56 protein-coding genes and 4 pseudogenes (2 of these 60 only partly in view) are annotated in these 57,671 nt (G+C 43.6%); 44 read left to right on the top strand and 16 right to left on the bottom strand.

The window, feature by feature from the left end; all coding sequences use genetic code 11:
* Window positions 1–1,111 carry the 3' portion of a phosphoglycerate kinase gene (locus V9W66_RS14740; RefSeq protein WP_144094248.1) on the top strand. It extends 86 nt beyond the left edge of the window, so only the last 1,111 of its 1,197 coding nucleotides appear in the window; the start codon falls outside the window, past its left edge; its stop codon occupies window positions 1,109–1,111.
* A 43-nt stretch (window positions 1,112–1,154) separates the two neighbouring features.
* Entirely contained in the window at window positions 1,155–1,904 is a 750-nt protein-coding gene (gene tpiA, locus V9W66_RS14745) for a triose-phosphate isomerase (protein ID WP_015527001.1), read from the top strand.
* Between the two features lie 115 nt (window positions 1,905–2,019).
* Here the strand turns inward: tpiA and V9W66_RS14750 are convergent, their stop codons facing one another.
* Window positions 2,020–2,298, bottom strand: a complete 279-nt coding sequence (locus V9W66_RS14750; RefSeq protein WP_015527002.1) for a helix-turn-helix domain-containing protein — start codon at window positions 2,296–2,298, stop codon at window positions 2,020–2,022.
* 101 nt (window positions 2,299–2,399) lie between these two features.
* On the opposite strand from V9W66_RS14750, the gene V9W66_RS14755 reads away from it, so the two are divergent.
* From V9W66_RS14755 to V9W66_RS14785, 7 genes are all read left to right on the top strand, one after another.
* Window positions 2,400–2,621, top strand: coding sequence for a hypothetical protein (locus V9W66_RS14755; RefSeq protein ID WP_144094247.1), 222 nt, complete (start codon window positions 2,400–2,402; stop codon window positions 2,619–2,621).
* 183 nt (window positions 2,622–2,804) lie between these two features.
* Window positions 2,805–3,923: an Mbeg1-like protein gene (locus V9W66_RS14760; RefSeq protein WP_144094246.1), complete on the top strand. Its 1,119-nt coding sequence runs from the start codon at window positions 2,805–2,807 to the stop codon at window positions 3,921–3,923.
* Window positions 3,924–3,976: 53 nt separating this feature from the next.
* Window positions 3,977–5,272, top strand: a complete 1,296-nt coding sequence (locus tag V9W66_RS14765) for a homoserine dehydrogenase (RefSeq protein WP_144094245.1) — start codon at window positions 3,977–3,979, stop codon at window positions 5,270–5,272.
* Window positions 5,273–5,483: 211 nt separating this feature from the next.
* Window positions 5,484–7,025: a 2,3-bisphosphoglycerate-independent phosphoglycerate mutase gene (gpmI, locus tag V9W66_RS14770; RefSeq protein WP_144094244.1), complete on the top strand. Its 1,542-nt coding sequence runs from the start codon at window positions 5,484–5,486 to the stop codon at window positions 7,023–7,025.
* A gap of 257 nt (window positions 7,026–7,282) precedes the next feature.
* The gene (locus V9W66_RS14775) at window positions 7,283–8,635 is read left to right on the top strand and encodes an MATE family efflux transporter (RefSeq protein ID WP_144094310.1); all 1,353 of its coding nucleotides are present in this window, start codon (window positions 7,283–7,285) and stop codon (window positions 8,633–8,635) included.
* A gap of 127 nt (window positions 8,636–8,762) precedes the next feature.
* Window positions 8,763–10,397, top strand: coding sequence for a L,D-transpeptidase family protein (locus V9W66_RS14780; RefSeq protein WP_243121750.1), 1,635 nt, complete (start codon window positions 8,763–8,765; stop codon window positions 10,395–10,397).
* 82 nt (window positions 10,398–10,479) lie between these two features.
* On the top strand, window positions 10,480–10,779 hold the full coding sequence (locus tag V9W66_RS14785) for a DUF3784 domain-containing protein (protein ID WP_144094243.1): 300 nt from the start codon (window positions 10,480–10,482) through the stop codon (window positions 10,777–10,779).
* 106 nt (window positions 10,780–10,885) lie between these two features.
* Here the strand turns inward: V9W66_RS14785 and V9W66_RS14790 are convergent, their stop codons facing one another.
* A complete protein-coding gene (locus V9W66_RS14790; protein ID WP_186290073.1) occupies window positions 10,886–12,244 on the bottom strand; it encodes an MATE family efflux transporter in 1,359 nt (452 codons plus the stop codon).
* 2 nt (window positions 12,245–12,246) lie between these two features.
* A complete protein-coding gene (locus V9W66_RS14795) occupies window positions 12,247–12,867 on the bottom strand; it encodes an HAD family hydrolase (protein WP_144094241.1) in 621 nt (206 codons plus the stop codon).
* A gap of 302 nt (window positions 12,868–13,169) precedes the next feature.
* Here V9W66_RS14795 and sfsA point away from each other — a divergent pair, with 302 nt between their 5' ends.
* From sfsA to V9W66_RS14810, 3 genes are read left to right on the top strand one after another with little or no spacing between them, the layout of a single operon-like run.
* On the top strand, window positions 13,170–13,850 hold the full coding sequence (gene sfsA, locus V9W66_RS14800) for a DNA/RNA nuclease SfsA (RefSeq protein ID WP_144094240.1): 681 nt from the start codon (window positions 13,170–13,172) through the stop codon (window positions 13,848–13,850).
* A 12-nt stretch (window positions 13,851–13,862) separates the two neighbouring features.
* Window positions 13,863–14,918 (top strand): A/G-specific adenine glycosylase, encoded by a 1,056-nt coding sequence (mutY, locus tag V9W66_RS14805; protein ID WP_144094239.1) that lies wholly within the window; start codon window positions 13,863–13,865, stop codon window positions 14,916–14,918.
* The gene (locus tag V9W66_RS14810; RefSeq protein WP_144094238.1) at window positions 14,915–15,931 is read left to right on the top strand and encodes a glycosyltransferase family 2 protein; all 1,017 of its coding nucleotides are present in this window, start codon (window positions 14,915–14,917) and stop codon (window positions 15,929–15,931) included. The genes mutY and V9W66_RS14810 overlap by 4 nt, the downstream gene beginning before the upstream one ends.
* A gap of 23 nt (window positions 15,932–15,954) precedes the next feature.
* Here the strand turns inward: V9W66_RS14810 and V9W66_RS14815 are convergent, their stop codons facing one another.
* Together V9W66_RS14815 and V9W66_RS14820 are read right to left on the bottom strand one after the other, a co-directional pair.
* Window positions 15,955–16,644 carry a phosphatase PAP2 family protein gene (locus V9W66_RS14815; RefSeq protein ID WP_144094237.1) on the bottom strand — a complete coding sequence of 230 codons (690 nt, stop codon included), beginning with the start codon at window positions 16,642–16,644 and terminating at the stop codon, window positions 15,955–15,957.
* 74 nt (window positions 16,645–16,718) lie between these two features.
* Complete coding sequence (locus tag V9W66_RS14820) at window positions 16,719–17,651, bottom strand: diacylglycerol/lipid kinase family protein (protein ID WP_144094236.1); 933 nt, start codon at window positions 17,649–17,651, stop codon at window positions 16,719–16,721.
* A gap of 180 nt (window positions 17,652–17,831) precedes the next feature.
* On the opposite strand from V9W66_RS14820, the gene V9W66_RS14825 reads away from it, so the two are divergent.
* The 6 genes from V9W66_RS14825 (at window position 17,832) to V9W66_RS14850 (ending at window position 24,041) form a co-directional block, all read left to right on the top strand.
* Window positions 17,832–18,506, top strand: a complete 675-nt coding sequence (locus V9W66_RS14825) for a response regulator transcription factor (protein WP_021652293.1) — start codon at window positions 17,832–17,834, stop codon at window positions 18,504–18,506.
* Window positions 18,507–18,658: 152 nt separating this feature from the next.
* Window positions 18,659–20,854, top strand: coding sequence for a DNA topoisomerase III (locus tag V9W66_RS14830; RefSeq protein ID WP_144094235.1), 2,196 nt, complete (start codon window positions 18,659–18,661; stop codon window positions 20,852–20,854).
* 48 nt (window positions 20,855–20,902) lie between these two features.
* Window positions 20,903–21,349: a DUF6483 family protein gene (locus tag V9W66_RS14835; RefSeq protein ID WP_243121749.1), complete on the top strand. Its 447-nt coding sequence runs from the start codon at window positions 20,903–20,905 to the stop codon at window positions 21,347–21,349.
* Window positions 21,349–22,020, top strand: a complete 672-nt coding sequence (locus V9W66_RS14840) for a YkgJ family cysteine cluster protein (RefSeq protein WP_144094234.1) — start codon at window positions 21,349–21,351, stop codon at window positions 22,018–22,020. The genes V9W66_RS14835 and V9W66_RS14840 overlap by 1 nt, the downstream gene beginning before the upstream one ends.
* 79 nt (window positions 22,021–22,099) lie before the next feature.
* Window positions 22,100–22,915, top strand: a complete 816-nt coding sequence (locus V9W66_RS14845; protein WP_243121747.1) for a LysR family transcriptional regulator — start codon at window positions 22,100–22,102, stop codon at window positions 22,913–22,915.
* A gap of 337 nt (window positions 22,916–23,252) precedes the next feature.
* Window positions 23,253–24,041 carry a shikimate kinase gene (locus tag V9W66_RS14850; RefSeq protein WP_144094233.1) on the top strand — a complete coding sequence of 263 codons (789 nt, stop codon included), beginning with the start codon at window positions 23,253–23,255 and terminating at the stop codon, window positions 24,039–24,041.
* A 141-nt stretch (window positions 24,042–24,182) separates the two neighbouring features.
* Here V9W66_RS14850 and V9W66_RS14855 read toward each other — a convergent pair whose 3' ends face one another.
* Window positions 24,183–24,434, bottom strand: coding sequence for a LysR substrate-binding domain-containing protein (locus V9W66_RS14855; RefSeq protein WP_243121746.1), 252 nt, complete (start codon window positions 24,432–24,434; stop codon window positions 24,183–24,185).
* Between the two features lie 35 nt (window positions 24,435–24,469).
* Here V9W66_RS14855 and V9W66_RS14860 point away from each other — a divergent pair.
* Both V9W66_RS14860 and V9W66_RS14865 read left to right on the top strand, forming a co-directional pair.
* Window positions 24,470–24,613, top strand: a pseudogene (locus V9W66_RS14860) (sugar phosphate isomerase/epimerase); the annotation flags it as partial.
* 28 nt (window positions 24,614–24,641) lie between these two features.
* Window positions 24,642–24,821 carry a hypothetical protein gene (locus tag V9W66_RS14865; protein ID WP_243121745.1) on the top strand — a complete coding sequence of 60 codons (180 nt, stop codon included), beginning with the start codon at window positions 24,642–24,644 and terminating at the stop codon, window positions 24,819–24,821.
* Window positions 24,822–25,064: 243 nt separating this feature from the next.
* Here V9W66_RS14865 and aroD read toward each other — a convergent pair whose 3' ends face one another.
* The 3 genes and pseudogenes from aroD to V9W66_RS14880 all read right to left on the bottom strand — a co-directional run bounded on the left by aroD (window position 25,065) and on the right by V9W66_RS14880 (window position 28,755).
* Window positions 25,065–25,826, bottom strand: coding sequence for a type I 3-dehydroquinate dehydratase (gene aroD / locus V9W66_RS14870; RefSeq protein ID WP_144094231.1), 762 nt, complete (start codon window positions 25,824–25,826; stop codon window positions 25,065–25,067).
* A 37-nt stretch (window positions 25,827–25,863) separates the two neighbouring features.
* Window positions 25,864–26,742 (bottom strand): shikimate dehydrogenase, encoded by an 879-nt coding sequence (locus tag V9W66_RS14875; RefSeq protein ID WP_144094230.1) that lies wholly within the window; start codon window positions 26,740–26,742, stop codon window positions 25,864–25,866.
* Window positions 26,743–26,963: 221 nt separating this feature from the next.
* A pseudogene (locus V9W66_RS14880) lies at window positions 26,964–28,755 on the bottom strand (FAD-dependent oxidoreductase).
* A gap of 462 nt (window positions 28,756–29,217) precedes the next feature.
* Here V9W66_RS14880 and V9W66_RS14885 point away from each other — a divergent pair.
* The 12 genes and pseudogenes from V9W66_RS14885 to V9W66_RS14940 form a co-directional block, all read left to right on the top strand.
* Window positions 29,218–29,874, top strand: coding sequence for an IS607 family transposase (locus V9W66_RS14885; protein WP_439362996.1), 657 nt, complete (start codon window positions 29,218–29,220; stop codon window positions 29,872–29,874).
* Window positions 29,804–30,967 (top strand): RNA-guided endonuclease InsQ/TnpB family protein, encoded by a 1,164-nt coding sequence (locus V9W66_RS14890; RefSeq protein WP_439362787.1) that lies wholly within the window; start codon window positions 29,804–29,806, stop codon window positions 30,965–30,967. The genes V9W66_RS14885 and V9W66_RS14890 overlap by 71 nt, the downstream gene beginning before the upstream one ends.
* A gap of 193 nt (window positions 30,968–31,160) precedes the next feature.
* Window positions 31,161–31,664: an NUDIX hydrolase gene (locus tag V9W66_RS14895; protein ID WP_092069605.1), complete on the top strand. Its 504-nt coding sequence runs from the start codon at window positions 31,161–31,163 to the stop codon at window positions 31,662–31,664.
* A gap of 311 nt (window positions 31,665–31,975) precedes the next feature.
* Entirely contained in the window at window positions 31,976–32,341 is a 366-nt protein-coding gene (locus V9W66_RS14900; RefSeq protein WP_015527035.1) for a BMC domain-containing protein, read from the top strand.
* A gap of 11 nt (window positions 32,342–32,352) precedes the next feature.
* On the top strand, window positions 32,353–32,784 hold the full coding sequence (locus V9W66_RS14905) for a BMC domain-containing protein (protein WP_144094605.1): 432 nt from the start codon (window positions 32,353–32,355) through the stop codon (window positions 32,782–32,784).
* Between the two features lie 18 nt (window positions 32,785–32,802).
* Entirely contained in the window at window positions 32,803–33,333 is a 531-nt protein-coding gene (locus V9W66_RS14910; protein ID WP_144094603.1) for a EutP/PduV family microcompartment system protein, read from the top strand.
* A 303-nt stretch (window positions 33,334–33,636) separates the two neighbouring features.
* Window positions 33,637–35,088, top strand: coding sequence for an alanine/glycine:cation symporter family protein (locus V9W66_RS14915; protein ID WP_144094601.1), 1,452 nt, complete (start codon window positions 33,637–33,639; stop codon window positions 35,086–35,088).
* 3 nt (window positions 35,089–35,091) lie between these two features.
* On the top strand, window positions 35,092–36,702 hold the full coding sequence (locus tag V9W66_RS14920; RefSeq protein WP_144094599.1) for an amidohydrolase: 1,611 nt from the start codon (window positions 35,092–35,094) through the stop codon (window positions 36,700–36,702).
* Between the two features lie 177 nt (window positions 36,703–36,879).
* A complete protein-coding gene (locus tag V9W66_RS14925; protein ID WP_420313832.1) occupies window positions 36,880–37,101 on the top strand; it encodes a hypothetical protein in 222 nt (73 codons plus the stop codon).
* 81 nt (window positions 37,102–37,182) lie between these two features.
* Window positions 37,183–37,407, top strand: coding sequence for a hypothetical protein (locus tag V9W66_RS14930; RefSeq protein WP_330575390.1), 225 nt, complete (start codon window positions 37,183–37,185; stop codon window positions 37,405–37,407).
* 39 nt (window positions 37,408–37,446) lie between these two features.
* Window positions 37,447–37,791, top strand: a complete 345-nt coding sequence (locus V9W66_RS14935; protein WP_330575389.1) for a hypothetical protein — start codon at window positions 37,447–37,449, stop codon at window positions 37,789–37,791.
* A 264-nt stretch (window positions 37,792–38,055) separates the two neighbouring features.
* Window positions 38,056–38,394: pseudogene (locus V9W66_RS14940) on the top strand (hypothetical protein); the annotation flags it as partial.
* 239 nt (window positions 38,395–38,633) lie between these two features.
* Here the strand turns inward: V9W66_RS14940 and V9W66_RS14945 are convergent.
* The 6 genes from V9W66_RS14945 to V9W66_RS14970 all read right to left on the bottom strand — a co-directional run bounded on the left by V9W66_RS14945 (window position 38,634) and on the right by V9W66_RS14970 (window position 43,630).
* Window positions 38,634–39,233: a response regulator transcription factor gene (locus V9W66_RS14945; RefSeq protein WP_025580613.1), complete on the bottom strand. Its 600-nt coding sequence runs from the start codon at window positions 39,231–39,233 to the stop codon at window positions 38,634–38,636.
* Window positions 39,214–40,518, bottom strand: a complete 1,305-nt coding sequence (locus tag V9W66_RS14950; protein ID WP_144094597.1) for a hypothetical protein — start codon at window positions 40,516–40,518, stop codon at window positions 39,214–39,216. The genes V9W66_RS14945 and V9W66_RS14950 overlap by 20 nt, the downstream gene beginning before the upstream one ends.
* A 34-nt stretch (window positions 40,519–40,552) precedes the next feature.
* Window positions 40,553–41,200, bottom strand: coding sequence for a hypothetical protein (locus V9W66_RS14955; RefSeq protein WP_144094596.1), 648 nt, complete (start codon window positions 41,198–41,200; stop codon window positions 40,553–40,555).
* Window positions 41,191–41,895, bottom strand: a complete 705-nt coding sequence (locus V9W66_RS14960; RefSeq protein WP_144094594.1) for a hypothetical protein — start codon at window positions 41,893–41,895, stop codon at window positions 41,191–41,193. Before V9W66_RS14960 ends, V9W66_RS14955 begins: the two co-directional genes overlap by 10 nt.
* The gene (locus V9W66_RS14965; protein WP_144100611.1) at window positions 41,888–42,589 is read right to left on the bottom strand and encodes an ABC transporter ATP-binding protein; all 702 of its coding nucleotides are present in this window, start codon (window positions 42,587–42,589) and stop codon (window positions 41,888–41,890) included. The genes V9W66_RS14960 and V9W66_RS14965 overlap by 8 nt, the downstream gene beginning before the upstream one ends.
* A 120-nt stretch (window positions 42,590–42,709) precedes the next feature.
* Entirely contained in the window at window positions 42,710–43,630 is a 921-nt protein-coding gene (locus V9W66_RS14970; protein ID WP_243121778.1) for a DUF6076 domain-containing protein, read from the bottom strand.
* Window positions 43,631–43,749: 119 nt separating this feature from the next.
* Here V9W66_RS14970 and V9W66_RS14975 point away from each other — a divergent pair, with 119 nt between their 5' ends.
* The 12 genes and pseudogenes from V9W66_RS14975 to uvrB all read left to right on the top strand — a co-directional run bounded on the left by V9W66_RS14975 (window position 43,750) and on the right by uvrB (window position 56,945).
* Window positions 43,750–43,953 (top strand): hypothetical protein, encoded by a 204-nt coding sequence (locus tag V9W66_RS14975; RefSeq protein WP_144094590.1) that lies wholly within the window; start codon window positions 43,750–43,752, stop codon window positions 43,951–43,953.
* A gap of 281 nt (window positions 43,954–44,234) precedes the next feature.
* Window positions 44,235–44,552, top strand: a pseudogene (locus tag V9W66_RS14980) (DUF3847 domain-containing protein).
* 59 nt (window positions 44,553–44,611) lie between these two features.
* On the top strand, window positions 44,612–48,022 hold the full coding sequence (gene mobQ, locus V9W66_RS14985; protein ID WP_144094588.1) for a MobQ family relaxase: 3,411 nt from the start codon (window positions 44,612–44,614) through the stop codon (window positions 48,020–48,022).
* Window positions 48,023–48,059: 37 nt separating this feature from the next.
* The gene (locus tag V9W66_RS14990) at window positions 48,060–48,308 is read left to right on the top strand and encodes a hypothetical protein (protein WP_144094586.1); all 249 of its coding nucleotides are present in this window, start codon (window positions 48,060–48,062) and stop codon (window positions 48,306–48,308) included.
* A gap of 98 nt (window positions 48,309–48,406) precedes the next feature.
* Window positions 48,407–48,880, top strand: coding sequence for a JAB domain-containing protein (locus tag V9W66_RS14995; protein WP_021740723.1), 474 nt, complete (start codon window positions 48,407–48,409; stop codon window positions 48,878–48,880).
* A 173-nt stretch (window positions 48,881–49,053) separates the two neighbouring features.
* Window positions 49,054–50,397, top strand: a complete 1,344-nt coding sequence (locus V9W66_RS15000) for an AAA family ATPase (protein ID WP_144094584.1) — start codon at window positions 49,054–49,056, stop codon at window positions 50,395–50,397.
* Window positions 50,398–50,399: 2 nt separating this feature from the next.
* On the top strand, window positions 50,400–51,065 hold the full coding sequence (locus V9W66_RS15005) for an RloB family protein (RefSeq protein WP_117649487.1): 666 nt from the start codon (window positions 50,400–50,402) through the stop codon (window positions 51,063–51,065).
* A gap of 45 nt (window positions 51,066–51,110) precedes the next feature.
* A complete protein-coding gene (locus V9W66_RS15010) occupies window positions 51,111–52,823 on the top strand; it encodes an ATP-dependent nuclease (protein ID WP_186290082.1) in 1,713 nt (570 codons plus the stop codon).
* A 127-nt stretch (window positions 52,824–52,950) separates the two neighbouring features.
* Window positions 52,951–53,937, top strand: a complete 987-nt coding sequence (locus tag V9W66_RS15015) for a DUF3991 and TOPRIM domain-containing protein (protein WP_144094622.1) — start codon at window positions 52,951–52,953, stop codon at window positions 53,935–53,937.
* A 15-nt stretch (window positions 53,938–53,952) separates the two neighbouring features.
* Window positions 53,953–54,264, top strand: a complete 312-nt coding sequence (locus tag V9W66_RS15020) for a hypothetical protein (RefSeq protein ID WP_144094579.1) — start codon at window positions 53,953–53,955, stop codon at window positions 54,262–54,264.
* Between the two features lie 57 nt (window positions 54,265–54,321).
* A complete protein-coding gene (locus tag V9W66_RS15025; RefSeq protein ID WP_243121777.1) occupies window positions 54,322–54,621 on the top strand; it encodes a hypothetical protein in 300 nt (99 codons plus the stop codon).
* Window positions 54,622–54,956: 335 nt separating this feature from the next.
* Entirely contained in the window at window positions 54,957–56,945 is a 1,989-nt protein-coding gene (uvrB, locus tag V9W66_RS15030) for an excinuclease ABC subunit UvrB (RefSeq protein ID WP_144094577.1), read from the top strand.
* Between the two features lie 86 nt (window positions 56,946–57,031).
* On the opposite strand, the gene V9W66_RS15035 is transcribed toward uvrB, so the two are convergent.
* A protein-coding gene (locus V9W66_RS15035) for an Ig-like domain-containing protein (RefSeq protein ID WP_144094575.1) crosses the window boundary here: on the bottom strand, window positions 57,032–57,671 show its 3' portion. Its footprint extends 227 nt past the window's final position; only the last 640 of its 867 coding nucleotides appear in the window; its start codon lies off the right edge, out of view; its stop codon occupies window positions 57,032–57,034.

The raw sequence follows: 57,671 nt of genomic DNA on the forward strand, positions 1-57,671 counted from the left end.
TGGAAAGATCACAGACGAGAATCGTCTTGTAGCTGCTCTTCCTACAATCAAGAAACTGATCGCAGACGGCGGAAAGGTTATCCTCTGCTCCCACCTCGGAAAACCGAAGGGAGAGCCGAAACCGGAGCTTTCTCTTGCACCTGTAGCGATTCGTCTTTCTGAGCTTCTTGGACAGGAAGTGAAATTTGCAGCAGATCCTGAGGTAGTAGGACCAAACGCAAAAGCTGCTGTAGCTGAGATGAAGGATGGCGATGTAGTTCTTCTTGAGAATACACGTTACCGTGCAGAAGAGACAAAGAATGAAGATAAGTTCAGCGAAGACCTTGCTTCTCTTTGTGATGTATTTGTAAATGATGCATTCGGAACTGCTCACAGAGCTCACTGCTCTAACGTAGGTGTTACCAAATTTGTTAAGACAGCAGTTGTAGGATATCTGATGCAGAAAGAGATCGATTTCCTTGGAAACGCTGTAAACAATCCGGAGAGACCATTCGTAGCAATCCTTGGCGGTGCTAAGGTTTCCAGCAAGATCTCTGTTATCAACAACCTTCTTGACAAGGTAGATACACTGATCATCGGTGGTGGTATGTCCTATACATTCTCCAAGGCTATGGGCGGACATATCGGAACATCCCTCTGCGAGGATGATTACCTTCAGTATGCTCTCGACATGATGAAGAAAGCAGAGGAGAAGGGCGTGAAGCTTCTTCTTCCTGTAGATAACAGAATCGGTGATGACTTCTCCAATGACTGCAACATCCAGGTTGTAAAACGTGGTGAGATTCCGGACGGATGGGAAGGAATGGATATCGGACCGGAGACTGAGAAGCTTTTCGCAGACGCTGTAAAAGATGCCAAGACTGTTGTATGGAACGGACCGATGGGATGCTTCGAGATGCCGAACTTCGCTCATGGTACAGAAGCAGTTGCCAAAGCTCTTGCTGAGACAGATGCAACAACGATCATCGGTGGCGGTGATTCTGCAGCAGCTGTAAATATCCTCGGATATGGCGACAAGATGACACACATCTCCACAGGCGGCGGTGCTTCTCTTGAGTTCCTTGAGGGAAAAGAGCTTCCGGGTGTAGCAGCAGCTAACGATAAAGACTGATAAAAAATAAAGTGTTCCAGGAACACAAAAAGGAGATAAAACCATGGCAAGAAAGAAAATCATTGCTGGAAACTGGAAAATGAACATGACACCAAGCGAGGCTGTAAAGCTGGTTGAGACTTTAAAACCGCTTGTTGTTAACGACGAAGTTGATGTAGTATTCTGCGTACCGGCTATCGACATCATTCCTGTTGTTGAGGCAGCTAAAGGAACAAACATCCAGGTTGGCGCTGAGAACATGTACTTCGAGGAGAAGGGTGCTTACACAGGCGAGATCGCTCCGGCTATGCTCGTAGATGCTGGCGTTAAGTACGTAGTACTTGGACATTCCGAGAGAAGAGAGTATTTCGGTGAGACAAACGAAGACGTTAACAAAAAAATGCTTAAAGCTTTCGAGCATGGCATCACACCGATCATGTGCTGCGGTGAGACACTTACTCAGAGAGAGCAGGGCGTGACAATGGACTTCATCCGTCAGCAGGTTAAGGTTGGATTCCAGGGTGTTACAGCTGATCAGGCTAAGACAGCAGTTATCGCTTACGAGCCGATCTGGGCTATCGGAACAGGTAAGACAGCTACAACAGAGCAGGCTCAGGAGGTTTGCGCTGATATCCGTAAATGCATCGCTGAGATCTATGATGACGCTACAGCAGCAGAGATCCGTATCCAGTACGGCGGATCTGTAAACGCTGCAACAGCTCCTGACTTATTCGCTCAGGCTGACATCGACGGCGGTCTTGTAGGCGGCGCTTCCCTGAAACCGGATTTCGGAAAGATCGTAAACTACAAATAAGATCCATTTAAAAGGGGCTTCGGCCCCTTTTTTTATATCTGCTTATAGAAAAAATCAGAAAAACTCTCCCTGACACGGATAACACAGCCAACAAAAAAGCTGCATCTGATCACAGTCAGAGAGAGTTTTTCTTATCTTCAGAGTAAGGATTGTTTTTCTCTGAAGCTTTTTCTGTATGTTCGTTCCTTTCGTCAGGCTCGGGAACGTGTTCTACAATGTCCTCGATCTCGCAATGGAGAATGGAACACAGCCTGTCTATGGTATAAATTTCAACATTTTTATTTTTTCGAAGTCTGTCCAGAAGTGAACGGGTGATCTGGTAATGTTCATAAAGATCATACTGAGTGATTCCACGCTCCTTCATCGTGACCCAAAATCTGTCATATTTTATCATATATATATCCTGTCCGATTCATCCTTGAATTAATCTTATTATGAAGGTAAAATTGGAATCACAACAGTGTCCTTATATCGACACTACAGAAAGGAGAAGCAATGAGGAAGTTTTTTAAAATCTTAATTTCAGTGGTGATCACACTGTATTTTTCAGCTACCATGTTCTACTGCTTTGTGGCAGGAACACCGGATGACGGAAAAGGGGCAGTGATCTATATGATGTCAGCAGCAGGCCTGTCGATACTGTTTCCGGCTTTTACCTGCGGCTGCATTCATTACATCATCTATCTCAGAAAAAAAATGGATGAAAGGAGTAAATGATCAGGATTTATGGTATGATAACAATAAATATCTGGCAGGGTATGTCGTTTCAGAAAACGGTTATCTGATAACGGCAGAAACGCATCAGATGGCTGTGCTGTGATGCAGCCGTTACGTATTATAATAGAAAGAAAGCCTGCAGCTGTGCGTAAGACGCTTATATGATCATTTGCGGAGGATTTTATGGGGAATATTCTGAATTATCTTGACTGGAGAGGAGATCTTACCTTTGAGCAGTCACCCTTTAATGAAGTTGACAATCTGATACTGGCGTGTTTTTCCTATCTTGATCTGGATGAGATGGCAGAAGTAAAAAACGGAAATACTCTTTCTGTAGAAGAACTCTTTGCGGCTTTTTCCAGACGGGAAATGAAGAAGGATCTGAAAGCAGAAAGTGCATTTCTGCAGAATACACCGGTGCTCCTTGAAAAAATGGCCTGTTCGGAGAGATTCCGGAAATGTACAGTAGGGGGCTTTGTCAATGAAATCCTTTTCAGTCAGGCTCAGCAGTTTGCGGCAGTGACTATAGGACTGGATGATGGAACCACATATATTTCCTTTCGGGGAACCGATGATACCATTGTGGGATGGAAGGAGGATTTTAACTTAAGCAACGGAGTTGTTCCTTCGCACAGAAAAGCGTTGGAATATCTGGAAACGCATGGAACTTATATACAGTCCATGCTGCGGATCGGCGGTCATTCCAAAGGAGGAAATCTGGCTATGTATACAGCGATGCAGTGCAGTGACATCCTGCAGGAAAAGCTTCTTTCTGTCTATGATAATGATGGCCCGGGTTTTCCGGGAGGATTTTTCAGTCCCGGAAGAGTGGAAAGTGTTTTGCCAAAAGTCACTCGTATCATTCCCGAGGCATCTGTGATCGGTATGCTGCTCAGCCACCAGAAAGATCCGCGGATCGTAGCCAGTACACAGAAGGGGATCCTGCAGCATGATGCTTTTACCTGGGAGGTAATGGGGCCATCCTTTATAGAGAAAGAAAGTTTGACAAGAAGAGCTGCGGCGTCAGATCGAAGTCTTCATAAATGGATCGACCATATGGACGAAAAGCAGAGAGAGCATCTCATCGGGGAACTCTTTTCTGTGCTGGAAGCAACCGGAGCAGATACCATTTCCCAAATCCAGGAAGGTGGTCTGAAAAGTCTGGCTGCCATGGTGCGCCAGCTGGATAAACTGGAACCACAGTCAAAAGCTATGGTGCAGGAACTGATCACCGGACTTTTTGGCAGCTGGCTGGAATTACTTCCTCTGCCGGAACTTGACAAAAAGCGTTTTCTGCCATAACATAGGAGTTACTCTGATAAAAATTGGAAAAAACGGAAAGGGGACATCAGAAAATGAACGAAAAAGTCGTAAATGCGGCCCTTCTTGGTCTCGGAACAGTAGGAACCGGTGTATATAAAGTGATCAAAAGCCAGGAGCAGGAAATGACAGCCAAGCTTGGATGCCAGGTAAGGATCACAAAGATCCTGGTGCGTAACCTTGAGAAAGCGTCCGGGAAGGTAGACGATCCTTCTGTTCTTACAACAGACTGGGCAGATATTGAGGGAGATCCTTCCATTGATATTGTGATCGAGCTGATCGGCGGGATCGAGCCGGCACGTACTTATATCCTTGCAGCACTGAAAGCCGGCAAGAACGTTGTAACTGCAAACAAGGATCTGATCGCAGTCCACGGAAAAGAGATCCTGGAAACTGCCAGGACAGCGCAGAAGGATTTTCTGTTTGAGGCAGCAGTTGCCGGAGGAATCCCGATCATCAGCCCGTTGAAGAACAGTCTTGAGGCCAACCATGTAACGGAAGTTATGGGAATCGTAAACGGAACTACGAACTTTATCCTTACCAAGATGTCCCAGGAGGGAATGGAATTTTCAGATGCTCTTGCTCTTGCTACAGAACTTGGATATGCAGAGGCAGATCCTACTGCAGATATCGAGGGAATTGATGCAGGAAGAAAGGTTGCCATCCTTGCATCAGTTGCCTTTAATTCCAGAGTTACCCTTGATAATGTTCATATAGAAGGAATCACAAAGATCACGGCAAAGGATATCCGTTACGCAAAAGAAATGGGCTGCGAGATCAAGCTTCTGGGTGTTGCACGCTGTCAGAAGGACGGCGTTGAGGCATATGTCTGCCCGATGCTGATCCCGGCAGAGCATCCCCTTGCATCCGTCAATGATTCTTATAATGCGGTTTTTGTACACGGAGATGCAGTAGGAGATACCATGTTCTACGGACGTGGAGCAGGTGAGCTTCCTACAGCAAGTGCGGTTGCCGGTGATGTATTTGAGGTAGTCCGTAATATGAAGGCAGATTGCTGCGGAAGAGTAGGCTGCACCTGCTATAAGACACTTCCGGTAAAAGATATGGCAGATACCCATAACCGTTATTTCCTCCGCCTGCAGGTAGAGGACCGCTGCGGTGTGCTGGCTGAAATCCTGGAGCATTTTGCAAAATATCAGGCAAGCGTGGCACAGATCATGCAGAAAGAAAGCAAGAGACCGGATACCGCAGAGGTTGTTGTGATCACCAAACTTGTAAGCGAGGGCGCTTTCTTTAAGGTTAAGGAAGAACTGGAAAACAGCGCATCTGTAAGGAAGATTTCTTCTATGATCCGTGTATACCAGAAATAATATCTTTCGCGTAAATTTACAGATCAGCCGTATCAGTTGTCGGGAAATTGAAAACAGACAAATTTTTGTCAAAGAAAACGTTGCAAAATTTCTGGATTTTGGTACTATATAAAATGGAAAACAAAAGAATCCTGAATGGTACAGAGGGTTTCAGAATCAGTGAAGAGCTGTGCCGGACAGATTTTCGATCAAAGATAAGAAGGGGAAAATTATGAGCAAAAAACCAACAGTTTTAATGATCCTTGATGGATACGGACTCAATGACAGACATGACGGAAATGCTGTATATGAGGCAAAAACACCGGTTATGGACGGACTCATGAAAGATTATCCGTTTGTAAAAGGCAATGCCAGCGGTCTTGCGGTAGGTCTTCCGGACGGACAGATGGGTAACTCCGAGGTTGGTCATATGAACATGGGCGCAGGCCGTATCGTATACCAGGAGCTTACAAGGATCACAAAAGAGATCCAGGACGGCGATTTCTTCAAGAATGAGGCACTTCTTACTGCTATGAAGAATGCAAAAGACAACGATTCCGCGATCCATTTTATGGGACTTCTTTCTGACGGTGGCGTACACAGCCACAATACACATCTCTACGGACTTCTTGAGATGGCAAAGCGAGAGGGACTCAGGAAAGTTTACGTACACTGCTTCCTGGATGGTCGTGACACACCGCCTGCATCCGGTAAAGAGTTTGTAGAGCAGCTGGAAGCTAAAATGAAAGAGATCGGCGTTGGTGAGATCGGTGTGATCTCCGGACGTTATTATGCAATGGATCGTGATAACCGCTGGGATCGTGTTGAGCTTGCATATAAAGCTCTTACACAGGGCGAAGGCGTAAAGGGAACAGATGCTGCAGCAGCAGTTCAGGCTTCCTATGATGATGGCAAGACAGATGAATTTGTGCTTCCGACTGTTATCGAGAAGGACGGCAAACCGGTTGCAACTATTTCCGATAAGGATTCTGTTGTATTCTTCAACTTCCGTCCGGACCGTGCAAGAGAGATCACAAGAGCTTTTTGTGATGACGATTTTAAGGGATTTGAGAGAGCAAAGAGACTGGATACCACATTCGTATGCTTCACAGAGTATGATGATACCATCCAGAATAAGCTGGTAGCATTCCACAAGGTTCTTCTTCACAATACCTTTGGTGAGTACCTTGCAGCTCACGATATGACACAGGCACGTATCGCCGAGACAGAGAAATATGCACATGTTACATTCTTCTTCAACGGTGGTGTTGAGGAGCCAAACAAAGGAGAGGACAGAATCCTTGTAAAATCCCCGAAGGTTCCGACTTACGATATGCAGCCGGAGATGAGTGCACCGGAGGTTTGCGAGAAGCTTGTAGAGGCGATCAAGTCTGACAAATATGATGTGATCATCATCAACTTTGCGAACCCGGATATGGTTGGCCATACAGGTGTTGAGGCAGCTGCGATCAAGGCTGTTGAGACTGTTGATGCGTGTGTTGGTAAGGCTGTAGAGGCGATCAAAGAGGTTGACGGACAGCTCTTTATCTGCGCTGACCATGGTAACGCAGAGCAGCTTGTAAATTATGAAACAGGTGAGCCGTGGACAGCTCATACAACGAACCCGGTACCGTTTATCCTTGTAAACGCAGATCCGAAATACACACTTCGTGAGAACGGATGTCTTGCAGATATTGTTCCGACTCTGATCCAGCTTATGGGTATGGAGCAGCCGAAGGAAATGACAGGAGAGTCTCTTCTTGTTGAGAAATAAATAAGCTTCACGGAATCCCGGCAGATTTTTACGGATCTGCCGGGACTTTTTTCATCCGATTGTTTCTGTTTCCACACATGAAAAAAAATTTCAAAATCATCTTGTAAAATCATTCCACTTCAACTATAATCCCTCTGATACATAAAAACAGGTAACGTTTGAGCAACTGTAAAGTTACAGAAAGAATAATAAAAAGAATAACAAAAAGCAGCACAAAGTTTATGAACGATCAAATTAAATGGGGGAAAAAAGATTTCATGAAAACAGACATGACACAGGGAAAACCGGTAAAAGTGCTCCTGGGATTTACGATCCCGGTATTTATTGGTAATGTATTTCAGCAGTTCTACAATATGGTAGATGCGGTGGTTGTAGGAAAATTTGTAGGAACAAAGGCACTGGCGGCAGTTGGCTCAACAGGAACTATCATCTTTTTGATCATGGGCTTTCTTCTGGGACTTACTGCCGGTTTTACCGTACTGACTGCACAGAAGTACGGTGCGGGAAAAATGGATGAGATGCGTCAGACCGTGGGAAATGCACTGATCCTGACAGCGCTGATCTCGGCAGTGATGACAGCAGTCAGCATGACAGGTATGCATGCACTTCTGAAATTTATGCATACGCCGGATGATATTTTCAAGGATGCATATGCTTACGTTATGATCATCTGCGGAGGGATTTTTGCCCAGGCATTATATAATATCCTGGCCAGTATCCTCCGTGCACTGGGAAACAGTAAGGTACCACTGTATTTTCTGATCTTATCTGCAATGCTGAATATTGTGCTTGACCTTGTATTTATTATCGTGTTTAAGCTGGGAGCGCCTGGAGCAGCCTGGGCTACCATTATTTCCCAGGGAGTTTCAGGAGTCTTATGTCTGGTATATATCTGGAAGTTTGTGCCGGAGCTCCGTATGAAAAAAGAAGACTGGTATTTCAGACGTAACCTCGCAGCCAAGCAGATCGGTGTGGGAATCCCAATGGGACTGCAGTATTCCATTACGGCGATCGGAACCATGATGGTACAGTCAGCCTTAAATATGCTTGGCTCTTATGCGGTGGCGGCGTTTACAGCAGGAAGTAAGATCGAGCAGATCTTCACCCAGGCTTTTGTGGCACAGGGAACTGCCAGCGCTACCTACAATGCACAGAATATCGGAGCCGGAAAGCTTGAGAGAGTGCGGGAAGGCTTCCGGGCTTCGCATTTTATAGGAATTGTATATTCTGTTGTTGTTGGCGGTTTTCTGTTCTTTGCGGGAAAATATTTCGCATATCTGTTTATCTCAGATAACATTGAAGAAGTGCTTCCTATGGTAGCAATCTATGTAAAATGTGTGGCACTGTTTTTTATTCCTCTGTATTTTGTTAATGTACTGCGAAACGGGATCCAGGGAATGGGATATGGTCTTCTTCCTATGATGGCCGGCGTGGCTGAGCTTGCAGGAAGAGGGATCACCGCTACCATTGCAGCCGGGAAAAGCAGCTATATCGGTACCTGTCTTGCAAGTCCGGTGGCCTGGATATTTGCGTCAGTACTCCTTTGGGTAATGTACTTCTATGTTATGAAAGATATGGCGCGGAAGCTGTACGGTACAAATAAGTTATAAAAAAAACGTGAAATGAGATGCAATTTCCGGAAAGTATGATATAATGAAAAAGCTGGTGAGTAAGACCAGAAAGTATTAATGGAAAGGTGCCTTTTTTGAAGGCACATGAACATAGAGGTGAATAAATATGAGCAACGATGAAAAGAGGGATATTGAGGACAGGATCAATGATGCCATGGCAAAGATCGTCAGTGATACTGCAGGAGAGCCTCAGCCTGAAAATAAAAAAAACAGATCAGCTGCTCACAAGTCGGCAAGACCTTCGAAATCAGCAAGGCCAAGGAAGATCACCTACGTACCTATCGATGAATCTGAATTTGAACCTATTGTTATACCCGAAAAGAAAAAGCATAAGGCACTGAAGGTAACCGGAATGATCGCCGCCATGGTTTTGGTAGTGGCAGGCTGTGCATATGCAGGAGTATCTTATTATTATACCAGTCATTTCTTTGAGGGCACAACGATTAACGGGATCGACAGCTCCAACAGGACTGCATATGAGGTGGAGCAGGAAATCGCAAAAAAAATGGAAGGCTATTCCATCCAGGTAAAGGCCAGAGATCAGGAACCGCAGACTATAGAAGGAACGGATATCAGTTATCGTTATATATCCAGTGGTGAAGTTCTGAAGCTTTTGAAAGCGCAGAAGCCCTATGAATGGGTGAGAGGATTTTTTGAAAAGACGACTTACACGGCAAGTGAGCAGACAGCTTTTGACAAGTCAAAGCTGGAGTCAGCAGTGAAAGCACTGAACTGTGCCCAGAAAGAGAATCAGGTAGCACCGGAGAATGCGTACGTAAGCTTTAATGATTCCGAGTTTACGATCGTGCCGGAGACAGTGGGAAGTGAACTGAAGGTAAAAGAAGCCTATCAGATGATCAGTGATGCTATCAGCAGCGATGACCGGGAAGTAGATCTTGGCAGTAACCCGGATGCTTATGTGAAAGCAGATGTGACCAGCGACAGTGCAGATCTGCAGGCAACGGTGGATGCATATAATAACTTTGCGAGGGCAAGCATCACCTACACATTTGGAGATGAGACAGTAACACTTGATGGAAGCACCATCAAGAACTGGCTGCAGTTTGACGAAAAGGGCCAGCTGATCCAGGATGATGCATCCTTCAAACAGCATATCGTGGATTATGTGGCACAGCTTGCAGCGGATCATGATACAGTAGGTACAGAGCGTCAGTTCCAGACAACAAGCGGAAGAACTGTTTCGGTTTCCGGTTCTGCATATGGCTGGAAGATCGATCAGGACGGAGAGGTGGCACAGCTTACCCAGGAGATCCAGTCCGGAGCTCAGACGACCAGAGAGCCGGTTTATTCCATGAGAGCCAATTCCTATGGTGTGAATGATCTGGGAAATACCTACATTGAAGTGGATCTTACAGAACAGCATATGTGGTATTATCAGGATGGAAATGTGATCTTTGAATCAGATATCGTATCCGGACTTGCAAGTGATCCGGAGAGAAAAACACCTCCTGGAATCTTCACCTTGTACTATAAGAAGAGCCCGGATGTGCTACGTGGCACCAAGAAAGCAGACGGAACCTATTCCTATGAACAGCCGGTAACTTACTGGATGCCGTTTAACGGAGGCATTGGATTCCATGATGCAGACTGGCAGCCGTATTTTGGAGGCGATCGGTATCTAACCGGCGGTTCCCACGGCTGTATCAATATGCCGCCGGATAAAGCGGGAGAGCTTTACAACATTATCCAGTATAATGTTCCGATCGTCTGTTTCTATTGAGCGGATCTGCAGTCAAAAAACAAACAGGAGCCAGCCGGTGATCCGGTGTGTGGCTCCTGTTCTTTAGCAGGAGGAAAATATTATGTTTGATCAGTCATTCAGCTTTATACTTACAATCGCAGCACTGGTAGCAGGATTTATGCTTTTTACCGGACACGGTTCCTTTTTTATGAAAGGCGGAAACACACAGGCCAGAGCCCGGAAGTATGATGAGAAAAAAATGGAAAAGGTTTCAGGAATCTGTCTGATACTTATCGGAGTGGCTACAGGAGTTGACGCATTCACCACAAGTGTAGCAGCAAAGATCGCCTATGTAGTAATTCTGTTTGTGATACTTGCGGTATTTCTGTTTGTACTCAGAACAAAATGTATCAAAAAATGATCAGAAGTATCAGAACTATCCTTTAGGTAAAAAAGCAGAACTCCCCGTGAAACGGTAACCTGTCTGATCAGGCTCCGGTATCCGCGGGGAGTTTTTCTGTCTGTATTTAGTTTAATTTCGTTCGGCTGGTCTGCCGGAATGTCAGAGTAAAGATGATTCCCTTTACGATGGAAGTAAGGGAAAGTGCCCACCAGATACCATTAAGTCCCATTCCCGCATGAGTCAGCAGCATGGCAAGCGGGATTCTGGCCCCTGTCAGGATAATACTGATGATACTGCAGAGCTTGGTCATACCAAGGCCGGACAGTGCACCGATGGTCATCAGCTCAATGGACATGAAAGCCTCACAGAAGCCGATGATGATCAGGTAATTTACAGAAATCCTAAGGGATTCCGGATCATGGAAAAACAGTCCGGAGATCGGGCGTGGGAGCAGCACAAAGGCTGCAGTTATGATAAGGCCCCAGATTGTCAGGATACCAAAGGAAATACGGTAGCCCTGGCGGATGCGGTCGTATTTTTTTGCACCGAAATTCTGTGCGGTAAAAGCATTTAAGGCAGAGGCAAAGCCGTCCGCGGTGTTCCAGGAAACGGATTCGATCTGTCCGCCCACACGCTGGACAGCAATGGCAGCAGCACCGAAGGCGGAAACCATTCTGGTCAGTACCATGGAAATCATACAGTAGAGCATGCTCTGGATAGCGGTTGGAAAACCAATGCGGATGATATTTTTATAAAATTTTCCCGGAAAACGTGAAAAAAGATGAAGTTCACGAAGTACATTTGTTTCCAGCCCGGAAGTAAAGATCCGGAAAATCAGCACTGCAAAAACCAGGAACTGTGCAGTTACTGTGGCAATGGCAGCACCTGCCGTTTCAAGCCGTGGAAAAGGTCCAATGCCAAGGATCAGGAGCGGATCCAGGAGCATATTTCCCACAAGTCCAAGAAAATTGGCCATCAGCGGAGACCTGGAATCTCCCTGGGCTGTAAAAAGTCCGGTGAGAGTCAGGTTCAGGAAGGAAAAAATGATCAGTCCGCAGGTGATCAGCATATAAGATCTGGCAGAAGAATATGCTTCCGGGTCTGTCAGATTAAAAAAACCGATCAGAGGATCAAGAAATATAATACTTGCTGCAGCAAATAAGAGACCGAAGAGAATGGTGATCTGCAGGGCACTGGCCGCGTAGGAACGTGCCTCTTTATAATCCTTCCGGCCGCAGGACTGTGCTGTGTTTACCTGTCCGCCCATTCTCGGAAGGGCTACCAGTCCCTGGGAAAGCCACACATACATGCCGCCCACACCGACACCGGCAACTGCCTTGGAGCCCAGAAGCCCGATCCAGGCCATATCTGTGATATTATAGGCAGTTCCAAGAAGGGAAGATGCCATGATAGGAAGAGCAAGCTCTGAAAGCGTTTTCAGGATCGGACCGGAAGTAAGGTCTATGGATTTTGATCTTTTCATACTCATCTGCATATCTCCGTAAGGTCAAAAGGCCTGGTGATCCGGTAATCCGGTTTATCCACCTGACCGAAACCGTATTCAGCAAAGATAAAAGGAACTCCTGCTTTCCGGCAGGCATTAAAGTCTCCTATAGTATCACCGATATAAACCGGATCGGAAAGATTATTATCCTCGCGGATCTTCATGATATTTTCCGCTTTGGCCATGCCGGTGTCACCGGGACAGAGATGGCCCTTGAAATAGTGTCCGAAGCCTGTGGATTTCAGGAACACTTCAATATATCCGGCCTGGCAGTTACTGACGATAAAAAGAGGAAAACGGCTGGAAAGAATCTTCAGTGTTTTCTCAAGATCCGGATACAGCGGAGCACATTTGCGAAGCAGTGCCTCGTGCTCTGCCTGGCAGCAGCCGTCGATGATACGAAGCTGTTCTGCTTCCGGAAGCTCAGGGAAAAGAGCCTTTGCGATATCCGGCAGCAGCTGGCCGAAAAGCCCCATCAGTCGTTTGGCGCTTACGTCGGTATCCATGTGCTCCGTATGGATAAGGTAATCACTCCAGGCCTCAGCTACGATCCCGGTGGAATCCCAGAGCGTACCGTCAACATCAAAAATAATACTGTCCATCAGAAAAACCTCCCCAAAAAACTATGATATGTAAAAAAAGCAACCCTTTGTACTGGACATAGTACAAAACAAGTTACTGTTCACTCCGTTCTCAGCAATACGCTTCGCGATGCACAGAATTTATGCTAATCCCATAAATTCGCGCGGTATGTCTCGGGTTTTCTGTGACCTTCGCTCACAAAAACACCTCGCAGAATATTACCAGTGAACAGTAATCAAAACAATTCTATATGAGAAAAGAAAAAAAAGCAACTGCGCTTTTGAAGATTTTATGTTATAGTAAGGGTTATGAGGGAAAAACTATGAATTATAAGAATACGATCAGAGGTATATTCAAAGACAGGCCTAACCGTTTTATCGCTCATGTGCAGATCGGGGATCAGCTGGAAACGGTCCATGTGAAGAATACAGGCAGATGCCGGGAACTTCTTGTTCCGGAAGCAGAAGTGATCCTGGAAAAGAATGATAATCCTGCCAGGAAAACGAAATACGATCTGATCAGTGTGAACAAGGAGGGCCGCTGGATCAATATGGATTCCCAGGCCCCAAATAAAGCAGCAGAAGAGTGGGTGGCGGCCGGAAATCTTTTTCCGGAGAAAGTGACTGTCAGGAGAGAAAAGACATACGGAAATTCCCGTTTTGACCTGTATGTGGAATCCGGGAAGCGAAAGGCTTTTATCGAGGTAAAAGGCGTCACTCTGGAAGAAAATAATATCGTGCGTTTTCCGGACGCACCTACAGAACGGGGGATCAAGCATCTCTGTGAGCTGATGCATGCAGCAGCTGACGGCTATGAGGCGTATCTTCTTCTGGTGATCCAGATGAAGGGTGTAAAGTATTTTGAACCAAATCGGGAGACACATCCGGAATTTGGAGAAACACTTAAGGCGGCAGCAGATGCCGGTGTTCACATCCTGGCCTATGACTGTGCTGTCACGGAAGATTCCATGAAGATCTGTGATCCGATACCGGTAAGATTATAGAAAGGAAACGATATGCCTGAAAACATTGCAGAACCTCTTCTGAAATGGTACGATAAAAACAAAAGGATCCTGCCCTGGAGAGATAAAGACAATGCCTATTATACCTGGGTATCTGAGATCATGCTCCAGCAGACCCGAGTGGAAGCGGTGAAACCTTATTTTCAGCGCTTTATCCAGGAACTTCCGGATGTAGCAGCCCTTGCGGCGGCACCGGAAGAGAGGATCATCAAGCTGTGGGAAGGCCTTGGCTATTACAGCCGTGTCCGCAACATGCAGAAAGCGGCTGTTCAGGTCATGGAAGAATATGGAGGCAGGATGCCTGAGGATTTTGAGACACTTCTCTCGTTAAAAGGAATAGGAAGATATACGGCAGGTGCCATTGCGTCCATTGCCTACGGAAAGAAAGTCCCTGCAGTAGATGGAAATGTGCTGCGGGTATACGCAAGACTCACCGAAAACCGTGGAGATATCATGAAACAGTCTGTACGGAAATCGGTGGAAAATGATCTTACAGGGCAGATGTCTGAGGACAGACCAGGGGATTTCAACCAGGCTATGATGGAGCTGGGAGCTGTAGTCTGTGTCCCAAACGGAGCAGCAAAGTGCGAAGAATGCCCGCTGGGGCATTTTTGCCTTGCCAGAAAGCATGGAACTGTAGAAGAACTTCCCGTAAAAGCACCGAAGAAAGCCCGCACCATAGAACAGCGGACGGTCCTTGTGATCCAGGACGGAGTAGGTACAGCGATCCGTAAACGTCCGGATACAGGACTTCTGGCAGGCCTTTATGAGCTTCCAAATGTGGAAGGACATCTGACGGAGAAGGCAGCACTTGCCCGGGTAAAAGCCATGGGGCTGGAACCACTGCGGATCGAAGCACTGCCGGATGCGAAGCACATTTTTTCCCATATTGAATGGAGGATGTGTGCTTATCGTATCGCTGTATCCTCTCTGGAAGAAGCACCGCAGGGGGAGTTCCTGTTTGTGGATAAGAGAGAATCCGATAAAAAATATGCAATACCATCTGCGTTTCGCACATACACCAGATATATGAAGGAGGAAAACTCATGAAACTTTTGAGCGTAGCAATACCATGCTATAATTCAGAGGCTTATATGTCAAAATGCATCAATTCCCTGCTGATCGGAGGAGAGGAAGTGGAGATCATCATTGTAGATGATGGCTCCAGTGACCGTACTGCCGAGATCGCAGATGATTATGCTGAGAAATATCCAACTATCGTAAAAGCCATACATCAGGAAAATGGCGGCCATGGACAGGCAGTCAACACAGGGATCAAAAACGCAACAGGACTTTATTTCAAGGTTGTGGACAGTGATGACTGGGTAAATCAGGACGCCTACTATGAAGTCCTGAAAACACTTTATGAACTGACACGTGGGGCTGAGACCGTGGATCTTCTCATTAGTAATTTCGTTTATGAGAAGCAGGGAGCTGCCCGCAAAAAGGTCATGCAGTACAGACACTGTTTTCCGACAAACCAGATTTTCGGATGGGATGAGGTACGCCACATGAAAAAAGGCCAGTATCTCCTTATGCATTCCATGATATACCGTACAAAACTTCTCCATGACTGTGGAATGGAGCTTCCAAAGCATACGTTCTACGTAGATAACCTGTTTGCGTTTGAGCCGCTTCCCTATGTAAAAAATCTCTATTATCTGGATGTAAATTTCTATCGGTATTTTATTGGAAGAGATGATCAGTCTGTCAATGAGAAAGTGATGATCAAGCGTATCGATCAGCAGATCCGTGTAAACAAACTGATGGTGGACGCCTATCTGAAGGCTAATGTGAGCAACCGCAGACTTCGTGCTTATATGTTCAGCTATCTGGATATCATCACAACCGTTTCTTCGATCATGCTGGTAAGAGCTGCAACGCAGGAATGCCTGGATAAAAAACAGGAGCTGCAGGATTACATCAAAGACCAGAATATGGGACTGTACCGGAAGCTTCGGAGAAGTCTCTTCGGAAGAGTGTCCAATCTTCCCGGAAGAGGTGGAAGAAAGATGTTTGTGGCAGCATATAAGATCTGTCAGAAGTTTTATGGATTTAATTAAAAAAAGCCCCCAACGGGGCTTTTTTATAAATTCTGTTCCGGCTTCTTCTTGCGCATATTGGATAGGGAGCGCTGTTCCTCGTAATTATCCACTCTCTGTGGATAGAACAGGAGATGTCCGAACAGTGCCAGTGTGGTGCCAAGACATACATCAATCACAGAATGCTGCTTGATAAACATGGTGGACAGGACGATCAGAACAGAAAGGATCAGAGCTCCTCGCTGAAGCCATTTCCTGTCTTTCAGTGCCTGGCAGTGATGAATGGCAAAATAAACAGCCAGGGAATTAAATACATGGATACTTGGCAGGATATTGGTGGGAGTATCTGTCCGATAAATCTCAGCCACCAGTCGTGTAAAGATGTTGCTTCTGGGGAATACCGCAGGGCGGAGATACTGAACGTTCGGATAGATGTAGGAAACGACAAGGAAAACCGTCATTCCCATCATCAGGTTGAAGATCAGCTGGAAATATTCCTTTTTATTCTTATTGCGAAACAGGAAATACACAACCGTCATTATCACATATGGAAACCATAAAAGGTACGGAATAATAAAAATCTCGCAGAACGGGATCATATCATCAAAAACAGTATGTACAACATGGTAGGCTCGTACAGGCCGCTGTTCCAGATATCCAAACAGGATAAGATAGGCAACGAAATAAATCGCTATGATAAAACCGTGCCTGTATTTTTTTATTTTACTCAACATTTTGCCGCTCCTTTTCTTGAGGTATGGCTGATGTCAGCCTTAAGCTTCTTTTTTTGTTAAGTATCTACCTGTTACTATAACACAGGCATTATGATTTTTAAAGGTTTCTTTTCAATGGTAACAGAAAATTCACGCTGGATCCCACCGGATTCTCCGTCTTTATGCACAGGAAGGGAATGGGCACTTGTAATATGTACGTTTCTGCACTGTAAAATATGTACACCGCGAATGCGGGTATGTTTTCCCCAGAGAGCGCTCGGCAGGCAGAACAGCATTTTCAGCTTGGAGATTCCTTCAATAACGATCACATCCAGTAAACCATCCTCCGGACTGGCGTTTGGACAGAATTTAAAGCCTCCGCCTTCATATTTCTGGTTCATTACAGCCGCAAACCAGGTCCTGCTGAAGGTTTGTGGCTTGTTCCTGTCAAGTGTTATCGTGACCGGGGACGGAGTAAGGAAGAGAAATTGCTTCAGTGCCACCATAAGGTAGATGAGTTTACCCATATGGAGACGGTTGAGAAATTTTTTGCCAGGTGTGATCAGGACTTCCTGACAGATTGCCGCATCGTAGCCCATTCCTGCACTGATGCCGAAACGGTAGGAATGGCTGCCAAGGTGGAGAACAGGAACATCCATGAAAATGGTCCGTCTGTTTTCAAGGATAGAGCGAAGCGCTTCAAAAGAATCAAAGGGCAGGCCCATACTGCGGCAGAAATCGTTGCCGGACCCGACCGGAATAAATCCGAAAACAACCGAAGACAGATCAATGATCCCGGTAAGTACTTCGTAAATAGTGCCGTCACCACCTACAGTTACCAGAGTTACCGGATCCTCCGGTGTTCCGGCGGCACTGATCCTCTGTGCCAGTACTGTGGCGTGTCCCACATATTCTGTGAGAAAATACTGATATGAGATCCCCTGACTTTCCATGATGCTGCGAAGCCGGTTCCAGACATTACGTCCCTCACCGGATCTTGAATTGGGATTCACAATAAAAGAATACATAATAAAAAACCTCCAAACAACTCTCTGCTTTATCATAACATTGACGTTCGGCTTTTACAAATTAAAATTTCTTAAGGATTTCTATATTTTACATAAACTTAACCTTTTTTCTATGTTGGATTTTACGAATGCACTTTATACTTGCACGTATCAGATGAAAAATGAAACTGGAGGAAAATTATGATATATCTTGTGGAAGATGATGAAAGTATCCGTGAACTTGTTGTATATACATTAAACAGTCAGGGTCTGGAGGCACAGGGTTTTGAACGGCCATCACTTTTCTGGAAAGCGCTGGAAAAAGAACTGCCTTCACTGGTGCTTCTGGACATTATGCTTCCGGAGGAAGACGGACTGTCTATTTTAAAAAAAATCCGTATCCGTCCGGATGTGCGGAAACTTCCGGTGATCATGCTTACTGCAAAAGGAAGTGAGTTTGATACCGTGGTAGGTCTGGACAGCGGTGCAGATGATTACATTCCGAAGCCGTTCCGCATGATGGAACTGATCTCCAGGGTACGTGCCCTTCTTCGGAGATCAGAGGACAATGGCGCAGAGGAGTATCGTATGGAAAATCTTTATGTATGTCCGGGAAGACATGAGGTAACTGTTGATCAGGAGCCTGTGAATCTGACACTGAAAGAATACGAGATGCTTTGTCTCCTTCTGAAAAACAGTGGTACGGTTCTTTCCAGAACACAGCTTTTAAATCAGATCTGGGGATATGAATTCGACGGGGAGAGCAGAACCGTAGATGTACATATCCGTACCCTTCGCCAGAAGCTTGGCCCGGCAGGAGATCTGGTGGAAACAGTTCGTGGAGTGGGCTATAAGATCAGCGGAAAATGTGCATGAACAGCTGCTGAGAGTAATATGAAAGTAAAGAGCATTTCGACGGAAAAAGGCTTCGGCCCTTTTCTGGACGAAGTGCTTTTTTCATGCTATAATAGTTGAACCCCGGAGCTCTGAAAAACAGGCTCCAAAGAGTAAGAGGTGAAAGAAAAAATATGAAATCATTAGTAATTGCGGAGAAGCCCTCCGTTGCCAGAGACATTGCCAGAGTCCTCCACTGCAGTCAGAAGGGGAACGGAACCCTGGAAGGAAAAGACTATGTAGTGACCTGGGCCCTGGGACATCTGGTAACACTGGCAGATCCGGAAGAATACGATAAAAAATATACCAAATGGGAGCTTTCCACGCTTCCCATGATGCCGGAGAAAATGAAACTGGTGGTGATACGCCAGACCTCCAAGCAGTACAATGCGGTGAAAACCCAGCTTTACAGGAAGGATATCGGGGAGATCATCATTGCCACAGATGCCGGACGTGAGGGAGAACTGGTAGCAAGGTGGATCCTTGCAAAGGCAGACTGCCATAAACCTGTTAAGCGTCTGTGGATTTCATCCGTAACGGACAAAGCAATCCGTGACGGCTTTGCCCACCTTAAAAACGGCCATGATTATGATGATCTTTACCGTGCGGCACAGGCCAGGGCGGAGGCGGACTGGCTGGTGGGAATGAACGGGACCAGAGCGCTGACCTGTAAATACAATGCCCAGCTTTCCTGCGGACGTGTGCAGACCCCCACTCTTGCCATGATCGCAAGAAGAGAGCAGGAGATCCGGGAATTTAAGCCGGAGGATTATTACGGGATCACTCTGCAGGCGGGAAATGTACGCTGGACCTGGCGTGACGGAAAAAGCGGAAGCCTCCGCACCTTTAAGAAGGAGCGTGCCCAGGAGATCCAGACAAAGGCAGGAAAAAGCAGCCTTACCATAACAAAGGTTTCCAGAAAGCCGAAGAAGACCTATGCGCCGGGGCTTTATGACCTGACCACTCTTCAGAGAGAAGCCAATCAGAAATACGGCTTTTCTGCAAAGGAAACTCTGAATATCATGCAGAGGCTCTACGAGAACCACAAAGTCCTTACCTACCCAAGAACGGATTCCAGATATATAGGAAAAGATGTAGTTCCTACCATTAAAGAGCGTCTTCAGGCATGCGGGACAGGTCCTTATCGAAAACTTGTCGGTGCGCTGGTCAATAAACCGATCCAGACCAGTGCTGGCTTTGTGGATGACAAAAAAGTCAGTGACCATCATGCCATCATTCCTACAGAACAGTTTGTACAGCTGGATCATATGACCAACGAGGAACGGAAGATTTACGATATGGTAGTACGCCGTTTCCTGAGCGTGCTGTATCCGCCGGCTGTATATGAGCTGGTAAGCATGGAAGGAATTGCAGCAGGAGAAACTTTCGCTGCAAGCGGACGTATTGTAAAAAGTGCAGGGTGGAGAGAGGTTTATGAAGGCGGCTGGCAGGATGAGGATGAAGAGGAATCCGGTGATAAGCTGAAAGACCAGAAGCTTCCGGAGCTTACGGAAGGTCAGATACTTACTGTGGAAGGAGCAGCTCTTACAGCAGGCAAAACAAAACCACCGGCCAGATTTACAGAGGCCACGCTGCTGGGAGCCATGGAGAATCCGGTCCACTTTATGGAAAGCCACGACAAAAAAGCGGCAAAAACTCTTGGTGAGACCGGTGGACTTGGAACAGTAGCCACAAGAGCGGACATCATCGAGAAGCTTTTCAACAGCTTTATGATGGAAAAAAGAGGTAATGAGATCTACATTACCTCCAAGGCGAAACAGCTTCTGGAGCTGGTTCCGGAAGAATTGAAAAAGCCGGAGCTTACCGCAGACTGGGAGATGAAGCTCAGTGATATTGCAAACGGAAAGCTCCGTCAGGATAAATTCCTCACAGGGATCCGTAAATATGCCTGTGAGATCGTAGATGAGATCAAAGGCGGACAGGGAACCTTCCGTCATGACAATATGACAAACAAGAAGTGCCCCAACTGCGGCAAACATCTCCTGGCAGTCAACGGAAAGAATGCCAAAATGCTGGTGTGCGAGGACCGGGAATGCGGATACAGAGAGACAGTATCCAGGACCACCAATGCGCGCTGTCCGAAATGCCATAAGCGTATGGAGATGCTTCTGAAGGGAAAAGAAGAGACCTTTGTATGTCAGTGCGGCTATAAAGAAAAGCTTTCATCCTTCCAGGCAAGACGAGCCAAAGAGTGTGCAGGTGTGAATAAGCGTGATGTGCAGCGTTATCTCAAGAAACAGCAGAAAGAGGCCAATGAGCCGGTGAACAATGCATTTGCACAGGCGTTGTCAGGAATTAAACTGGATTAAATAAATTGCCTGTCCAGATATCCGGGGTTCGGATGAGCGGAGGACCGGATGCAGATACGTCGGTGGGAGAAATGTGTCTGGCAGAACAGGACAGCAGAAAGAGAGGAAATCGGTATGGGATTACAGGATGACAGAATGTCAGGAAATATTCAGGATATCGCAAGACTGATCACAAGACTTCTTCTTCAGGGAGATATGCCGCAGTATACACTTCCTGCAGCAGAGGCAGATTATACAGAGGCAGACCGGCTTTTTAAGAAGGTTATCGGACTTGCTGATGCGGGTGATATCAACGGAGCGGAAAATGAGCTTCTTATAAATATGGAGGACGATGATCCGGATTATCTGGAACTTGCCCTTACCTTTTATCTGTATCTCAATGATATGGATGTAGATTACCTGGATGATCACGATTATTCCAGGGAGGAGATCCTGGACGGGTTGAAAAGCCTGGCTGAGGACTGGGGAGTTACAGGACTGGAGGCACTTGTCTGATGCGGCGGGAGGTTACATTGGAGGAAATTTCCGACGGCCGTTTATACGAGGCAAATGACATGGTAAAGGCAGACTGTCAGGACTGTAAGGGCTGTTTTGACTGCTGTACAGGAATGGGAGATTCCGTTGTACTGGATCCGCTGGATGTATGGCGCCTGAGCCAGGGACTTCACTTAAGTGTGGACCAGCTGCTTGCCGGAAAAATAGAGCTTGGCGTCACAGACGGAAATATCCTGCCGCATCTCAGGATGACAGGGGCAGAGGAACGATGCGTATTTCTGAATGGCAACGGAAGATGCTCCATCCACAGCTTTCGTCCGGGCTTCTGCCGTTTGTTCCCGCTGGGAAGATACTATGAGGATGGTGGTTTTAAATACATCCTTCAGATCCACGAGTGCAAAAAGACCAGCCGCAGTAAGATCAAGGTCCGGAAATGGGTAGATACTCCGGATTTTCGAAATTACGAAAAATTTGTCTGTGACTGGCATTATTTTCTTCTGGATGTCCAGGCGGTTCTCTATGAGAGCAAGGACAGTGATCTGATCCGAAACCTGAACATGTATGTGGTGAACCAGTTTTACAGGAAGCCTTATGATGAGAAGCGGGATTTTTATGAGCAGTTTTATGAGAGACTTGCGGCGGGAAAAGAACTCCTGAGCCTTGGAGTGTGAAACAGACCAGGCAGCGAGGTGTCTGAGCTTACCTGCCTGAAAGTCTCGCGCGCGGAGGAAAGAAAGGATTTTTTGACATATGAACTTAAATCAGCTCACATATTTTGTGACTCTTGCCCAGATCGAAAATTATACCAGAGCAGCCAAGAGGCTGGATATAACCCAGCCAAGTCTGAGCCATGCGATCTCCAACCTTGAAAAGGAACTGCAGGTTCCACTTTTTGAGCGTCACGGAAGAAATGTGACCATGACCAAATACGGGGAAATGTTTCTGAAATATGTGCAGGACTCTTTACATATCCTGAATCTTGGTGTGGAGAGGATACAGGAAGCGGCAAGGATTCCGGGAGGAAGTATTTCCATCGGGTATATCCATACCCAGGGACGCAGATTTATCCCGGAGCTTGTCCGGGGGTTCCTTAATGAACAGGAGGGGAAGAAGATTGATTTCCGTTTTCAGAATGCAGCTACCGGAAGTCTGATCAGGGGTCTGAAGGAAGAGAAATTCGACGTGATCTTCTGTTCCCGGGCAGAGGGCGAGAAGGAGATCAGCTTTGTGCCGGTGTCAGAAGAAAAGCTGGTGGCTGTAGTGCCTGAGAACCATGCTCTTGCAGACCGAAATTCAGTGACCATAAAAGAGCTGGGGCAGTATCCGCAGGTGACCTTTACCCCTGCAAGCGGACTGTATTTTGTGATCCGGGAGCTTTTCGAAAAGGAAGGACTTTCACCGGAGACGGCCTTTGAGGTAGAAGAGGATGGTGCACTGGCAGGTATGGTGGCGGAGGAATTTGGTGTAGGCATTGTGCCGGATGTACCGGTGATCCATACACTTCCTGTGAAAATCTTAAATATCGAGAATCTTCACTATCGCCGATATATATATATATGGGAATGATGAAAAACCGGTACCCAAGTGCGCTTGTGGAGCAGTTCCGGGAGTATATATACAAGCATTACCGGATTTATGAAGTGATACAGTAGAATCTTGGCGATAAAATTTCTGTAAAAAATCTCTGCTTCTGTAATAGGGCGGAGATTTTTTTGACACAGATCCTGGCATGAATACTATAGCAATTCCATAAAAATAATCTATAGATCACATGTGTAAATTCAATGAAAGTTTGGGTTGAGATAAAAATGACCAGTTGGTATAATAAGGACAGACATTTGATTTAAAGTGGTAAAGTGATGACGGAAATCCGTGATAAAATGAACGAAGTAAAGGAGACATTATGAACCAGTTAGAAGTATTAAGAGAGAGCCTTGGACAGTGCGATGAGATCATCCTGGATGCACTGCTTATGAGAAACAGAATCGTTGAGGACATCATGGTATACAAGGAAGCCAATGATCTTCCGGTACTTCAGCCGGAACAGGAGGTGAAGCAGAAAGGATGGCTGGAAGCCAGAATGGAAGGCAGACGTCATAAGAAAGAGGTCAATGATGTTTTTGCAAGTATCATCCAGAACAGTAAGAGAATACAGTCCAGAAATCTTTTCAATTATAATATCTTCCTGATCGGATTTATGGGAGCTGGTAAATCTACGATCTCCGATTATCTGAAGAATGTTCTTGCCATGGATGTTGTGGAGATGGATCAGTGTATCGTGGAGAGACAGGGAATGAGCATTTCCGATATCTTTGAGACTTACGGTGAAGAGTATTTCCGTGAGCTCGAGACAAATCTTCTGATCGAGATGCAGTCCAGATCTAATGTTGTAGTATCCTGTGGCGGTGGTGTTCCGATGCGGGAGCGCAATGTTGTCGAGATGAAAAAAAATGGCCGTGTTGTACTTCTGACTGCAAAGCCGGAAACTATTCTGGAACGTGTAAAGGATAATCATGACCGTCCGTTACTTGAGAACAACAAAAATGTTTCATTTATCGCTGACCTGTTGGAAAAACGTCGCGAGAAATATGAGGCAGCAGCAGATATAGTTGTTGAGACAGACGGAAAGAGTGAGCTTGAGATCTGCGAGGAGCTGATCCACAGACTTCGTGAGGCAGAGGCAAATAAATAACTGCTGATCATAAAACAGAATAGTTTTACATATAAAAGGGACAGCTGTCCGATAAACCGTACAGAAACAGAACGGAGATCGGGCAGCTGTTCTTTATGATATAAAAGATCCGGACCATATATTTGCAGATGAACAGATCGTTTAATTGGTCTTATAAAAAATTTCCCTCAAGGTTTCCTCAATCACAAATTTTTTAAAGGCTTCCACGACCGGCGGATGGTATACATCCTTCAGCATGGCCATGTAGAAATTCCGCTGCCAGCTTGGAGAAACAAGGGGCAGGATCTTAAGGTTCAGAGAGTGAAGGATCGGGATATCCGGTGCAATGCAGATGCCGAAATCATTGGCAACAAATCCTGCGGCAACCTGATCCTCATCGATCTCAAAAGCCACATCCGGGTACTGACCGATGCTCTTAAATAACTGGTATGTGTGAATTATTTAACGTAAAACAGATCAACTGCGGACTGATGGAGAACTATTCCGTAGAGTACACAGCACAGAAGCTTCGTGAGCTTTGCCACAGAGCAGGCAAATACATCATCGGTGTTGAGCCAATGCCATACAGAGGTTATCAGCGATGCAAACCTTGAAAAAGGTATGGATTACTGCAGAACAGACCGTGACAAGATGATCGCAGGTGTTATGGCAGCTGTGCTTGCAACACAGGGAACTGCATGGGCATCCGCATGTGCCCTGGCTGTAGGCTTCGGCCTGAATATCTTCCTTTCAAACTGGGACCCCAGAAAGAAAGAAAGAAGAGAATGCCAGCGAGGATAAAAATTGATCAGAGGAATAACAAAGATATAAAAAACAGAAAAAGAAGAAGTGTGCTGGATGGGTCAGCACACTTCTTCTTTTTGTCATGAGATTTGTTGTTTTTAATTATTATTTTAATAGATTTGCTATTATGGGATTAAAATTGCAAAAATTTGTTACATCAATTGGGATTAAAAATTGGTTTATAATTCGCGTTCTGTTACAAAAATCTACCCTAGATCCTTTTTATGGGAGGTTACAGGATCACAGGCTTTTGTGGATAATGTCAAGAACCTGCGCAAGCTCGTTGACATTGATCTGTCCCGGTGCGGAAGCTTTGGTAGCTGCACCGAAGGTAAGGGCGGAACCGAAGGTTTCGCCAGCGAGACGGCTGACAACACCTGTACCTGCCATGGCCATGGTAATGATCGGGCGGTCGGCGAACTGCTCGGACATTTTCAGCGTGGCACTTAAGAGTGTAAGCACGTCCTGTTTGTTTCTTGGCATAACAGCCATTTTGGGGATATCTGCGCCATAGTCCTGCATCATGCGAAGACGGCGCACGATCTCATCCTTCTCAGGAGTTGCGTCAAAATCATGGTTGGAAGCGATGACCTTTACGCCATAGCTGTGTGCTTCCCGGATCATGCTTTTTACGATCTCCTCATCTGTGAAGGCTTCTACATCAATGAGATCTACATAGCCGCTTTTTGCGACAGCCATGTTGAGTGCTTTGTAAGCTTCGTTGGAGATTGCTTTTTCTCCGCCTTCTTTTGCAGTACGGAAGGTGAAGAGGATCGGAGTGTCCTTTAAAACGGCCTGGAGATCTTTTGCCACATCCAGAACCTTGTCTGTGTCAAAAACGTCCTCAAACCAGTCAACACGCCATTCCACAATGTCTACGGGGATCCTTGCGAAGGTCCCTGCCTCAAGGAAGATATCATCCTTTGTCTGTCCCACGATCGGGACACAGATCTTCGGTCTTCCTTCTCCGAGTGTGATATTTCTTACCTGAACTGTTTTCATAATAGTCCTTTCTGATACGACAGGAACAGATAGCAGTTTAGTCGCCGTATCTGATGTTAAGAATCTCTTTCATATGCTCGATCGGCATCGGTTCGCCGGTCCACAGTTCAAATGCAGCAGAGCCCTGGAAAAGCATCATGCCAAGGCCGTTCATTGTCCTGCAGCCAACTTCCTTTGCCATAGAACGCATAGCAGTTTCAAGAGGGGAGTAAGGCACGTCAACAACGATAAGCTCCAGGCGGAAGTAAGACTTGTCCGGAACAACGGACTGACCTTCCAGTGGTTTCATTCCAACACCTGTCGCATTTACGAAAATATAACTGTCAGCCATTTCTTTTTTCAGCTGATCAAGATCTGCCAGATCATAGAGAACAGCATGGCTTGAAGTTCTGGTGTTGATCTTTTCTACCGTAGATACCGCACGGTCCCAGAATTCATCTTTGCGGTTGAAGATCACGATCTCGCCTACACCGTCAAGCGCTGCCTGGATCTCGATAGCAGTTGCAGCACCACCTGCACCTACGATGGTCATTTTCTTTCCGATGGCGTCGATGTTATTGTCCTTCAGTGCTGCCATAAATCCGATACCGTCTGTGATATGGCCTGTAAGATGACCATGATCATTAACGATGGTGTTTACAGCGCCGCACATTTCTGCTGCCGGTGAAAGCTCATCAAGGTACTGGCCTACCAGAGTTTTGTTCGGCATGGAAACGTTGGAACCTCTCATTTTCAGAGTACGGATGGCTTTTACAGCATCTTCGATCTCGTCTGCACCAACCTCAAATGCAAGATATGCATAATCATAGCCAAGCTTTGCAAAAGCTTCATTCTGCATGGCAGGAGAGCCGGAGTGGCGGATCGGATATGCCATAAGACCAATCAGTTCGGTATGTCCTGTGATTCTTTCTGACATGGTAATAACTCCTCTCATTGGTAAAATCTGGATGAAGATTTGTCTTTTTTAAACCTCCCGCCACATAGATCTGAAGAAGTTGCGGACATTCTCCGGACGGCTGCGGGGGAGGAAGACGTGGAAAAACTATGTTACGGATCACCGAGTGAACTGTAACAGATCTATATACACTTTCCGGTAGAAGGATTGAAATGTTCCCGGAAAGGGTATAGCGGAAAATATTAAAGGTATCCCTTCTGCTCAAGAATGGTAAGGATATTGCGTCCTTCCTGGGTACCGTCAATGATTCGTCTTGCTCTCTGGCTGTCGCCGATGTTCATGATCTCAACATCCTCAGAAGAAAATTCCTCTGTGAGGTTCTGGTAAAGCTGTCCCTGAGCTCTCATTCCCAGACATACGAAGCCGTACTCAAATGGAAACTCATAAGGCTCACCTTCGCCCCTGACAAGGAAGGAAGAATCCTTAACCTCAAGGAGAGCAGTTTTTGTAAGCTGATGTACATTGTGTTTTTCATCATGGTCTTTGTGTCATTTTTGCTTACCGGGTCAAGATCACGTCCGATCTGATCCATCATCTCAACAATAGAGATGTCTGCGTTTCTGTCAGCAAAGAATTCCACAACATCAAGACCTACAGCACCGCCGCCTACAACAACAACCTTTTTTCCTTCCAGATCCTTCGGAAAATCATTAATATGGCTGATTATACCAAGAATAGAATAAATATTATGGTTCTCGTTGTCAATACGATCCTTCAGTCCTGCGATCGGAGGCAGAAGCGGAGCGGAGCCGGTGGAGCTTACGATGATATTCGGATGGAACTTGCGGATGTTTTCCGGTGTTCCTTCGCAGTGCCGCCGCCGATAACGACCACGTTGCAGTTTTTATTTACATGTTTTTTCTTATATACATCGCCCTCAAGAACAGATGGGTTTACAGTACAGCGGATCGGACGGTTTCCGGCACAGCCAACGTTACAGGAGATACATTTGCGGAGGTCACACTCATGACCTGTGGCAACCTTGTTTACCCATGCAGGGTCTGCAATCAGACCTCGGCCCATACCGATCAGGTCTGCATCACCGTCAGCCAGGATACGCTCAGCAACCTTCGGGTCACGGGCATTACCCATGGAGATACATGGCTTGTTGAATTTTTCTCTTACGGCCTTTGCCATGTAGGAACGCCATCCGTCCGGGAGATAATTTGCATCGATCTGGTACTGGATGGAACCGTTAAGTCCGCAGGAAACATCGAAGATATCAACCTCTTCCTGAAGATAATCCAGGTATTCCAGAGTATCCTCCAGTGTATTTCCACCCTCCATCAGCTCATCCGCACTGAGACGGAGCATGATCGGGAAGAAAGGTCCTACCTGTTTTCTTACCTCATCGATGACCATACGGCAGAAACGGGTACGGTTCTCAACAGATCCGCCGAACTCATCGGTACGCTTGTTTGTGATCGGGGAGAGGAACTGACTGATCAGATAGGAGTGTCCTGCATGGATCTCTACCGCGTCAAAGCCAGCTGTCTGTGCACGTTTTGCAGCCTCACCGTATTTTTTTACGATGTGAAGGATCTCGTCTTTGGAAAGAGGACGCGGGATCTCGCCGCCTTCTTTAGATGGAACGTCAGATGCGGAAACCGGCTGCATGTTGATCCTGGAAGAAACAGCGGAAGCTCCGGCATGGTTGATCTGGATCGCGATCTTTGTTCCGTATCTATGAATATTTTCACAGAATTTGAAAAGACGTGGCAGATAGTTGTCATGATCGATGCGCAGCTGTGTGGTTCCGTTGGAGCCCTGCGGGGAATCGATGCTTGCGTTCTCTACGATGATGAGACCTGTGCCACCCTTTGCACGCTGCTCATAATAATTGATATGAAGAAAACTCATTTCGCCGTTCTGTTCACCGTAGTTGGTGCCCATCGGCATCATAACAATACGGTTCTTGATAGTCATATTTTTAACGGTTAATGGGGAAAAAATATGCGGATAATCATTCTTCATTTGGAAAAACCTCCCTGGTTATTTTAAATAGAATCGTTTGTTTGTGTTAATTATATAACAGAATAATCTATAAAACTAATTCATAATACGAGCAATATAATAAAAATAGTCTATAGATTTTTCGCATATCATCTTTCAGGCTGCAGGTACTTGCGTGCTTATAATATAAAAAAAACAGATGTAGAAAGCTAACTGGTTACTGAGAACGAAGTGAATAGTAAAGATAACTGGAAAATGGTACCGGATCCAGGGGTTTACATATATGATTTTAACGTGTTATCATAACAAATAAAAAGATACAGAAAACGGAGAAACGGGCAGGCTGAAACGGATCAAATGTAAGACCGTATTTCCGCGTTCTGTAAAAAGACAGGAGGATGATATAAGTAACTAAATATATTGCAAAAAGATATTAAATGTGTTTAAATATACTTATGGAGGTATATTATGAACACATCAAATATCACAAATTATAAACCAAAAGATTTTGCTGAATTATTAGGTGTTTCTGTAAAAACGCTTCAGAGATGGGACAGAGAGGGAATCTTAAAAGCAAACCGAACTCCAACAGACAGGCGTTATTACACATATGACCAGTATCTTCAATTTAAAGGTATAAATATAGAACCTGATAAACGAAAAGTTGTTATTTATGCAAGAGTATCTACCAAAAACCAAAGGGATGATCTTCAAAATCAGACAGCATTTCTGCGTCAGTTCTGTAATGCCAGAGGAATGATCGTAGACCAGTGCATGGAAGACTATGGAAGCGGACTTAATTATAACCGCAGGAAATGGAATGGATTACTGGACGAAGTCATGGAGCAGAAGGTCAAAACCATAGTGATCACGCATAAAGACAGATTTATCCGTTTTGGATACGACTGGTTTGAAAGATTCTGCATGAAATTCCACACAACGATACTGGTGGTGAACAATGAAGAACTGTCACCACAGGAAGAACTTGTACAGGATATTATTTCCATCCTTCATGTATTTTCCTGTAGATTATATGGACTTCGTAAGTATAAAAAACAGATAGAAAAGGATGAGGAGATTGCTGAAGAGCTTCAAGACAGAGATCAATCCTACAGAAGAGCAGAAGATCAAAATACATAAGACAATCGGCACATGCAGATATATTTATAATTTCTACCTGTTTCATAATAAAGAACGTTATGATGCCGGTGAAAGATTTATGAGCGGCAAGTCGTTCAGTGTATGGCTGAACAAAGAATACCTTCCAGGGCATCCGGAATATTTCTGGATCAGAGAAGTCAGTTCCAAATCGGTAAAGAATGCAATCGAAAATGCCTGTACCGCTTTTTCAAGATTTTTTCATCATCAGAGTAGTTTCCCGAGATATAAGAAAAAAGGAAGATCTGATGTAAAAATGTATTTTGTAAAGAATAATCCCAAAGACTGTCTCTGTGAACGTCACAGGATCAAGATCCCAACACTTGGCTGGGTAAGGCTGAAAGAAAAAGGTTACATTCCGGCCTCTAAGGATGGATATGTGATCCGAAGCGGGGCAGTTTCCATGAAAGCAGGCAAATATTATGTGTCTGCACTTGTCGATATACCTGCTCCGGAAGCAGATGGAAATTTCACTGATGGGATCGGAATTGATCTGGGGCTGAAAGACTTTGCAGTTGTGTCAAATGGAACTGTATACAGAAATATCAATAAAACAGCACGGATCAGAAAACTTGAGAAACAATTAAGACGGGCACAGCGAAAGCTTTCCCGTAAATATGAGAACTTAAAGAAAGGAGAGACCACTCAAAGAGCAAATATATGCAAACAAAAGCTTAAAGTACAGAAACTTCATCATCGGATAGAAAATATCCGTACAGATCATATCAACAAGGTAATATCTGAGATAGTGAAAACCAAGCCGTCTCATATAACGATCGAGGATCTGAACATATCCGGGATGATGAAGAACCGGCATCTCTCAAAAGCAGTTGCGTCCCAGAAATTCTATGAATTCCGGACAAAATTGAAAACAAAATGTGCTGAATATGGAATCGAACTGAGGGTAGTTGACCGATGGTATCCATCTTCCAGGATCTGCCACTGCTGCAGCTGTATTAAAAAAGATCTGAAACTTTCAGATAGGATCTACAGATGCACATGTGGATATATTGAGGACAGAGATCTCAATGCAGCACGGAATCTGAGAGATGCAGAGACTTACGAAGTTGCATGATCCCGCAAACGTAAGTATGTACCGAAGGCTATTTCGGGAATTAACGACTGTGGAGTGTACTTAGGATCTGTGAGTAGAGATAACTCCGGTTACTCAAAAGCATACACAAAGAAACAGTAAGCGGTATTCGTGAGAATCCGCATTATCTCGATGTGAGTATGTTTAATCACATTTTGAGTGGCAGATAGATAAAATGGAATTCTGGGATATTTACGATGCAGATAAGAAACCGACAGGACGAACTATGAAGCGCAATGACTGGTGTTTAAAGGATGGAGAGTATCATCTGACAGTTTTGGGTGTGGTAGCAAGACCGGACAAGACCTTTCTTATTACCAAACGTGTGATGACAAAGGCCTGGGCTCCAGGCTGGTGGGAGGTTTCCGGCGGTGCAGCCCAGGCAGGAGAGGCTTCCCGTGATGCAGTACTCCGTGAGGTGAAAGAGGAGACCGGACTGGACGCCAGTGAGGCAGAGGGCGGATACCTTTTTACATATAAAAGAGAGAATCCGGGGGAAGGAGATAATTACTTTGTGGATGTGTACCGTTTTGTCATGGATGTGGAGGATAAGGATCTGAAGCTTCAGACAGAAGAGACAGACGGATATATGTTTGCAACCCTGGAGCAGATCCGGGCGTTTGCCGCAGAGGGAAAATTCCTACATTATGACAGTATTAAGAAGGTGTTTGAGTTCTGAGCAGATTTCTGACTGGTTTTCCGCAAGGATTTGAAAATAAATGTTGTTTTTTGTGGATTTCTATTTTTAAAAACGTTGTTTTTTGACTTGTTTTCGAAGAATTGTCTTGACATTAAAATTGGTAAATAGTAAAATTAAGTCAGATGAACTGCCAGACGGTTTTTTGACCATGAGCAGGTAGCAGAGCGGATTTCAAAGATCTGCCTGACTTTAGGAAGCTGTAAGCCGGATGAATGAAATCCGGCTTATAAAATTATCCAAATACTATCAGATCGAGAATAATATAAATTTTTGAAAGCGAGGAATCATCAATGGCGGATGAACATAGAGATCAGATCAGAATCGTACAGGAAACCGTAGCCGGTAAGGAGATCACATTTGCCCATATCATGGGTGGTCCGGCACCTATCATATATCAGAAGCTTGGACTGAATCCGCAGGTGGACTATGGATCATCTGCAATTGGTATCATGAACATGACACCTTCCGAGTCTGCTGTGATCGCATCCGATATTGCTGTGAAGAGCGGTAATGTGTATCTTGGATTTGCAGACCGTTTTACAGGAACACTGATCATAACAGGAGAGATTTCCGATGTGCAGACTGCAATGGAGGAGATCGTGGATTATTTCCGTGATACTCTGGGATATGTAGTATGCAATATCACCAAGAGATAAGGAAGTGTACCATGGAAGAACGGATAACAAAGGAAGAACTGCTGGAGAGGCTGTTTCATGATGATTATGAGAACCTTAAGGGAAGAAGACTTCGGCTGACCCGGGTGAGAGTACCTGGAAAGGAGCTTTCCTTTGCACATGTTTTTACACCAAATGACAGATCGATATATGAGAATCTTGCGTTACATATCGGTGTTCATGAAGGTGAGGATCACAGAGGAGATGCCATCGGCATGGTTCGTGTCACACCCTGGGAGGCAATCGTGGTTGCGGCAGATGTTGCAGTGAAGGCAGCTCATGTGGAAGTAGGATTTATGGATCGTTTCTGTGGGACGCTGATCCTGACAGGCGGTTTTACGGAAGTGATGACAGCTGTGGAGGAAGTGGTACGATTTTTCCATGAGACATTGAAATTCGATGTCTGTAAGATCCACAGACGCTGAGGCAGGACGGGATAAAAAATGAAAAAAATTTTTCTGATGGGTCGAAGTGAAGCCGGCAAAACATCCCTGACACAGGCGCTTAAAGGGGAAGAGCTTCATTATCATAAGACTCAGTATACCAATACAAATGAAGATACTATTGATTCACCGGGAGAATATGCGGAATCCAAGCATTTCAGCGTAGGACTGGCCTGTTTTTCCTTTGAGGCGGATGTGATCGCCATTGTACAGGCAGCCAATGAGCCCTTTAACCTGTTTAGTGACGGCAGCAGGAATTTTCTACTACGGCCGCTGATCGGGATCATCACCAAGGTGGATTCTCCCCGTGCCAACATTCCCATGGTCAGACAGTGGATGGAGAACATGGGCTGTGAACGGATCTTCATGGTAAATAACAAGACCAGGGAAGGCATCAGTGAGCTGATGGATTATCTGCAGGATGATCTCCCGAAGCTTACGCTTGAACAGGCGAAATTCAAGCAGAGCCTTGGCCTTAACGAATGGGATTCCATGCCGGAAGGGGTGGAGTATCCGGAATCCATACGGTAAAATAGTAATATTCACGAAAAATGAATAAAAATACAAAAATCAAACAGAAAAAGTAGAAATTCCTCCGGAACTGTGATATACTGTCATTGCTTGGAAGATTCGTGGGCTGAAATGTAAGATCCCCAGAGCATGAAGATAAAGAGGATAGAAACGGGGCTCGCAGATATATGGCAGAAGAGCTGTATGTCGGGAACACCGGGTATCCGTATCTGACTTCATGTTCCGGGGATTTTTTATATTCCATACACAGATTTTCCGAATGGATGCAAAAGACAAACAATAAGAAGGACAGGAGAGGAAAAGATGTTTGAATTATTTGAAAATCTGACCAACTGGCTCTGGGGACTGCCGCTGCTGATCACGATCCTCGCTACAGGCGTATATCTGACAGTACGTTCCGGTTTCTTCCAGTTTCGCCATTTTGGTTACATTGTGAAAAACATGTTCAGTAAAGAACGTCGCCAGGAAGGCGGAGATGACGGAAAGAGCCTGACACCGTTCCAGGCTATTTCCATTGCGATCGGAGGTACTGTTGGTGTATCCAATATGTCCGGTGTTGCAACGGCTATTGCAACAGGAGGACCTGGGGCATTATTCTGGCTCTGGATCGCAGCGCTTCTTGCCATGGTCATCAAGATGGCAGAGGTAACACTTGCTGTATACTACAGAGAGAAACAGCCAAACGGTGAGTACCAGGGAGGCCCGACCTACTACATGCAGAAGGGTCTTGGCGGAGAGAAAAAGCTTCCCTTCTGGAAACTTTTTGCAGTACTGTTCGGCGGCTGTATTTTCATGACATGGTTCATTACTTTGCAGAATTATACAGTATCAGAGGCTGTCGGAAGTACCTTCCACCTGCCGTACATCGTACCGTCACTTTTGTATGTGGCAGCGATCTATCTGATCATCATCGGCGGTGTAAAGAAAGTCGGCGTGATCTCTTCCTATATGACACCGATCATGTGCATTCTTTACATTGTAGGCTCTCTCGCAATACTGGTAGTGAATTTTGACAAGCTGCCGGAAACCTTTGGACTGATCTTCAGGGGTGCATTTACAACACAGGCGGCAGTCGGCGGATTTATGGGAGCCGGTGTTGCAACAGCAATGCGTCTTGGCTTTGCCCGTTCCGTATACAGCAACGAGGCAGGCTGGGGAACATCTCCTATGATCCATGCTTCCGCAAAGACAGACCATCCTGTAAAACAGGGACTGATGGGAGCATTTGAGGTATTTGCAGACACCATCGTAGTCTGCTCCATGACAGGTCTTGTTGTTATCATCACCGGCTACTGGAATTCAGGACTTCAGGGATCAGAGCTGACACTGACAGCATTTGAGTCTGGAATGGGCTCCATTGCGAGAGCACTGATCGCGATCAGTATTTTTCTTTTTGGATTAACAACATCAACCGGATGGTTCACCTATTACAGCGTGATCCTGAAGCACTGGCTGAAAAATAATCAGAAGGTTCTGAAGATTGCAGAGAAGGTTTTTATCCTTGGAACACCATTATGGGGGCTTCTGGTCACAGTGCTTACTGTTTACGGAAACGGAACACCGGCGCAGCTGTGGGTAATTGCAGACTTTACAACCGTATTCCCTACATTTGTAAATGTTGCCACATTATTTATCTTAAGTGGTACTTTCTTTAAACTGCTGAAGGATTACAAGGCGCGTTACATGGGAATCGGAACGGTAGACAAGGATATGGCACTTTTCTACGACGATAAAAAAGAAAAAGAGGAAAAATAAACAGTGGATACAATTTTTTTTAACGGATGTATAAGAACACTGGATGACAGTGAAAAAGTGGCAGAGGCTGTGGGAATCGAAAATGGCCGGATCGTTTTTGTGGGAACTGATAAAGAAGCGGAAGCTTTTTCCTGCAAAAAGCGGATCGACCTTAAGGGAAGGCTGATGCTGCCCGGTTTTGTGGATACACATATGCATATGCTGCATTATGCATTTGTGGAAAGATCTGTAAAACTGTTTGACTGCGCAAGTGTTGAGGAAATGCTTGCCGCAGCAAAAAAAAGACTGGAGGAGAGCAAAGGTCAGAAGCTGACCTGGCTCTACTGCAGAGGCTGGAATGAGGAACATTTTGATAAGCCACGCTATCCGCACAAGGATGAGCTGGATGCGCTCTCAACGGAAATCCCCATCATTATGGTGCGTGTCTGCGGGCATGTGGCTGTGTGCAACAGCTGCGGTCTGGAGCTTCTGAAAAAAATTCCGGAGTTTCCGGAGATTGAGAAGGAAGTTGATATGTATACCGGACTTCTGAAGGAGAATGCAGTACAGTTTTATTCTTCCGTATTGGAAGCACCATCCCAGGAAGAAGTGGAAGACTACATCAAATACAGTGCGAAGAAGCTGAATGAATGTGGATTTACAGGTGTACAGTCCGATGATCTTGCCTCCCTTCCGGGAAAAAACTGGCGTCGGATCATGGCCTCCTACAAGGCATTGGATGCCAGAGGAGAGTTGAGTATCCGCCATTATGAGCAGTGCCTTTTTGAGAGGGCGGAGGATGCGAAGGCTTTTATTGAGGAAGGATATCGTACCGGGCAGAGGGGAGATCACTTTACTGTCGGACCGATGAAGCTGATCCAGGATGGTTCCCTTGGTGCAAGAACAGCGGCCATGAATGAGCCTTACGAGGATTCGCCGGGAAATACCGGGATCATCACATTCAGTCAGGAGGAGCTTGACGATCTGTTTGCTTTTTTTGACCGGCATCAGATGCAGGCAGCGGTACACTGTATCGGCGATCGTGCCATGGATATGGTCATTGAGGCAGCAGCGAAATCTCCTTACCGGAAGGATAATAAAAAGGGCAGACATGGTATCGTACATTGCCAGATCACCAATCCGCGTATTTTGCAGGGGATGAAAGACCAGGATCTTCTGTCATATATCCAGCCGGTATTTATTGATCTGGATATGAACACAGTGGAACCTGCCATCGGCGCACACCGTATGGATAAGGTGTATGCATGGAAGAGCATGCTGGATATGGGAATCCATACGTCCGGCGGTTCGGATGCTCCTGTGGTAAGCTTTGATGCCATGGAGAATATTTATTTTGCAGTCACCCGCAAAAATATCAGTGGTCAGCCACAGGAAGGCTGGATCCCATCCGAAAAAATGTCTGTAGATGAGGCGGTGAAGCTTTTTACAAAAAACGCAGCTTACGCTTCCTATACAGAAGACGAGAACGGAACCATCGAAGTGGAAAAAAATGCAGACTTCGTAGTTCTGGAGAAAGATATTTATAAGATTGATCCGGATGAGATCAAGACCACGAAAGTGGATATGACAGTTCTTGGCGGGGAGATCGTTTATGAGAGAAAAGTAGAAGAATGACGGCAGTATAAAAAGAAAAAAGTGAGAGGCAGAGTCTGAGTGGAGCAGGCTCTGCCTTTTTGTGTGGTGCAGTAAAAAGTACAGAACAAATATTCGATTGTCCTATACTTTTTTTACGCTGAATGATATACTGTAAAAGCAACAATAATAAAGATAAAAGCACTCTCTTTACATATATTGCCACAATACGTCAAATATGATAATCCGAATTATCTGAGGACAAGGATTAAGCTAGGTGTATGTGAACTTTGTGGTGAAAACACAGGTGACATATGCATGCACCATGTAAGATCATTGAAATCAATCCAAGCAGACAATGAATGGAATACTATTATGTTGGCTAAGCATCGCAAGACACTTGCAGTTTGTCCGAACTGCTATGCTAAAATCACGAAATAACTGAAAGACTATGGTAAATGGGAAGCCGTATACATCGAGAGGTGTACGTACGGTTTCGGGGCGAGGCTATGGAAACCTGTCTTGGAGACAAGGCAAGGCGCTGTGGTCTTAGCCTACAATCTTCAAAGAGAAGAAATCTTACCATCAGAAAAAGCATTTGCTTATAAAATGAAATTAGAAGCAATGAGCAGGCAGGGGAAACGATTAGATATTACTTGTGCACCAGAGGAGCACAAGTTAAAAGGAGTAAAATCAAGAGACATTCTTGCAGAACAAAGTGGGGAAAGTCGAGAAACAATCCGCTGATATATCCGCCTTACAGAACTTATCCCGGAAATCCTTGAAATGGTCGATGACAAAAAGATTTCTATGCGTCCGGCGGTGGAGCTGTCTTATTTGCTGAAAGAGGAACAGGAGATATTGTACGACACCATGGAGTCGGAGGCTTGTACCCCAAGTCATGCACAGGCAATTAAAATCCGCAAATTTTCAGCAGAGGGCAGGTTGAATGAAGATGTTTTGCTGTCGATTATGTCAGAAGAGAAGCCGAACCAGGTAGAGCAATGGAAAATCCCGAAGAACCGACTGAAAAAATACTTTCCATCGGGAACTACACAGCAGAAAATGGAAGAAACCATTATCAAAGCACTGGAATTATACCGGAAACGGGAAAAAAGCAGGGAACGATAGGCATTTTGACACCAAGGGAGAAGTCTATCCGTTGGCGGTCAATGAGAAATCAGTCTTTTTGTGTTTCCCCTCCCCACACCCTCCCCCTTTTGTTTACCAGCAGATTACCAGCCGAAAAGACAATAAGGAGCCGGGAGCCTCTTCCCTTTCGGCAGGTCAGAGATTCCCATACCCTGCATGACAGCAGGGAGCAAACAGCATAAAGCAACGGCAGGCGTTCCAGACGGACGTCTTTTTTGATTGAAAAGAAAGGAATTGTAGAAAATGAAGAAGATATGGAAACGAGTGTGTACAGGGATTCTTGCCCTGACCACGATTTTAACTGCATTACCGACTACATCGGTTCACGCAGCAGAAACACAGTATTGGACAGAGTCCTCAGAGAGAGTCGGATATATTGAACATGTGATGAATGATGGAACCATTCATTCGACATTCAATGAAGGTCACATGAAAGTAGAGGGCGAAACAGCCTATTGTGTAGATATTAACACCGGATTTAAAAATGGATATAAAACCAGACACGATGCAAGTGCCAGCATGAGTGCTGCACAGATCGAAGATGTGGCATTGTCACTGGAATATGTAAAGCAGTATAGGGAGTTTCCCATAGTTAAAGATACCACATCCAATATCACAAACTCACGCTTAAACAATATTCCTTAGTCAACCACATACAATAACAAATACAAAAAAGCTGGAAGCAGACTTAATTTTGCTCCCAGCTTTTCTTTATTGTTTTGATGAAGTCGTTCAATGATACTTGTTTTTGCTATCTGCTTACATAATGTGCATACTTGTCACTTGTGTTCTGATATATCTGTCCCTCTTATTGCCTAAACTCATATTAAGGGTGTGATATATCCAAGTGCAATAGCCTTGTTATAGGCTTCGATAGCATTTTTAGCCCCCAGCTTATCATAGATGCTTTGGATATGGTTGTAAAGTGTCCGTTCACTGATATACAGTTCTTGCGCTATTTCATGCTTTGTTTTCCCTGTTCCAATCGCCTTAATAATTTCCGCTTCACGATCTGTCAGGGGATCTAATAAAGGGGGCGTAGTGGATTTGTGACCTTTACTAATAGCTGTAAGTTTTTTTACCAGCTCATCAGCAGAAGCCGACTTGTCAATATAACTTACAGCACCTCTTTTAAGTGCCTCCTGTCTATAAACCGGCATATCATAAGAGGATAGCATAGCCACTTTTGTTTTTGGCTTTTTGTTATATATTTTTTCTATCAGGTCAATGCCAGAATTTTTTGACTGATCTCTTAGGTTAACATCCAATAATACAATGTCCCATTCGTCTACGGAAAGAATATTCCAAAACTCTGTTTCATTACTTACATAGTGACAGATTGAGATTGCGTCCCAATCTTCCAGAAGTTTGCTTAAACTCTCTCCAAATATCCTGTGGTCATCAAATAGTAATATCTTCATTTTTTCTCCCCAAAACTGCCGTTGCAGTTAAAATACCATCTTTCTCTAAATACTGAATGTTACCATCATTCCCATTTATCAACACCGTCAAGAACAGCATACCACCTTTGGAAGAAAGAATATTTTCAATGTCATTTGGTTTCGCTCCATCATTTTGACAGGTAATTATGAGTTTACTTTCTTCATTTAACGCGATTTCCAAATGGATAAAAGTAGCGGCAGCGTGTTTATAAACATTGTTGACAAGCTCTTTGATTATCTGCATAGTCTGTTCCAAACTGTTATCTTTTTTCAAAGCAATCCTTGCTTCGCTGTCAATGGTAAAATCTATAAATATATTTTTCTTTGGGTACAGCTTCTTAATGGCGTCAAGCATATATTCAATATGTTCCCATGAAGCATACCCCGAAAAGATATTAGACGAATAGAAATTCATCATATTTCTTATTCGCAGTTCCAAATCAGATAATATCCTTTTTGTTTCATCAATAGCTGGTGAGCGAAGCGACAGAAGATTTTTGGCACCTCCAATATCTTGAAGCACATCGTTGTGAAGTAGCATTGAAAAATCTTCCCTCTCACTTGCAATATAGTTCGTTAATTCATAATACTTTGTCAGCTCGTTGTAACGAGCTTCCATGTCGCCAAGATGAATGACAGCAAAGGCCTCAAATAAAAGCATTATAAGCTGAAAAAACACATTGACTTGCAGGGTGGACAAATCAAAGCAATAAAGTACGATTGTAAGCAAAGGAATCATGAAAACAAGGACATATCTTGCTTTCCTCTGGGCAATCGGAAGAATATTAACCTGTTTCAAATTTATATATTTATAATCAAGGAAAATTCCCACGAACATTCCAATTAACATAGTTATCGCAGGTAGAATTTGGAAATTGAAAAACGACAGTATGATAGACGCAATTCCAAACAGCAAGCGAACCATTTTTCCCCGGCTTGCGTCAGTTCTTACAAGCATTATTCCGATAATCAATGCAAAAACCAGAAATGCACCCGTGTATAAGGTGGAAAATCCATCATACATCAGCGCCGCAATAAAGGAAACAGAAAGCAGGTTCCAGCCACATTCGGATATTGTTGCTTCTCGCTGTGATGTCATTACATGAAGATAGAGCAGATTGAAATAACAAAGCAAGACGGCAATCGACAATAAGTTGATGACTCCATCATTCGCAATCCCTTTATGTATTCTATCCAATATAACCCATAAAGTCACAATACCCGCATGAAGAAACAGATACGGATAGAAGCGTATATCCTGCATAGGACACCCCTCCTTTCAGCTAAAATTCATTATGTTAGTAATATGATGATATGATCCGTTCTTTAGTCATCAGACATAAACCACACGCAGTCAAAACTATTATACTCACTGGAGAAAATAGTAGCAACATCCACACATTATTCGTTTTCATAAATATCCCACATTTTAAGAAAACCAGCAAAATATGAAGCAGTGTTGCAAAGATAGGAATACTCTTAAACCAGTTCATATTTCTAATCCAGAGAATCAAAACATTTATAAATGCCGAATACAATATGCTAAGGATCAGAAAATAGGTGCCTGATAACAAGATAAGGTTTGGCAGACGAATGGAAATCATCAAAAGCAGAGGAAACAAAAGGATCAGCGTTCCAATCCATAGTGATAGCAGATTCTCTTTAACAATACTTGAGATTTTAATACCATTAGCAAGTTTCCATTCTATTCTCTTTGTAATTTTTTCTTGCTGCAACATATCCTTACTTATTTCTCCGGCAAAAAAGATAAATAAGCACAGGTAGCCATCAAGCATAAAATACTTTATATCAACGCCAAATACAATGTTCTCTGAAATATCCCCAAAGTTCATCAGAGAGATCATGCCGAAGATAGCTGCTACCGCACTCATAAATATAAAATTCCAGTTCAATACCCTTTTAAGGTTTAAGGTTATCAAACCCATTCGCCATCCCTCCTGATAACTGTTTCGTTGCTCATGTGCCGAGCCTTAAAGAAACTTAATAGTGCAAACATCATGCAAAGTGCAACATCAACCACAATAATCAAATAGTCAATTCCTATATGATGTTGATTCACAAGCTCTGTAATTCGTTCTGCCGACATCGCAATCAAATAAACCAGTGCAAAATTACCAAAGAACAGAACATTTTTGAACAGTTTTACTCGTTTCACATCCAGTACAATGATATTCAAAGCGACAATCTCACAAAAACTAAGTACAAGAATACTAAGATAAACGCATACGATCCGCCCAAAGCTCATTGTCCAGTCGGTAAAGTAATAGCAACTCATAAAAACAAAGAACGGGATAATACCAGAAAAGCGGAAAATCTGTATCGAATACTGTTTTATAATCTCTTTTACCGCAATTCCAGAAGCTGCAAAAAATTCAATCCTCCGGCTTAACTTATCCTTTGCTGTCAAATCTACAATCATAGCACCGGATTGCAGGGAGGTAAGACCCAAAATAACCGCATAGAGCATTAAGACTAAATAATCCTCTCCCTTAGACTGCAAGGCGCCCATCTGCATTGCAAAGCTCATAAAAGTTGCCAGAATGGCAACAATCGCAGTATCAATTAGGAGGCTTTTGCTTCTGGTAAGATAGTAGACTGCGCCTTTTCCCATGTTACTCATACCGATTGCCCTCCTTAATAAAGATTTCTTCCAATGATTGTCCTTGCATTTCTTGAATACCCATATCAAACAGCAATCTGCCATTTTTAATCATAGATACATCATCAGCACACTTTTCAATCTCGCTAAGGTCATGTGATGTAATAATAACCGTTTTTCCGTCAGCTTTTAGAGCCTCTATCAAACTACGGATTTCTACTCTGGATATGGGGTCTACACCCGATGTTGGTTCATCCATGAGCAGAATATCCCGTCCCATCATAATAACAATCAAGAGGGACAGTTTCCTTTTCATCCCTTTAGAATAAGTGCTAACACGCTTTCCTAAATGCTCGGTCAATCCTAATTGCGTACAATAACTGTCTGAACGATCATTTATTTCAAATCCAAAGTATTTCCCAAAAATTCTCAAATTTTCAAGACCAGTCTGTTCTTCATACAGATAGTCATTTTCAAGCTGCATTGCATATTTCCCTGCAATGTTGATTGTCCCTGCATTTGGCTGGTATACCCCTGTAATCAAGCGTAGCAGTGTTGTCTTTCCAGAACCGTTCGGGCCAATAATCGCATGGATTGTATTTGCTTTTACATTCAGACTAAAATTCTCAAACAAAACTCTGCCACCAAAACCTTTTTTTAAGTTCTTTACTTCAATCGCATTTTGAATCTCAGACATATTTTTTGCTCCTTTCATTTGGTGCTCCACCATATAGGTATAGTGTATAAAACGAAGAAGCATTTTGCATGAGTAATTACTGCAATTTCGAGACTGCCATCAGGCAAATGTCACAGAAACCTCACAACGAGAAAAAATTTAGTATTCAGTCAGCTTCACAATTACATTACTCTGCTGATACAGCCAGTCCGTAAATTCTTTCGGGCTGGCCGTTCCTGTTTTTACAGCTTTTTTTCTCTGCAAGGCTTCTTTCTTAAAGTCAGCAAAGGCAGCCTGTTTTTTTTCCAGACGGTCAGCCGGAAAGCCTGCGGTATTTTTTACCCGGTTTATTTTGTTGCGCCAGTTCTGGCATTCATTTTTATAAAGCAGGTCATAGTTATTTTCTCTTGCCCTCTCGTCAAATTCCCGCTTGTTTTGAAGCGCCTGTGCTTTTCGGCACTTGTCGCTGCACAGCTCATACCGCTGGCTCTTTGCCAGAAAATATTTTCCACAGACCTTGCACCGCCGGAAGCAAAGCCCCCAGTCATTCAGCCTGTTCAGATAATAGGTAATCAACGGGTAGAGGGACGCATAGGCAGACACACATTCTTCTGTGCGCCGGTTGTCCGGGAACCAGAGGTCAAGCCGGGTATCTTCTGACGGTGCGCCTTTGAAATAAAGGCTGCCAGCTTGAAAATGTTTCGGTTTTCCTGTCTCCCTGTCAAAGCTCATGGCTTCGTTATGGAATACCCCGGTCAGGCTGCTCATTTTATCCATGAAGCGGTCACAGGCAGCGTTACGGTCACGGGGTTCTCTGGCAAGCAGATAGTTGTTCCAGATACGGAACGCCACATACATTTTCAGAGGGTCATTGCTAAGATATTTTCCCCAGAGAAATTCGCTTGCCGCCTGCTCCAGCTCCGGCTGTTTCCGTCGGTTGGAGCAGAGGGCTTTCCGGCGTTCCGCAGGGGCAGGCTTATCAAGGTCAGCAAAATTGCTTTCTTTGAATGGATGGCAAAAGGCTCCGAAACCGTACCGGGAAGCGACAAATAAGCGTGAGTTATCATTCCCCGACTGCAATACTGCCGCACTTTACAAAGGGGTATACAGAGGGAAAAAACCTTAAAAATGATACCGAAACGCTACACCAAAACAGCCTATCTGCGTACATCAGATAGAAACGGAGAAAGGAGCCGGTTATGGCAAGAATGAGCAACAAGCGACGGCTGGAATGGTCTTTCTTCTTAAATGACCGCAGCCGTATCACTTACAACGAACTGTGCCGGAAATGCCAACACGAATGTAAACAGGGCTTCCGGGCGGTTGTGGTTGACTGCCCGAAGTATCTTTCCAAGCGTTCCAAGAAAAAGGACAAAACTGCCGGAAACGGCAAAATCCCTTAGGAACTAAGGGCGCACTTCTATACATAGTCTCAAGACCATGTATCGTGCGTCCTGCGGAGCTTACCTCTATAAAATCAGCAATCCGAAGTCTGCGTTCGCTTCGCTCCGACAAGGTGGCTGCACCCCCCCTTGCGCCGCTAAAGCGGCTATCTCCTGTGTACCCGCCGCAAAGAGAAATCCACTCTGCGGTTTTCCCTTTTCATCGGGTTTTATAGAAGCACTGACACACAGACTGTCTGCGGATGGTCTTTCTTTATCTTATCAGCAAAGGATGTGAGAACATGGAAAAATCTTTGGAATAGTTAAAGCAGGAATATGAAAAAACCACTGTCCTGCTGGAAAGGGAAAAACGGAAAATGCAGCGTTTGAAAAACCGGCAGGCGTATCTGGAAAGCGGTTCCCGAAAACAGAGGACGCACCAGCTGATTACCCGTGGGGCAGCCGTTGAGAGCATTGCACCACAGACAAAGGGGCTGACCGAAACGGAATTTTATTCCCTCATGGAAAGCATTTTGAATCTGCCGCAGGCGGAGCATTTCATCCGGTCTGCCGCAGAGAACCACGCCCGTATTTCCGGGCAGGAGAAAGGCGGTGACTAAGGATAGCACTTTATCATTTTTCAATCGCACAGATAAAGCGCAGCGCCGGTCAGAGCGCCATTGCCAGCGCAGCCTACCGAGCCGGGGAGCGTCTTTACAGCAGCTACTATGGAGAAGTCAGCGACTACACCAAAAAGGGCGGCGTGATCGCTTCGGAAATCATGCTGCCGCCCCATGCGCCGGAAATATATCTTGACCGGGTGACCCTCTGGAATGCTGTGGAGAGCTGCGAGAAACATCCAAAAGCACAGCTTGCCTATTCCTTTGATATTGCCATGCAGAATGAATTGACGCTGGAAGAAAACATGGAACTGGCGAGGAAGTTCGTGCAGGAGCAGTTTGTGGCAAAAGGCATGATTGCCGATCTTGCTTTTCACAGCCCGGAGAAAGAGGACGGCGGTATCCCTAACCCGCATTTCCATGTGATGACAACCATGCGCCCTTTGAACCCGGATGGCACATGGGGACAAAAACAGCGGCGGGAATATCTTCTTGATGAAGATTGGAACCGAATCCGGGATAAAAACGGCGATTATATGTTTAACGCTGTCCATACAACAGACTGGCATGAGCCGGAAACGCTGGAACACTGGCGGGAGCAGTGGGCGGCTGCCGTTAATACAAAATTTGAGGAAAAAGGGCTGGATGTGCGTATCGACCACCGTTCCTATGTGCGGCAGGGACTTGACCTGATACCTACTGTCCACGAGGGCGCTAATGTCCGGCAGATGGAAGCAAAGGGCATCCGCACCGAGAAAGGGGAACTGAACCGCTGGATTAAAGCTACCAACCGGCTCATGCAGGATGTGAGGAAGAAGATCAAAGCCCTGTTTGTCTGGATGGAAGAGGTAAAAGAAGAACTTTCCAAACCCCAGACACCGAGCCTTGCCGACCTGCTGATCGCTTATTACAACCAGCGCAACGCAGGGGCATGGAGCAATAAAGCCAGAACCGGAAACTTAAAGCAGTTTGCCGAAGCCGTCAATTATCTGACGGAAAACAAGCTGCTCACATTAGAGGATTTGCAGGAGCGTCTTTCCTCTGTCAGTGAAGAATTTGAAGCATTAAGCGGCTCCATGAAAAAGAAATCTGCCCGGATAAAGGAATTGCAGGAATTGATACGGGGCAGTCACAGTAACCTGAATGCGAATCAGGGATATCTGCTGGAACAATGTGTAGTATGGCAGAGACTCAGTGAACAGTTGGGCTGGAAGTGTGATAATGTCCGAGCTGCATATTCTGAGATTTCACAGGATATTCAGAATGAAGTGTATGCAGGAGCGAGAGCATTTGTACAGGCAAACAAAGGTCGCTATAAATGTGGCGGATATATCTATACTGGTGAAGGACAGGATCTTGGACAGTTTTGGGCAGAACTGAATGTCGGAAATGCGAAGGTAAAAAAGACAACTGCAAATGAGATTGTCACAAATGGAAATGCGATGTATTCCATTGTTGGAGCGACCTTTGGCATATTTTTAGACCAGAATTGTAGTAATCAGATTGGAACACTTACAACAAATGAAAATGGCGATACGAATGAAGTTGAAGTGACTGCAGGGACTGTTTATATCAAAGAGCTTTCTGCACCGAAAGGATATAAGCTGGATACGACAGTACGCAGTCTGAAAGTTGAAGCCGGAAAGATAGCCGTATTAAATGTTTCCGATGTTCCGAAAGTAACAGAGACACTGGTAGATCTGTTCAAGATTGATATGGAGACAGGAAAAGCAACCGCACAGGGTGATGCAGCACTGTCAGGAGCAGAGTTTACCTGGCATTATTATGACGGATTTTATACAAAAGATAACTTACCAGAGAAAGCAACACGTACCTGGGTTACAAAGACGGTAGCTGAAAAAGACAGTAATGGAAATATTCATTATGTGACAAAACTGGCAGATGCTTACAAAGTATCAGGAGATACATTTTACACCCAGAATGAAAAAAGCGTATTGCCACTTGGAACACTGACTGTTGAAGAAACCAAAGCACCAGACGGATATTTACTGGACGGAGCTTATATGCAGGCAGGGGACAGTACAGAGCAGATCGAAGGAATGTATCTGACACAGATCACAGAGGACGGAGAACTTGTAGTTCTTTCCGGAAGCAACCAGTATTCCGTATCTGATCAGGTAATCCGAGGTGGTGTGAAGATTCAGAAACGTGATATGGAGACAAAAGACACTAAGGCACAGGGAAGTGCCACATTAAAAGATGCAGCATTTGCGATTATTTCTCTGAACGAGAATCCGGTTCTGGTAGAAGGAAAACTGTACAAGAAAAATGAGACAGTTAAGACAATTCAGGCAGGAATTGACGGAGTAGCAACAACATCGGAAGATTTACTTCCATATGGTAAATACAAACTGGAAGAAACCAAAGCACCGGAAGGTTATCTGACTGACGGGGCAAAAGCGATTGAATTTTCGATTACGGAAAATGGAAAAATAGTGGATTTAACAGGCGAAAGCCATTCCATTTACAACCAGATTAAACGTGGAGATTTGGAGGGAGTAAAGATTGGAGCAGGCACACATAAGAGACTTGCCAATGTTCCTTTTAAGATTACGAGCAAAACAACCGGAGAGAGCCATATCGTAGTAACAGATAAAAACGGTCAGTTTTCAACTGCTTCCGATTGGGCGTCTCATAAGAAAAATACAAATGCCGGAACATCCAGTGAGGACGGTATCTGGTTCGGAATTTCTGAGCCGGACGATAGCAAAGGTGCATTACTTTATGACACTTATGAGATTGAGGAGTTAGCTTGTGAATCCAACAAAGGCATGAAGCTGATTCCGGCATTTGAAGTTGTTGTCAGCAGAAATAAAGTAACTATCGACCTTGGAACACTGACTGATGAGTATGAAAAAGAGATTACCATTCATACAACTGCAACAGACAAGAAAACAGGCGAAAAAGTAATTGTTGCAGGAAAGAAAGTAACGATTGTGGATACAGTTACTCTGGACGGTCTGGAAGAAGGCAGAAAGTACCAGTTAAAAGGCTGGCAGATGCTGAAAGAGGAAAATGCAGAACTGCTCATTGATGGAAAGCGTGTGGAGAGTGATTACACTTTTGTTGCTGACAGCGAGAAAATGAAAGTAGAGATTTCTTATACGTTTGATGCATCAGAACTTGGCGGACAGAATCTGGTTACATTTGAAGAATTATATGATCTGAAGAATCCGGAAGAACCTGTAAAAGTTGCAGAGCATAATGACATCAACGATGAAGGACAGACCGTAACCATCAAAGAAGTACCGGAAACACCAACCCCAGAGACACCGGGTACTATTACAAAGACCAGTAACCCTCCGAAAACAGGAGATACGGAAAATGTAGCTTTATGGATAGCCATTCTGGTATTATCGGCAGCCGGAATCACGGGAGTTCGTATCTGGAATAAAAAGAAACAGGTTAAGAGATTAGGAATTAAAGAAAAGAAAGAAGAGGAGGAGTAAAACAGAGGGTGGCGATAAGCCACCCTTTGATGCTGAAATGGGAAAGAATCAGAAAGCAATAAAAGTATTACAGCGTTTATTTGATGCCGGATACGGAACGGAAAAAGAGATTGTCAATATGACGATGGATGAGATGCTTGCTTTGCCAGGAGTGAATGTAGCAGATCTGTGTATTATCAGTGAGTTACAGAAAAGCATTAAGGCAAACAAAGTGATAAGCTATTTGTCAAAGAAAACAGAAGCAAAGGAAGAAACGAAAGGAGCAGATTATGGTGGAACAACCTAAATATTTGGAAATGACATTATCACAATTGAAATCATATGTGGAATCTTCAGATAGTAATGTCCTTCTGGTTGTAGAATTTCCAAAAGGAGATCAGAACAATGGAGAATGAATTGGAAGTTGTGAATATCCGTCTGGTAAGAGAACCATCTCTTTATAGTGAGCAGATATTGGATAGTCCACAGGCTGTTGTAGAATTGATGGCGAAGGAGTTATCCCAATATGACAGAGAAGTATTTTGTATCCTGAATATGAAAAATAATGGACAGGTAATCAATATGAATCTGGTCAGTGTTGGAACAATCAATGCATCTTTGGTAATTCCCAGAGAAGTTTTTAAGAGCAGTATTCTGGCAAATGCTTCTGCAATCATTGGACTTCATAATCATCCCAGTGGTAATGTGAAACCATCAAAAGAGGATATGATTGTTACGAGAAAGCTGCAGAAGTGCGGACAGCTATTGGGGATAGAATTGCTGGATCATATCATTGTCGGTGGAACTAATGGAAAGATGCTCAGCTTCCGAGAAGAAAAGATGTTGAATGTGACAGGAAGGATGGATTGGGAAAGATAGGGCAAGCGGTGGAGAGTCAGGGAATCTATGATATAAAGATTCCTTGACTTAACAAAAATAAAATGATTTTGAAGAAAAAATGCAAAATAAGAATAAAAAATTGACTCTATCATACAATAAGACTATAATATAAATATGATTTTGTTAAAAACAAGCAGAATGGAGGTAATAAAATGCTTCTTGAATTTAAAACAAAAAATTATAAATCTTTTGTAGAAGAGGCAAGCTTTTCAATGGTAGCTGCGCCAAAACAAAAGGGATTAGATTATAGTCTTATGAAGACAAAAATAAAAGGAAAAGAGATAAAAGGGTTAAGTTCTTCGGTTATTTATGGACCGAATGCGGCAGGAAAAACTAATATTATTGGTGCGATGGATGTATTGCGGGCAATTGTTTTGAGAGGAAATATCAGAAATTCTGAAGAAAAATCATCACCAAACCCAGCTGCAGCAGCATTAGAATTGATTCCAAATAATAATGAAATGGAATCAAAACCGGTATGTTTTGAAATAGAATTTTATGAGGAAGATGGAGAAGATCATAAATTTAAAATACACTATGAATTAGAGGTTGATCTTGGAACCTTTCTTGAGGAGGAACATCAAAGAAAAATCCTTGCAGAAGTGCTGGAGGTCAATGGAGAAAGAGTATTTGAACGTACGCAAGATCTGAAAATAGAGAACTTAAAGGTTATTAAAGATTATTTGTCGGATATAACAGAACAGAACGCAGACAGTGTAAATGAAATTGCGAAAAACAGTTTGAATCAAGAAGAATTATTTTTAACGAATGGTTTTAAGTTGATTTTTTCGCCTAAATTCACAAAGCTGATTGTTGATTGGTTTACGAATAAGTTTATGGTGATTTATCGTGCGGATTCGATGCAACTGATTAAAAGATTTGCAGATCCAAAAAAGAAAGCAATCTATGTTGAAAAAACAACAGATGAAGCTGCAAAATTATTTGGAATCAATTCTAATGCAGTAGGATATGTTGTGAGTGATGACGAGCCTGATGCAAAATTATATTCTGTATTTAAAAATATGAAAAACAAAAAGACTACAGCGGTTGCCGCAGATATTTTTGAGTCATATGGGACGATTCGATTTATCAATATGTTTCCTCTTGTAATTAAAGCGATGCAAACGGGTGGAACATTGGTGGTGGATGAATTTGATGCATCCATTCATCCGATGGCATTGATGAGTATTATCAATGTATTTCATAATGATGATGTAAATATCCATCATGCACAGCTTATATTTAATACTCATAATCCGATATTTTTGAATTCAAATCTTTTCAGAAGGGACGAGATTAAGTTTGTTGAGCGTGATGATGATACACATGACAGCGTATTATATGCATTATCTGATTTTGGCACAACAGGTGATAAGGGTGTTCGTAAGCACGAAGATTATATGAGCAAATATTTCATCAGCCAGTATGGAGCAATAAAGGATATTGATTTTACACCAATCTTTGAAGAAATCTTATGTGATGAAAAAGAGGGATAGGGATGGCAAAGAGAAAACCAACAAATAAATATTATTTCAGTGTTGAGGGAGAAACAGAACAGTGGTACTTAAAATGGCTGCAGGACACGATAAATAATACTGAAAAAACTGCATGCAAGGTGTCCATTGATTGTCCGGTAAGGAAGAATCCATTAAAGCATGCGAAGTCATTGATCGTTACCAGAAAGATTGAAATCTATCATTTTTTTGATTACGAAAGTGATGAACCGCTTCATGTCAGAGGCTTTCAAGAAGCTCTGGACAATATGAAGAAGGCAGAAAAAATAGGAAAACAGATAAAATATAAATCTGGATATAGTAATTTTACTTTTGATTTATGGATCATTCTTCATATGACGAACTGTAATGCGTCATTTTCACATCGAAAACAGTATATTACACCGATTAACCGGGCGTTTGGAGAAAAATTTCAAAATATGGACGAATTCAAAGAAGAGAATAATTTCAAGAGATGTCTTAAGAAAATGGACTTGTCCAATGTAATTGAGGCTGTTGATCGGGCAAGGAAAATCATGCAGAGAAATCAAGAAAATGGATATACTTTGTATCAATATAAAGGGTATCAGTATTATAAAGAGAATCCTTCATTGGCTGCATGGGAGGCAATTGAGAAGATATTGAAGGATTGTGAATTAATAGGAAAGTAAAAGATACATGCTGTTACTAAAAATAAAAATGCAATGGGAGTATATATGTATAAATTTAGAATAGATAAATTAGAACTAAATACTATAGATGGAGTAATAGATTTTGAACCTAGACGGATCAATGTAGTTATTGGACCCAATAATTCTGGCAAAAGTAGATTTTTGAAAGAATTAAGAGATTGGCTTAGTGGAGATAAAACAGATATTAAAATTATCAATCAAATTGAGTATTCTTATCCAGAAAGCTATCAAGAGGTGGAAGAGTCTTATAATGTCAAAAATAAAATGACAAAAGATATGTATGGAAATTGGATTTTAAGAACATATTTAAATAAATCAAATCAACCTTGGGACGTAAATACTACGTTTGAAAGTTATTTTACGAGAAGTTTAAATTCTGTTGCTCCAGAGTGGGAAGATTTTTTCAAAAATATTGTACGAGAAAAAAATGAGATATCATTTTTTCAGTATTTTGGACCATTATTTTTTCGATATTTAGGAACAGAAGAAAGATTAACAATTTGCAAAATGCAAAAAAACTATGGATTAGATAGTACTAATACAAATTATCTTACATCTTTTAAATTTGAAGATAAAGTGTTGCAGGAATTGTCAGCTAATGTTAAACGAATATTCAAGAAAGATATAATATTAGATACACAAACATTAGGTGATAGATTAGGTTTTCGTGTTGGTGAAGATTTTGGATATTTGCGGGGGACATTTGAGCAAGAAAAAGAGGGAGTTTTACAATTATTTAATGAGAAATTATTAGATGATCAAGGGGATGGATTGAAAAGTTACGTATCTACTTTTTTGTCATTAAAAACAAAAGAAAATGATGTATTGTTAATAGATGAACCGGAAGCTTTTTTACATCCACCATTAGCACGTCAATTGGGGGAACTTATAGGAGAGTTTGATGAAGATAAACAAATATTTGTTTCAACACACAGTGTGGAAATTTTGAAAGGGATACTATCTAAAAATACAGATATAAATGTAATAAGAATTACACAACCGGAATCATTGAAAAATAGTATAGATTTAGTTGATAAGGGAGTGTTACAGACAATTATACAATCTCCTCTTTTAAGAGTCTCGAGAGTATTGGAAGGTTTGTTTTGTGAAAAAGTAATTGTGACGGAAGCAGAGGCAGATGAGTTGGTTTATCAAGAATTAATAGAAAAAGTGTTTCCACAGTCAGGTCTGTATTTTGCACATGGACAAAATAAACAAACTTTAGCGGAAATAGCAGAAATGTATAAAGCTGTAGGTATAAGATATGAGGTTATTACAGATTTTGATATATTAAGAGTAAATGATGAATTTAATAAATTTATAAAAAAAATGTCAATTGATGAATCTGAAAGACAACGATATAGAGGATATATTGGCAAATTGAGGGATAAGATTGATGAAGAAATAAATGCTGATGGAATGGATGCTGATGAGAAGAAAAAAGCTTTAAAAGCAAATAGAGATCAGGTATATCATCAAGAAGGAATAAGACATTTAAATGAAGGGGAATTAAAAGAAAATATTGAAGAATTATTAAAAAAAATGGGAGAAAATCATTTACATATATTACACACAGGAGAATTGGAAACATTGTTGCTGCCTTTCGATATTCCATATACGAATAATAAAAGTCATTGGGTTGTATCTGCAATAAATAAAATTGCTTCATTAAGTAAAAAGGATGTAGAAGAAAATGAAAATATATATAAATTTATAGAAGAAATAGTGTTGTCGTAGGTCACTAAAATTTACAAAAAGGAATTACATAGCCAGATGGTTCCAGCTCAAGGAATCACCTGGCTATTTTCAAGCCCGGATATTATCACAATAATATCAATCTAAGGTAGGAAAGGAGATGAAAATTATGCCATATATACCACCATCAGTTGTGCAAGAGGTCAAGCGGATGGATTTGCTCACGTACTTGAAAAATTATGAACCATACGAATTGGTTCACTTTTCTGGCAATACCTACACTACCAGAACACACGATAGTTTGAAAATATCAAATGGGAAATGGATGTGGTGGAGTCAGAGAACCGGTGGCAGATCAGCACTGGATTATCTGATCAAAGTAAGAGGATACAGTTTTTTAGAGGCGGTTGAATTGCTTGCAGAACGGGCAAATATTCAGCCGCCTCTTTTTGTATCTGAGAATGTTCCGATGGAGAAACAGTTACTGTTGCCAAAGAAAAATCAAGATGATCAGAAAGTGATTGCGTATCTTTTAGGACGTGGGATTGATAAGGAAATCATTCAGTTTTGTTTGGAGTCTGGAAGAGTTTATGAAAGTGCATTTCATCATAACGTAGTGTTTGTAGGGATGGATGAGAAAGATAATCCGAAATATGCAGCTCTTAGAGGAATCGGAACCAGCTTTATAGGAGAAGCAAATGGAAGCGGTAAGAATTATTCTTTTTCCATTTTTGCAGAGAAATCCAATGATACGGTGCATCTGTTTGAGTCAGCCATTGATTTGTTATCCTATGCGACGTTGCAGAAATTAGACGGGAAAGAGTGGAGGAGAGAACATTTATTGTCACTGGCAGGTGTCTATCAGCCAGCAAAAGAAATTGAAAAAAGTAAAGTCCCTGCAGCGTTGGCCAGGACATTAAAAATGCATCCAGAGGTGAAGACAATCGTTCTGCATTTGGATAATGACCGTATTGGAAGACTTGCCACAAAAGCAATTTCTACAGTACTTCCGAAGCAATATCAGATAAAAGATGTACCGCCAAAACAAGGAAAAGATTACAACGATCTGCTCTGCATCAAGTTAAATCTGGCAATTACAAAGAGAGAAAAAAGCATGAAAAAGACTATGTCTGGTCATGAAAAATGTGAGAGATAGAAGGTGACAAAAGATATGAAAATTGCAAGATATGAGCTGAAGGTTGTGTATAAGAAAGGACTGATTTTGATGATGGAAGACGATATAGACAGCGAAGATCTGTTGAAGATTTTTCTGGAAACACAGTTGAAAGAGGAAAAAGAACAGAGTGAATTACTTGGAATTATTGCTGAAAAAGTGTCAGAAGAAAGCTGTACGGAGCAGTGTGAAAGTTGTCAAAAGTATTGTCCGGCAAGTGAAGAATGTATGGCAACTGATGAAAATGTACGATGCACAAAGTGTGAATACTTGTGTGAAACTTGCGGGATTTGTGAACTGAAAGAATAAAAAAAGCAAGTGCTTTTTCGGCAAGTAAATCTTCTGATACCCGGAGCAGTGAGACGGGTGCAGAAGAATACACAATACCAGCAAGCAACGCCTTTGGATTGCCACACAGGTTTCCTGCCTGGCAGTCTGCGGCAGCTTGTCAGGGAGAAAGGTGTTTCGCATTTATTGGGACATGCCAAGGAAATCATATCAGTAGATGTCTATGGAGATACGCAGAAAATCATAGAAGACTGTCTGGATGTATTGGAACCATTTATTGAAGAAGTTATTCCAAAAGAGCGGAAAAATCAGTATTATGATTATTCAGAAGTGATTGAAATAGACTTAATCCTGGAGGAATATTTCAACGCAGCATGATAAAAAATAGAATAGTAGTAAGATAGAAAAGTACAAATGAGAATCGAACATTTGTACTTTTTTCTTACCTTCATCTATATACTTTCAAAAAAATGTTTGATATAATAGGGACTGTTACAAGAACAAACAGTAAAAATATGACAGAACCGGAGCCTGGTGTCATCAGGTATTTCCGAGTGCTGTTTTATCCGCAAATATGAATTTTGTGACTTTTATTCGTAACGAGATAAAAATGACCTCTATTCGAGACAAAAATAGGCATTTTGTTACGAATCTGATTACGAATTTTTGGCTGATAATGGTCATAGTAAAAGTCACAAATGGAGGGATTTACCATGAATGAGTTCAAATTAAAAGCCCCATATAAGCCAACCGGAGACCAGCCACAGGCGATTGCAGAGCTTGTGAAAGGGTTCAAGGAAGGCAATCAATGCCAGACTTTACTAGGGGTTACGGGTTCTGGAAAGACTTTTACGATGGCAAATGTGATTCAGCAATTACAGAAGCCGACACTTGTCATCGCTCATAATAAAACACTTGCAGCTCAGTTATACGGAGAGTTCAAGGAGATGTTCCCCGATAACGCAGTGGAATACTTTGTCTCCTACTACGATTACTATCAGCCGGAGGCTTATGTCCCGTCCACAGATACCTACATCGCCAAGGACGCATCCACTAACGATGAGATCGATAAGCTCCGTCTCTCCGCCACAGCAGCCTTATGTGAGCGCAAGGATGTGATCGTGGTCTCTTCTGTATCCTGTATCTACGGCTTGGGTGCGCCGCAGGAATTTTTTGACATGATGATCTCTCTTCGTCCGGGGATGGAGAAGGACCGTGATGAGGTTATCAAACAGCTGATCGATATCCAGTACACAAGAAATGAGATGGATTTTCACCGTGGAACCTTTCGTGTCCGGGGTGATGTGCTGGAGATCTTTCCGGCGAATTCTACAGACCGGGCAGTACGGGTGGAGTTTTTCGGAGATGAGATCGAGCGTATCACAGATATCGATGTTCTTACCGGAGAGATCAAAAGTGTGGAAAGCCATGCAGCGATTTTCCCTGCATCTCATTACGTTGTGCCTCAGGAGCAGATCCGTCGTGCAGCAGATGCCATTTTGGAAGAGATGAAGCAGCAGGTGGAATACTTTAAAAGTGAGGATAAGCTGATCGAGGCTCAGCGAATTGCGGAGCGTACCAACTTTGATGTGGAAATGATGAAGGAAACAGGATTCTGCTCCGGGATCGAGAACTACTCCAGGCACCTGACAGGGCTTGCGCCGGGGCAGCCGCCGTATACACTGATGGATTACTTCGGAGATGATTTTTTACTTATTATAGATGAGTCCCATAAGACAGTTCCCCAGGTTGGTGGTATGTATGCCGGTGATCAGAGCCGTAAACAGACACTGGTGGATTACGGCTTCCGACTTCCATCTGCCAAGGATAACCGTCCATTGAGCTTTAATGAATTCGAGAACAAGCTTGACCAGGTACTGTTTGTATCTGCGACACCGGGAGAATATGAATATGACCATGAGCTTCTCCGCGCAGAGCAGATCATCCGTCCTACAGGGCTTCTTGATCCGAAGGTGGAGGTGCGTCCGATCGAAGGACAGATTGATGATCTTGTAGCAGAAGTAAATAAGGAAATTGAAAAGAAAAATAAAGTCCTGATCACGACCCTGACCAAACGTATGGCAGAGGATCTTACCGATTATATGAAGGATCTGGGAATCCGTGTCCGATACCTTCATTCAGACATTGACACTCTGGAACGTGCGGAAATCATCCGCGATATGCGCCTGGATGTGTTTGATGTGCTGGTCGGGATCAACCTTCTGCGAGAAGGACTGGATATTCCGGAGATCACGCTGGTAGCGATCCTGGATGCAGATAAGGAAGGCTTCCTTCGTTCGGAAACATCCCTGGTACAGACTATCGGCCGTGCTGCCCGGAACAGCGAAGGCCATGTGATCATGTATGCAGATAATATGACAGAATCCATGGAAAAAGCAATCTCAGAGACAGAAAGAAGGAGAGCGATACAGGAGGCTTACAACAGGGAGCATGGCATCACTCCAACCACGATCAAGAAGGCGGTCCGTGATCTGATCGCTGTTTCGAAGAAGGTGGCAGAGACAGAAGTGAAGCTTAAAAAGGATCCGGAATCCATGAACCAAAAAGAACTGACGAAGGTGATCGCTCAGGTAGAGAAGCAGATGCGTGCTGCGGCAGCAGACCTGAATTTCGAGCAGGCAGCTGAGCTGAGAGACAAGATGCTCAAATTAAAAAAGAATCTGGAAGAATTAACGGAATAGGCTGCAAAGCAGCTGACAGTACAACACCCCTGGCTGTAATAGCCAGGGGTGTTGTCGGGTATGCTCGATTTGTTTTTGGGAAAAGCTTATTTTGTAGTTGAAAAGCCCAGGGAGCGCAGGGTGATGCCGGAGCCCTTGAGAAGATCAGTCCAATATGGAACAGCCATATCCAGAGTGTCGTTGGCAAGCTCGGAAGCATCTTTTTGTGTCAGGATTTCATAAGGATCTGTAAGCTTCTGGAAGTGGAAGGATAAATTAGAGGATTCATTCCTGATGGCGGAAAGCGGAGCGGAGCTGCTCATAGTGGCGATCAGTGTACCGGATTCATCATCAGGAAGTATGCTCATGTAAAAGTAAAAGTTTAAGGAAGCCGCAGTAGAATTCATTGGGAAAGTCAAAGTAATATCACTTTTTAAATCATCATGGCTGGAAAACCGGAAATAGAATTTAAAACTGTTGTTTTTTGGAATGTATGTGATACTTCGATATTCATCTACGGAAACCTGCATAGAAGAAGATGACGAACCCAAACCGCCTAAATCCATATCGATTTTTTTTGATTCATCGTGTGTGTTAAGCTCGATTTTTACGCTTCCATCACTGGCCTTTTTGCCTTTGCTCAGGATGTGATTTTTTAATTTTATGCCGGGCTTCGGAGCGATTCCGTTTACCTGAGCAGTAATTGTAGCATTTCCTGCAGATTTTGCAAAAAGCTTGCCAGCTTTG

Origin of the sequence: Blautia massiliensis (ex Durand et al. 2017), from assembly GCF_051861785.1 — a bacterium.
Lineage (GTDB): Bacteria > Bacillota > Clostridia > Lachnospirales > Lachnospiraceae > Blautia_A > Blautia_A luti_A.

Bases quoted from the DNA above. Each gene is read 5' to 3' on its own strand.
- V9W66_RS14895 (WP_092069605.1), top strand. From the start codon at position 31,161: ATGGAATTCTGGGATATTTACGATGCAGATAAGAAACCGACAGGACGA.
- V9W66_RS14945 (WP_025580613.1), bottom strand. From the start codon at position 39,233: ATGAAGATATTACTATTTGATGACCACAGGATATTTGGAGAGAGTTTA.
- V9W66_RS14750 (WP_015527002.1), bottom strand. From the start codon at position 2,298: ATGATAAAATATGACAGATTTTGGGTCACGATGAAGGAGCGTGGAATC.
- V9W66_RS14760 (WP_144094246.1), top strand. From the start codon at position 2,805: ATGGGGAATATTCTGAATTATCTTGACTGGAGAGGAGATCTTACCTTT.
- V9W66_RS15000 (WP_144094584.1), top strand. From the start codon at position 49,054: ATGCTTCTTGAATTTAAAACAAAAAATTATAAATCTTTTGTAGAAGAG.
- uvrB (WP_144094577.1), top strand. From the start codon at position 54,957: ATGAATGAGTTCAAATTAAAAGCCCCATATAAGCCAACCGGAGACCAG.
- aroD (WP_144094231.1), bottom strand. From the start codon at position 25,826: ATGAAAACAGTTCAGGTAAGAAATATCACACTCGGAGAAGGAAGACCG.
- V9W66_RS14755 (WP_144094247.1), top strand. From the start codon at position 2,400: ATGAGGAAGTTTTTTAAAATCTTAATTTCAGTGGTGATCACACTGTAT.
- V9W66_RS14815 (WP_144094237.1), bottom strand. From the start codon at position 16,644: ATGTTGAGTAAAATAAAAAAATACAGGCACGGTTTTATCATAGCGATT.
- V9W66_RS14785 (WP_144094243.1), top strand. From the start codon at position 10,480: ATGTTTGATCAGTCATTCAGCTTTATACTTACAATCGCAGCACTGGTA.
- V9W66_RS14845 (WP_243121747.1), top strand. From the start codon at position 22,100: ATGAACTTAAATCAGCTCACATATTTTGTGACTCTTGCCCAGATCGAA.
- V9W66_RS14850 (WP_144094233.1), top strand. From the start codon at position 23,253: ATGAACCAGTTAGAAGTATTAAGAGAGAGCCTTGGACAGTGCGATGAG.
- V9W66_RS14960 (WP_144094594.1), bottom strand. From the start codon at position 41,895: ATGAGTAACATGGGAAAAGGCGCAGTCTACTATCTTACCAGAAGCAAA.
- V9W66_RS15015 (WP_144094622.1), top strand. From the start codon at position 52,951: ATGCCATATATACCACCATCAGTTGTGCAAGAGGTCAAGCGGATGGAT.
- V9W66_RS14910 (WP_144094603.1), top strand. From the start codon at position 32,803: ATGAAAAAAATTTTTCTGATGGGTCGAAGTGAAGCCGGCAAAACATCC.
- sfsA (WP_144094240.1), top strand. From the start codon at position 13,170: ATGAATTATAAGAATACGATCAGAGGTATATTCAAAGACAGGCCTAAC.
- V9W66_RS14905 (WP_144094605.1), top strand. From the start codon at position 32,353: ATGGAAGAACGGATAACAAAGGAAGAACTGCTGGAGAGGCTGTTTCAT.
- V9W66_RS14875 (WP_144094230.1), bottom strand. From the start codon at position 26,742: ATGTCAGAAAGAATCACAGGACATACCGAACTGATTGGTCTTATGGCA.
- V9W66_RS14840 (WP_144094234.1), top strand. From the start codon at position 21,349: ATGCGGCGGGAGGTTACATTGGAGGAAATTTCCGACGGCCGTTTATAC.
- V9W66_RS14830 (WP_144094235.1), top strand. From the start codon at position 18,659: ATGAAATCATTAGTAATTGCGGAGAAGCCCTCCGTTGCCAGAGACATT.
- V9W66_RS14900 (WP_015527035.1), top strand. From the start codon at position 31,976: ATGGCGGATGAACATAGAGATCAGATCAGAATCGTACAGGAAACCGTA.
- V9W66_RS14990 (WP_144094586.1), top strand. From the start codon at position 48,060: ATGGGAAAGAATCAGAAAGCAATAAAAGTATTACAGCGTTTATTTGAT.
- V9W66_RS14995 (WP_021740723.1), top strand. From the start codon at position 48,407: ATGGAGAATGAATTGGAAGTTGTGAATATCCGTCTGGTAAGAGAACCA.
- V9W66_RS15010 (WP_186290082.1), top strand. From the start codon at position 51,111: ATGTATAAATTTAGAATAGATAAATTAGAACTAAATACTATAGATGGA.
- V9W66_RS14835 (WP_243121749.1), top strand. From the start codon at position 20,903: ATGCAGATACGTCGGTGGGAGAAATGTGTCTGGCAGAACAGGACAGCA.
- V9W66_RS14975 (WP_144094590.1), top strand. From the start codon at position 43,750: ATGGCAAGAATGAGCAACAAGCGACGGCTGGAATGGTCTTTCTTCTTA.
- V9W66_RS14820 (WP_144094236.1), bottom strand. From the start codon at position 17,651: ATGTATTCTTTTATTGTGAATCCCAATTCAAGATCCGGTGAGGGACGT.
- V9W66_RS14775 (WP_144094310.1), top strand. From the start codon at position 7,283: ATGAAAACAGACATGACACAGGGAAAACCGGTAAAAGTGCTCCTGGGA.
- V9W66_RS14915 (WP_144094601.1), top strand. From the start codon at position 33,637: ATGTTTGAATTATTTGAAAATCTGACCAACTGGCTCTGGGGACTGCCG.
- V9W66_RS14765 (WP_144094245.1), top strand. From the start codon at position 3,977: ATGAACGAAAAAGTCGTAAATGCGGCCCTTCTTGGTCTCGGAACAGTA.
- V9W66_RS14825 (WP_021652293.1), top strand. From the start codon at position 17,832: ATGATATATCTTGTGGAAGATGATGAAAGTATCCGTGAACTTGTTGTA.
- V9W66_RS15005 (WP_117649487.1), top strand. From the start codon at position 50,400: ATGGCAAAGAGAAAACCAACAAATAAATATTATTTCAGTGTTGAGGGA.
- V9W66_RS15020 (WP_144094579.1), top strand. From the start codon at position 53,953: ATGAAAATTGCAAGATATGAGCTGAAGGTTGTGTATAAGAAAGGACTG.
- V9W66_RS14865 (WP_243121745.1), top strand. From the start codon at position 24,642: ATGGATTACTGCAGAACAGACCGTGACAAGATGATCGCAGGTGTTATG.
- tpiA (WP_015527001.1), top strand. From the start codon at position 1,155: ATGGCAAGAAAGAAAATCATTGCTGGAAACTGGAAAATGAACATGACA.
- V9W66_RS14810 (WP_144094238.1), top strand. From the start codon at position 14,915: ATGAAACTTTTGAGCGTAGCAATACCATGCTATAATTCAGAGGCTTAT.
- V9W66_RS14965 (WP_144100611.1), bottom strand. From the start codon at position 42,589: ATGAAAGGAGCAAAAAATATGTCTGAGATTCAAAATGCGATTGAAGTA.
- V9W66_RS14795 (WP_144094241.1), bottom strand. From the start codon at position 12,867: ATGGACAGTATTATTTTTGATGTTGACGGTACGCTCTGGGATTCCACC.
- V9W66_RS14950 (WP_144094597.1), bottom strand. From the start codon at position 40,518: ATGCAGGATATACGCTTCTATCCGTATCTGTTTCTTCATGCGGGTATT.
- mutY (WP_144094239.1), top strand. From the start codon at position 13,863: ATGCCTGAAAACATTGCAGAACCTCTTCTGAAATGGTACGATAAAAAC.
- V9W66_RS14935 (WP_330575389.1), top strand. From the start codon at position 37,447: ATGGTCGATGACAAAAAGATTTCTATGCGTCCGGCGGTGGAGCTGTCT.
- V9W66_RS14790 (WP_186290073.1), bottom strand. From the start codon at position 12,244: ATGAAAAGATCAAAATCCATAGACCTTACTTCCGGTCCGATCCTGAAA.
- V9W66_RS14890 (WP_439362787.1), top strand. From the start codon at position 29,804: ATGAGGAGATTGCTGAAGAGCTTCAAGACAGAGATCAATCCTACAGAA.
- V9W66_RS14780 (WP_243121750.1), top strand. From the start codon at position 8,763: ATGAGCAACGATGAAAAGAGGGATATTGAGGACAGGATCAATGATGCC.
- gpmI (WP_144094244.1), top strand. From the start codon at position 5,484: ATGAGCAAAAAACCAACAGTTTTAATGATCCTTGATGGATACGGACTC.
- V9W66_RS14955 (WP_144094596.1), bottom strand. From the start codon at position 41,200: ATGGGTTTGATAACCTTAAACCTTAAAAGGGTATTGAACTGGAATTTT.